We start from the raw sequence: 57288 nt of genomic DNA, 5'->3' as shown, positions 1-57288 counted from the left end.
GCGTCATGAAGTCGCCCGTCGTCAAACGCTCGATCGTCGTCGCCGGCCACAAGACCAGCGTCAGCCTCGAGGAAGCTTTCTGGAACGGCATGAAGGAAATCTCGGGCCTGCGGAACATGACGCTGTCCGAGCTGGTCGGCGAGATCGACAGCAATCGCCAGCAGGGCAACCTGTCCTCGGCGATCCGCCTGTTCGTGCTCGACTACTTCCGCACCCGCGCCATGCCGGCGGCTGTGGCGTCCGAGGCCCCGCGGCCACAGGCTTGAGGGCTGCAGGCTTGAAGTTCAATCGAGGCGAGCGCGCTGGCGCGCCCGCCCTTTTTCGACGCAAAGGCTAAAGCGCGATGAGATTTGGGTGAATCGTCATCGCGCTTTAGATCTTTGTTTGAGCATGATCTCCGCGCAAACGCGTTCCGCGTTTGTCGCGAGGGAAAACCGCTTCACACTTTTCCGGATCATGCTCTAGTAAACCAGTCCTGTGCCGGGCGGCTTTTCCAGTGCCGCGGCGAGCGAGCGATACTCTTCGCAGGAAGTGCCGCAAATCGCCGCGATCCGGGCCAGATGATACGAAGCCTGGTCGCGATTGCCCTGTTCGATCTGCCACAGGCCGTAATACTGCCAGGTCAGCACATGGTTCGGGTCCGCTTTCAGCGCGCGCTCGTACCAGGTCTGCGACAGCCTGTAGTCGCCGAGCTTCCGATAGGAGTAACCGATCAGGTTGGCGACGCCGGCGTTGTCGTCGTGTCCCAGCGCCTTGAGCTGGTCGATGGCGGCCGCATAATCGCCGCGTTCATAGATCGTCGCATGCGCGGCGCGGTAACCCTGCCGGAACGCCGCATCGTCGAGGCTCGACTGCTTGGCGGATTTTTTCTTGGCTTTGGTTGTCGATTTGACCCCCGACGAGGTGGGCGGCGGCGGTGGGGCGGCCGACGGCGGGTCACCACCACCGCCCGCGGCAAAGGCCGGACCGGGTGGCGAAGCGACCAGGGCCATCGAAAACAGTGCCAGCGTCGCGAGCTTGAGTGCCGATTTCATCATGCGAACCTCCGGTTTTCCTGCGTAAGCTAAAGTCCACGGTCCAGCCGCAGATACAGACCCCGCTGTGCCCAGACTATTCCCGCCGCCCCAAGCGCCCACAGGATACGCTGGACGCCAATGACGCCAACGCCTATTTAAGTGGCGGCGCCTAACCGGCGGAACCCATCACACAGCATCCCTGGAGAGAGAAATGGACTTCGCAAAGCTGACCAAGCCCCGCGATTTCAGTTCATTTTTGGAAAACTCTCTCCATGCCTGGCCTTCTCGTCCTGGATTCCATCTCCCTCGCCACGCCTGACGGACGCAAGCTGTTCGATGGATTGACGCTCGCCGTCGGCGGCGAGCGCACCGGCTTGGTCGGCCGCAACGGCAGCGGCAAATCCACATTGCTGCGCCTGATCGCGGGCGAAATCGAACCCGCCAGCGGATCGGTGCAGCGCATCGGCAGGGTCGGCATGCTGACGCAGCTCGCCGACGAGCGGCTGACGGCCGGCGAGGCGCTCGGCGTTGCCACCGGCCTCGCCCGGCTGCACCGGCTCGAACGCGGCGAAGGCTCGCTGGATGATGCCGCCGAGGCGGACTGGACGCTGGCAACGCGGATACAGGCGGCGCTGGCCGAAGCCGGGCTGCCGTCGTTGCCGCTCGATCGCCCGACTGCTTCGCTCAGCGGCGGCGAGCGAACCCGCGTCGCACTGGCGCGTCTGTTGATCGATGCGCCCGATTTGGTGCTGCTGGATGAGCCGACCAACAATCTCGATACCGACGGGCGGCGGGCCGTGGCCGAACTGCTGGCGCGCTGGCGCGGCGGCGTTCTCCTCGCCAGCCACGACCGGGCGCTATTGAAACACGTCGATCGCATCGTCGAGTTGACGCCGGTCGGCATCACTATCTTCGGCGGCGCGTGGCCGGCGTTCGCCGAAGCGCGCGAGGCCGCCCGCGCCCGCGCCGCCGGCGAGCTCGACCGCGCCTCGGATGCCCTGCGGAGCACCGAACGCGCGCTGCAGAAGGGGCGCGAGAAGAAAGCGCGCCGCGACAAGGCCGGCCGCGCCTGGCGCGCCAAGGGCATCGAGGACAAGATGTTCATGGACCGCGAGAAGGAGCGCGCCGAGAACAGTGCCGCGCGCGACAGCCACCTCGCCGCCCGCCTGCTCGGCGACCGCATCGAGGCGCTGGAGACGGCGAGAGCGCAGGTCGAGGTCCTGACGCCGCTCTCGATCGAGCTGCCGCGCACCGATCTGCCCGGCGGCCGCGAACTGATCGCGTTCAGGGATGTCGTCATGAATTTCGGGGAGCGGCATCTGTTCGGCCCGCTCTCGTTCGAGGTCCGCGGACCCGAGCGGATCGCCATCCGCGGCGCCAACGGCTCCGGCAAAACGACATTATTCCGCCTGCTCACCGGCGAGCTGAAACCGGCACTCGGCGACATCGGCAGCTTCACCGACCGCATCGCCGTGCTCGACCAGCACGTCGGCCTGCTCCAGCCTGACGCGAGCATCCTCGACAATCTGCGATGCCTGAACCCGGAGCTCTCGGCCAACGAAGCCCACGCCGCACTGGCGCGGTTTGCGTTCCGCAACCGCGCAGCGCTGCAGATCGCCAAAACCCTGAGCGGCGGCGAGCGGCTGCGCGCCGGCCTCGCCTGCGTCTTCGCGCGGCAGCAAGCCCCGTTCCTGTTGCTGCTGGACGAGCCGACCAACCATCTCGATCTCGCTTCGATCGAGGAACTGGAAGGCGCGCTGAAAGGATTCGACGGCGCGCTGATCGTGATCAGCCACGACGAGACGTTTTTGCAGGCGATCGGAATCGAGAGGGAGATCGTGCTTGGCTAGCCCGGCACCCATAAGCCCCGCTGCGTGAAGAACCGCACCAGCCGCGGCGCCATTCAGAGCCCTTTGGCCAAGCTGTGAAATGTTCTCGGCTGCCGGAACGCCTCCCGTAGCGGCCGAGTTAATTCGACTAAATCCACTTGTGAAGGGAGTCGCAGCCATGGCCCGCGCAACAGCTCACCCAGATCATCAATGCATCTCAAGCGAAGACATTCATGGAACCGAAGTTTATGGCGCAGGCGGAAAGAATATCGGGGAGATTGATCACCTCATTATCGACAAGGTGTCGGGTCGCGTAGCTTATGCCGTCATGAGCTTTGGCGGTTTTGTCGGGTTGGGTCATAGCCATTACCCCATCCCGTGGAGCGCTCTGACCTATGACACGTCGCTTGGTGGTTTTCGAACTGCTATCACCGAGCAACAGCTGAGGGATGCGCCTGAGTTCAGCGATGACTCATGGCAGGATCGAGATTGGGAAACGCGCACTCACCGGCACTACGGGATACCGACGTACTGGGAAGGACGTGGTGGTCTCTAGCGCTCGGGCGGCCGCGTCTGATTGCACGCTCTAGTTCGAGCGCGGCGGCGGATTGCCGACCTGCGGGGTCAGCGCGAGCGGTGGGCGAGGTCTCGCGGCGCCGGGCGCGGGCCGGACGTTAATTGGCGGCGGCAGCGGCGCAACCTGCGGCGCGCCGGCGACGGGCGCGGCTGGCGCGTTGACGGTGGGCGGACGCGGCGAGGCCGCCTTCTTCGCTGGAGGCCGGCGATCACGGCCACCCTTCTGGGCCGCCGGTGCGGGCGCCGCCTCGGGTATCGGCAACAGGCCCTCCGCGGGCAGCACGATCGGCGGCGGCGCGGCCGGCGGCGGCTCGCCGCGCTCGATCGCATCGAGCCGCTTGGTTTCGTGATCGATCGCGCGCACCGCCAGCCACGAGGACAATGGCGCCACGTCGACGCTGCGGGTGAGCGCGTCCGGCGTGCCGACCGCGAGCAGCTGAATCTCCGGACGCCCGGTCGTCATCGTCAGTGAAAGAGCGGCGCGGATATCGGCCTGATCGGCGGCAATATCATAACCGCCGGAGACGGTGGCGCGCACGCCATTGCCGTCGAGTGCCGTCGCCCCGACGCGAAGCCGGCCGTCGCGGATGGTGAAGGGAATTTGCGCGGAAGGAATCGCAAGCGCGCCGGCCGGTAGCGTGGCTTCGACGATCTGCTTCAAGCGAACGTCGTCCTTGGCCTGCCCGGTGTCATTGGCGCGGACCGCCACTTCGAAGGCACGGGGATCGAGGCCCGCAATCCTGGCCGCTTCCAGCGTCAGCGTCCCGCTGCCCGACATCGCGCCGGCGAGCGCCGCGGCGCTGCGGCCCTGGCTGGTCAGCGTCATCTGCAGCGACGCCTGGCCGGCGGGCATTGCCAGGTTGCGATAGCGCAACGCCGCGCCGTCGACGCCCTTGAACTGCACGCTCGCATTCAAGCCGATGCCGTTCGCGCCTGGCCTTGCGTCGATGCTGGCGCTGACCTCGCCGCCGCCGATCTTGCCAGTGATGGCGTCGAAGGTTAGCGACTGGCCGTCACTCCTGAGCACCCCGCTCACCGGCTGCAATTCGCTGCCGCCGGGGAGCAGGCCGCGCAGCGCTTGAAACGCAACCCTGCCGCGCCAGCCCTTCACAAGCCCAGTGCCGAGCGGCTCGGCGGCATCATGCCCGGCGGCGCCGAGCGCCAGCGCAAAGGCCGGCGCCAGCGCGAGCTGCTCGGCGCCGATTTCGCCCTCGATCTCCTTTTCCTCGGCGAGCGTCACCGCCATGCGGCCGCGCAGCCGCGAGCCACCGAGGGTGCTGTCGAGATCGTCGAAGGTCAGCTTGTTGCCGGTGAGCTGCACCCGCGCCGAGAGGCCGATGTTCTGTGCCAGCGTGTCCTGCGGCTTGAGATCGAGCAGCGGGCCGAAATTGGCGCTACGAACCTTCAGGCCAAGATTGGCCTTCGCCTCCGCCGCCCATGGCTCGGCGGAGCCTTCCGCTTCGGCATCGAGCCCGGATGCCGAAACCTTGGCCTTGAGCCGCAGCGGCGCTCCCCACGCGCCCGTCGCGGTGCCGTCGAACCGCGCAGGACCATCGCCCGCTGCGACGACGCGATCGATGCCGAGCAAGGCAAGCAAGGCGCGCCCCTGCTCGGACGACAATTTCGAATCGATCCAGACTTCGCTGCGTCCGAGCGCCGCAACGTCGAGACCCCGGATCGCCGCGACGGCCGGCCTGCCGGTGATCGTGATGCCGCCCTTGAGCAGCGGCGCGTCGAGGTCAGCGATGGCGCGCGCCAGGACGCGATCGGCTGCATTTTTGGTGAGGTCGAGCGCCAGCTTCAGGCGCGCCGGGCCCGGACTGGTCCCCATGGCATTGAGCCGCGCGGCCAGCGCCGGCGAAAAGGGAACGATCAGGCTGGTCAGCCGACTGAGCGAGGCGGCGCTCGAATTGAGGGCGAGCCATCCGGTTGCGTCGAGGCGGTCGAAATTGCCGGCGGCATCCAGCGTCACGTTTTCGAGCTGGCCGATCTTCAATTGCTCGAGCGAGATCTTCGCCGGCGAATAGGCCACTTTCGCGAGTAATGGGCTGAGCTCCTGGCCGGCAGAGACAGCGCGGCCAACATCGAGCGAAAGCTTGCCCTCGTCCGGCCACTCGCCTTGCGGTCCGGCCAGCGTGCGGACGAACGCCGTGGCGGCATCGAGATCGAGACGTTCCGACTTCAGCTCGGCATCGACGCGCAGGCCACGATCGGCCTGCCGGCGCGTCACCGCCACCTGCCCCTCGACCGTGCCGCCATCGATGTCGGCTTTCATGGTCTCGATGGCAAAGCCTTCCGGCGCCACGGTGATGTCGCCGCGCAGGCGAAGCGGCCTCTGGCTGCGGTAGGCAGTCTCGCCGCGGCCCTGCAGCCAGGTCAGGAGCGCGTCGGGATCGGAGGAATCGACGCTCAGCGCCGCCTTGAAGCTATCGGGTGCATCGCTTTTCGCGGCCGCCTCGCTGAGCGAAACCCGGGTCGCACCGGGTGCGCGGAATTCCAGCCGATGGACGCGCCAGGATCCGGCGTCGCCCTGCAGCTCGATGGCAATGTCCTGCAGCGGGCGCCCGCCCAGCATGATCTGCTCCGATGCGAGCTCAACCTGTGCTGAAATCGGCAGATGCGGAATCGCGGCGTTCAGCGCCTGGAACGCCGGCAGCGCGCGAACCGGCTCGGCGGCGTTGTCCTGGCTATTCTCCCTGGCGACGAACCTGTCGGCATCAAGCTGGCGCGCCGAAAGCGCCGCGCGCAATAGCGGGGATGCGCCGAAGCGGACGTCGCCGCTACCGGAAAGTTTCAGTGCCCGTTCCTCGGCGCCGTAGCTCACCTCGAGCTGGTCGAGCCGCGCGGCCGAATAGTCAGCCTTGACCTTGGCGGCGACCCGCCACGGCTGCTCATCGGCCTTGCCCTTCTGGGGCGCGGGCGTGGCCAGCGTCATCGCGCCTTCAAAGCGCGGCGAGCGGGCATCGAAACTCAGCAGGCCGTCGAGATCGATCGCGATGGCGCGCTGGCCCGGATCGATGTTGAGGTGGACACGCGTGCCGTTGCCGTCGGGGCCCTGGCCCGAGGAGACGCGAAACGGATAGCGTATCCTTCCGAACATGAAATTGCCGTCGCCGCGGATCGAGCCGGCGAGCGAACGGACGTCGCCGGAAAACGCGATGTCGTTCAGCTCGAGCGTGGAGCGGCTCGCCGCATCATGCAGCGCGATGCGGCCGGTGAGATTGAGCCGGTCGATCGCCAGCGAACCCAGGTTGAACGTCCCGGCCGATGCCGGCCAGTCGATCCGGCCCCTGGCGTCGAGGCCGAGATCGAGCGACATGCGGTTGATCGTCAGTTCGGTGGCGCGGACCTCGCCGCGCATCAGCGAGCCGAGGCTGAACTCGACGTCGAGCTTGTCGGCCCGAACCTTGCCGAGGTCATTGGCGCCACCGACCACGACCGAATGCAGGTGCAGCGACGGCGCCGGCAGCAGGCGCGCGTCGAGCTTGCCGCCGACGCGCACCGGCACCCCGAGAATCCGCGAGGCCTCGGCTTCGAATTGCGGCCGGAACTGGTTCCAGTCGATGAAGTATGGCCCGACGAGCGCGGCAATCAGCGCAATGATGAAGGCGATTGCCAGGCCGAGCAGCGTCGTCTGCACGGTGTCTCCTCTTGAACCGCCCCGGCGCCGGCCGCGCCACGCCGAACCCGGCCCCGGAGCAGCCCGGAATATCCCCGGAGCAGCCCGGAATATAGAGAGAAGTTGGGCGAAGTCACAGCGGCATCCTGACAGGAGCCCTGCCCTGCTGCCGACACCGCCGGCAGCGGATCAAAACGCCGCACATCGCAAGTCGGGCCGTTACCAGCTTGCCGGCAGGCGCTTGAGGCCGCGTAGCACGAAAGTCGGACGCCATTCCGCGTTGACAGCGTCATCCAGCCGCAGGTCGGGGATCCGCCGCAGCAGGGTCGAGATCGCGACCTCGGCCTCGATCCGCGCCAGCTGAGCCCCGAGGCAGAAATGGATGCCGCCGCCGAACGACAGCGGCTTCACATTGGGCCGGGTGATGTCCAGCCGCTCAGGATGGTCAGGATAGACCGCCGGGTCGTGGTTGGCCGAGCCGAGCAGGCACAAGACGCTCTCGCCCTTCGGGATCCGCCTGCCGCCGAGATCGTCGATATCCTCCAGTGCCACCCGGCCGGTGAGCTGCACCGAGGAATCGTAGCGCAAAAATTCCTCGATGGCGTTGGTGATCAGTTCCGGCTTCGCCTTGAGCAGCGCGAGCTGGTCGGGATTGCGATAGAGCGCCAACAGGCCGTTGCCGATCAGATTGACCGTCGTCTCGTGGCCCGCGCCGAACAGAAGGATGATATTGGCGGTCAGTTCCTCGTTGGTGAGCTTGGAGCCGTCCTCTTCGGCCTGCACCAGCTGCGTGGTCAGGTCATCGCCGGGGTTCTTGCGACGGAGCTCGAACAGCTGCTGGAAATACATCGCCGCCATCGCATTACCGGCGTTGCCCTGCTTGATCTCCTCCGCCGACAGCGGCACCGGATCGAGCAGCCGACCGCCATCGCGCGAACCGGCATAAAACGCCTCCCGATGCTCCTCGGGAATGCCGAGCATATCGCAGATGATGGTGACCGGCAGGCGGAACGCGAAATCCTCGATCAGGTCCATCCTGCCCTGCGGGATGATGCGGTCGAGCGTCTCATCGACGATCTGCTGGATACGCGGGCGCATGTCCTCGACCCGGCGCGCGGTGAAGGCCTTCACCACCAGCCCGCGCAGGCGGGTATGGTCCGGCGGGTCCTGCTGCAGCATCCAGTGGCTCATGCTGCGGAACACCGGCTCGTCCATGATCTTCGGGCCGTAGCGGCGGATGGTGCGCTCGACATAGTCCTTGCCGAACCGCTTGTCGCGCAGCACCAAGCTCGCCTCAGCGTGGCGGCTGCAGACATACATGCCGAGCGGCGTCAGGTGCACCGGATCGACGGCGCGCATCCGCTCGTAATGCGGATAGGGATTGCGGATGAAATCCGGGTCCAGTGGGTTGAAGAGCGGCGCGCTGCCGGCTGGCTGAACATGTTCGTTCATGGTGACCTCATTGGTTGCAGTGCGCCGTGCAGCGCGTTTTCCCCCGGGGCCGGTCGATCGAAATTCGATACATTGTTGTATTGAGTTGCATTCTCGCCTAAACTGCCCGAATGTCAAGACTGCGCACGAGACCGACCAGGGACGACACCCGCGAAAAGCTGTTCGAGGCGGCGGCGCGCGTGTTCGAGGAACAGGGGATCGGCAGCGCCAGCATCGAGGCGATTGCGGCGGCGGCCGGCTTCACCCGCGGGGCGTTCTATTCGAACTTCAGGAGCAAGGACGAGCTGATCATCGCCATGCTCGAGGATCACGTCGAGCAATCGATCGGGCGCATCCGCGAGCTGCTCGACAGGCACAAGAACCTTCCCGACTTCCTCGACGCATTGAAGAGCATGCACCGCAGCGCGCAGGATCCGCTCGGCCGCTCTCCCCTGCTGCACATGGAAATGATCCTGTTCGTCGCGCGCGCCGAGAAGCGCCGGCCTGAACTTGCCAAGCGGCTGCGCGCCCGGCGCAAGCTGGTCACCGACATCATCGAGACCACGGCCAAGAACAGCGGCCGCACCACCATTCTCAATCCGACATGGGCCGGCGCGCTGGTGCTGGCGCTGGAGGACGGCTTTCGCCTGCACCGCCTGATCGATCCCGAAACCACCTCGCCCGACAGCTTTTTCCGCGCCATCGGCGATCTGCAGCGGGCGATGGGGATTTCAGCGGCGTAAGCGCGAACGCGGGCACCGGATATTCGACACATTCTGCGTGCCAAGCTCAAGTACCGCCCTGCTGCCTCCGGATGATTACGCCTGAAATACCTGTTTCCGATATTGCTGCTGCTATCCGCAACGATCGGCGCCGGGGCCGACGAAACGATTTCGCTCGCGCTGCCGATAAAATGCCAGGTGGGCGTGGCCTGCTTTATCCAGAACTATGTCGATCACGATGTGTCGGGCAAGGTCCGTGATTACAGCTGCGGCCGGCGCAGCTATGACGGCCATGACGGCACCGACATCCGGATCCGGAATCAGGAAATACAGAGGCAGGGCGTAGAGGTGCTCGCCGCGGCGCCCGGCCGCGTGATCGGGATGCGCAACGACATGGAAGACGTCTCGATCAGAACGGCAGGCAAGGCCGCCATCGCCGGCAAGGAGTGCGGCAACGGCGCGCTCATCAAGCATGACAACGATTGGGCCACGCAATATTGCCACCTGGCCAAGGGCAGCGTCCGCCTCAAGGTCGGCGATACCGTGACGACGGGGCAGCCGATTGGCCTTGTCGGCCTGTCCGGCGACACCGAATTCCTTCATCTGCATTTCACTGTGCGCTATCACGGCAAGGCCGTGGACCCATTTGCATTTGGTGCGACAGAAAAATCCTGCGGCGGCGGCCGATCGCTCTGGGCCGCCTCGCTCGCCGAGCAGATGCAGTACAGGCCGCGCGAGATCATCGACTTCGGCTTTGCGGCGCTCGCGCCTACGATGGAGCAGATCGAATCCGGCGAGGTCGACAGGCATCCCGTGACAGCGGGCGCGGATGCCCTCGTCGCCTATGTCAGGACCATCGGCCTGCAGGCCGGAGATCGGCAATCGCTCGCCGTGCAGGGCCCTGCTGGCTTTCCCGTCGCCACCAATGACCTGCCCGCGCTCGATCGCGACAAGGCGCAGTTTCTCGTCATCGCCGGCAAGAAGCGCACCGAGGCGGCGTGGCCGGCGGGCCGCTACACCGCGACCTATCGCGTGACAAGAGACGGCGCGGAAGTGCTACGAAAGACGTTCGATGTCGAAGCGCGCCCGCGCTGAGCCGTTAGCCCCCGCCGCCGCGCGCCGGTTGCGCATTGTGCAACTGCCCCGCCACGACCCTCACCTTGCCGGGCGCTGCCCGCCAGATCGCGATCGCCGACAGGATGCTGACGGCGATGCCTATTGCAAAGGCCGCCGTATAGCTGCCCGAGAGATCGTAGAGCCAGCCGGTCGCCCACGGCCCGGCCGCGCCGCCGGCCAGCGCGGCCAGCATGATGGTGCCGAAAATGCTGCCGTAGTGCTTGCCCTGAAAAATCTCCAGCACCACTGCGCCCATGATCGAGGTCAGGCCGTAGCCGAGCGCGCCCTGCGTGAAGATCATGAGATAGACCAGCGGCAGCACTGGCGCGAATTTCAGGGCGATCAGCGCCGCAAAGCAGATCGCGAAGCCGGCGCAGCTGATCGCCCAGATCCATTCCCGCCCGATCCGGTCGGAGAGATGGCCGAGCCAGATCTGGCCGGGAATGCCGAGCAGGCTGACGACGCCGAGCGCCCAGACCGCGACATTGGCGCTAAAGCCGACGTCGAGCAGGAATTTGGTCTGGTGCACCTGCACCGCGTACCAGACATAGAGGCCGCAGAAATAGCCGAGCGAGATCCACCAGAAGCGCGCGGTGCGCAACGCGAGGGCCAGCGTCCAGTCGGTATTGGCCCAGACGGGATCGACGACGTTCGAGCGGGGCGCAGCCGACGTTGCCGACGGCGCCGCGTCGCCATCCGGCAATAGTCCAATGTCCTCGGGCCGCTTGCGCAGCAGGAGGTTGATCGGCGCCAGCACGGCGAACACGACAATGCCCATCGCGGTGCAGGCGGTGCGCCAGCCGGTCTGCTCGATCATGTGCTGCACCCATGGCAGCAGCGTCACCGAGCCAATGCCGACGCCGGCGAACGCCAATCCCATCGCCAGCCCGCGGCGACGAATGAACCAGTTCGGCAGGAAGAAGGATTGGCCGGAATAGCCAAGACACACGCTGCCCGCGCCGACCAGGACGCCGATGGTGAGATAGAGATGCCAGGGCTGCGTCGTCAGCGGCGCCAGCAACAGCCCGCCGCCCATCAGCGCCACGCCAAGCTCCATCACCGCGCGGGGGCCCAGGCGATCCATCATGCGCCCGATCAGCGGACTGGCAACGCCCGAGGCTACAAAGCCGAACGAAAACGCGCCCGCGGTGACGCCGCGGTCCCAACCGAACTCGCCGATAACAGGAGGATAGAACAGCGAGAACGCCGTGCGCGCATTGACGCCGATCGCCATGGTGACGAACGTCACCGCGACGATCAGCCAGCCGTAGAAGAAGGGAAGACGCATCGCAGCGTTACCGTATCGAGCCGCGTTATTGCGGGTCGTCCTGACTACATGACGCTGGCATCCGCGGTTTCGGAGGTCAAGGACGACGCTTCCAATGACCGGCATTGACTGCGCCGATTGGAATTTCACCCGCAACGATCTCCTCCACCTGCCGGACCGTCTCCAGCGCCTGGCTCTCGATCGCCGGCGGTGTCAGGCCTCCGATGTGGGGCGTGGCGATGACGTTCGGCAGTTGTGCCAGCTCGGGCGTCGGCATCTGGTCGAGCGCGCGGCCGACATCCATCGCGGCGCCCGCAATGCGGTTTTCGCGCAAGGCCGCCGATAGCGCCGTCTCGTCGACGAGGTTGCCACGCGACAGGTTGATGAAGAAGGCGTGTCGCTGCATGCGCGCCAGGGCCGCCTGCCCGATCAGGTTCTCGGTTTCCTCGTTGGCAACCGCAAGGCAGACGACGTAGTCGGCGCGCGCCAGCAGATCGTCGAGCGGGACATGCGCAATCTCTGTGTCGCTCACGGTTGCATAGGGATCGGCGACCAAGATCTCCATGCCCAGCGCCTTGGCGATCCGGGCGAGGTAGCGGCCGATGCTGCCATAGCCGATGATGCCGAGTCGGCTGCCGGCGAGTTGCCGGCCCATGATGATTTCCGGCTTGCGCCCGGCGTGATAGTCGGCGGCGGCGCGCGAGACGCCGCGCGACAGGTCGATCATGAAGCCGAGCGCGAGTTCGGCGACCGACTGCACGAAGCCGGGCCCTGCCCGCGTGACCAGGACGCCGGCGGCGGATGCAGCATCGACATCGATGTTGCGGATATCGACCGCGCAACGAACGAAGGCACGCAAGTTCGGCAGCGCCGGAAATATTTCGGCTGGACCCGCCGTGAGGCGGTCGGCGACGATGATGTCGACGTCGCGCGCGGCCGCGGTCAGGCTGGCGGCGTCGAGTGCCTCGCCTGCTTCATGCAGCTTCACCTCGGCGAGGGCCTGCAGGCCGCTCAGGGCGCGTGCGCCATAATATTGCGCGCGGGACTGCGGCGTGTGGGTCAGCAAGATTCTCAAGGCTCATGCCTCCCGTCCAGAGGCCAGCACGTTCGGCGTGGCGGCGGGCACATCTATGGCCAAGCCGCCGCCGCATGCAAGGCGCTCACCAGCTTACTTGCTCCGCGCGATCGTCGTGCCATCCCAATCCGCGCCGGCGGGATTTGCGAGCTGCTCGCGGCAGCGTTCGATCATCGCCGACGACGCTGCGTCGTCCTTGCGGATTTCGCGTGCCCGCTCGAAGGCGCCGATCGCCGCCGTGAAATCGCCCGCGCGCCACGCGGCAAGCCCGGCCTCATACGATGTCACCCACTCGGGCGTGGCCGCGGCCTCATCGGCCATGCCGAGCAATTCATAGATCTGCAACCCGCCCGCACGGCCATAGACCGCGAGGCGGTCGAGTTCGCGAACCACGATGCGCTCGCCGGCCAGCCGTCGGGTTTCGGGACCGATGATGATGGTGGAACCATAGGCCTTGTTGGTGCTCTCGAGCCGGCTCGCGATGTTCACGGCATCCCCGATCACGGTGTAGTTCAGCCGCACTTTCGATCCGATATTGCCGACCAGCATGTCGCCGGAATTGATGCCGATGCGGATCTTGATCGGCTGGCCGTGATCGTCGACCAGACCTGCGTCTTCCATCGCGCGCCGGCACGCCAATGCGGCGCGGCAGCAATCCACCGCATGATCGGGATTGGCCGAGGGCGCGCCCCAGAACGCCATCACGGCATCGCCGATAAACTTGTCGATGGTGCCGTTGTTGCCCTGGATCTGCGCCGAGACGCAGTCGAAATAGCGCGACAGCAGCGGAATGATCCGGTCGCCGAGCCGCTCCGACATGCCGGTGAAGCCGGCGAGATCGATGAACATCACGCTCATCGGCCGCACCGCGCCGCCGAGCCGCGCGCCGTTACCGTCGCTGATCAGCCGTTTCACCAGATCGGCGGGAATGTATTTGCGGAACGCGGCGAGCCCCTGCGCCATGTCGCCGATCGCGCCGGAGAGATTGCCGATCTCGGTCAGCCGCGACGGGTGCCTCTGCACCTTGTCGAGGTCGAAACGCTCGACATGCCTGATCTCGTTCACCACCTTGATCAGGGGCGCTGCGATCAGGCGCTGGGCGAGCCAGGCCGACAGCAGCCCGGCAAAGACGATCAGGACCGCAAGGCCGATCAGGAGATTGCGGATCGTCATCCGCACCGGCCCGAGAAATTCCGATTCCGGCACCACCGTCACCAGCGACCAGCCCGGAAAGGAGATCGGCGTGATGACCGCCTGGTAGGCCTTGCCGTCCCGCGTCACCGTGGTGTTGAACGGCTGCCCTTCGCCGGGTTCATAGGCGGTGCCGGCTTGCCTGATCGCATCGACCGCGACCGGAAACAGCGGATGATCGGTCTTCAGCTCCATTTGCTCGCTGGCTTCGGGATCGGGCGAGGCCACCACCTTGCCGTCCCGTTCCAGAATGAAGGCGCCGGCAGACTTTCCAACGGTGAGCTGCGACAGGAAATTGGAGACACGGGTCAGCTCGATGATGATCGCGACCACGCCGGCCGGCTTGCCGTCGATCGCGACCGGGGCTGAGAACGCCGCCGCCAGCCGTTCGCCGCGCGGATGGGTCGTCAGCGTCGACCAGTATTCATCGTTGGTCTGGTGGGCGACGCGAAACCATTCCTGCTCCGTCACGGCGTAGTCGGTCTCCTCGAACCAGCTCGCCTTGAGCTTGAGATCGTTGCCGACGAATTCGTAGCGATTGATGCGCAGATTGCGGTCGGGCGTAATCTCGAGCATCTCGATGACGTTGTTGCCAAGCTTGTGTCCGGCAAAGAACGCGCCATCCGGCCATCCGAACGCCACCCAGGAGATGGTCGGCTGCGACAGCAATTGCGAGCGGAACACGACCTCGCGTTTCCGGGCATCGCGCGGGTCGAACACTTTTTCGCCAAGCAGCGTTTGCACAGCCAGCATTGACGAGCGCGCCTCTGACGTGACCGACTGCAATTCGTCGCCAACGGCCGAGACGATCTGGTCATTGATGGTGTTGGCGAGTGTCTGGCTGACCTGGTGGGCGGTGCGCCACCACAGCAAATGCACGCCGACGGCGCTGACGACGATGGACGTCAGCACAAGGGCGGAAATGGCGGTGCGGATGCCGAGGCGCATGCGGGGTCCAAATCGCGGGTTGGTGACCGTAATACGCGACCATAGCAGCGTCTGTTTCGCTGGTGAGGCCAAATTCCGCCGTCCGGACACGGCTCTGTGACCGAACTTGAGCCGCAATGCCGGCGAAACTTATCGATTGGCTGTTCCGTACAAGCCAAGAGGGCGCTATGCCCTTGGCGACGGTTCTTGAAGGTCATGCAATGCACGATGTTTCCATCCCGGCGGCCCTGATTGCCGGTCTTGTCAGCTTCCTGTCTCCCTGCGTCCTGCCCCTGGTGCCGCCGTATCTGATCTATCTGACCGGCGCGACCATCGAGCATGTCGCAAATGACGAGATGACGGAAAGCTCCAAGCGCGCGGTGATGGCGTCGGCACTGATGTTCGTGCTCGGCTTTTCCACGGTATTCGTGGCGCTTGGCGCCAGCGCCTCCCTGATCGGCGGCCTGATCCGGGCCTGGTCGGCGCAGCTCTCGATCCTGGCCGGCATCGTCATCATCATCATGGGCCTGCACTTCCTCGGCCTGACCCGGATCAGCCTGTTGATGCGCGAGGGCCGCATGCCGATGCCCAAGCCGGTCGGGCTATGGGGCGCATATGCCATGGGGCTGGCCTTCGCCTTCGGCTGGACGCCCTGCATCGGTCCGATTCTGGCCGCGATCCTGTCGATTGCGGCCGCCGAAGCCACCGTCACCAAGGGCGCCGGCCTGCTCGCGATCTATTCCGCCGGCCTCGGAATCCCCTTCCTGCTGGCGGCCTTCATGATCGAGCAGTTCTCCTCGCTGTTTGCGCGGATGAAGCGGCACCTCGGCAAGGTCGAGCATGCGATGGGCGTCCTGATGGTGATCACCGGTATCGGTTTCCTCACCGGTGCCGTCTCCAATGTCAGTATCTGGCTGCTCGAGACGTTCCCGGCCCTGCAAAATTTCGGCTGAGGTCCCCGTAACAAGCGGACCTGGGCTTACGAAATTGCGTCAGAGCCGGATTGCGCCACCCCTGCCGCGACATCTTCCGCGCGCACCGGGACGCGGCATGGCGGCCTCAAACACTTAGAGGGGAGTTCGCATGCATTTCATCATCAATCTTTTGATTTTGCTGCCTGCGCAGATCGCCTCGCATTTTTCCTGGGCCGGCCCTTTGATTATGCGGCTCATCGTCGGCTACACCTTCATGCTGGCCGGCTGGGGCAAGCTCAACAATCTGGCGCAAGTCACGGAAAACTTTATCGGTTGGGGTATTCCTCTTCCCAAGATCCTCACGCCCTTCGTTTCCAGCGTCGAATTTCTCGGCGGCATCATGCTGATCCTCGGCCTGTTTACGCGAATTCCGGCGGCGATGCTGGCCGTGGTCATGGTCGTCGCCATCAGGTCGGCGAAATGGGACGATGTCGATTCGCTGCAAACATTGCTCGGTTTTGAAGAGGCGACCTACTTCGCCGCCTTCATGTGGCTCGCCATCGCAGGCCCCGGCGCCGCCTCGCTGGATCGGCTGCTGTTGAATATCAGCGGCCAGCCCAAGCTTCGAGCTGATGCTCACAATCCCGTGACATCGGCGGAAGCCTGAGCCCGGATCGTAGGGCCAGCGTAGCTCGGAAATCGCCACCTTCCGGGAAGCCGCCATGAAACTCGTCCGCATCTCCGCGCTTACCCTCGCCGCGCTTGCAGCTTCGCCATCATTTGCTGCGGACGGACCCAAATGGAGCGGCTGGGACGACGATCTGTTTGCCCGCGCGCAGGCCGAGAAGCGCTTCGTCATCCTCGATCTCGAAGCGGTGTGGTGCCATTGGTGCCACGTCATGGAGAAGACGACCTACGCCGATCCGAAGGTGAAGGAATTACTGGCGGAAAAATATCTGCCGGTTCGCGTCGACCAGGACGCCAATCCCGACCTGTCGAGCCGCTATGGCGACTGGGGCTGGCCGGCGACCATCGTGTTCGGCCCCGACGGCAGCGAGATCGCCAAGATCCGGGGATATATCGCACCGGAACGGATGCAGGCGCTGCTCAAAGCGGTCATCGACGATCCCTCGCCGGGACCGTCGGTCGGCGAAGCGTTTGAGGTGAAGCCGTCGACCTCGGCGTTCCTCGACAAGCAGCAGCGTGCGGCGCTGATGAAGACTTTTGACGAGTCCTACGACAAGAAGCTCGGCGGCTGGGGCGAGAACCAGAAATATATCGATGCCGACAGCATGGACCTTGCGATCTCCCGCGCCGAGGCCGGCGACGCCACCGCCGTCAAGCGCGCCCGGCAGACCCTCGATGCCGCCATCGCGCTGATCGATCCGGTCTGGGGTGGCGTCTACCAATATTCCGAAGGCGGCTCCTGGACGCGGAGGCATTTCGAAAAGATCATGTCGTTCCAGGCGCAGTACCTCCGGCAATACAGCCAGGCCTACGCGCTTTGGAAGGACCCGAAATATCTCGCCGCCGCGCGCAGCATCGAACGCTATCTCGGAGAATTTCTGACTGATACCAACGGCGCGTTCTATGTCAGCCAGGATGCCGATCTCGACCACGACACCGACGGCCACAAATATTATGCGCTGTCCGATGGCGAGCGACGCAAGCTCGGCATGCCCCGCATCGACAAGAACCTCTACGCGCGGGAGAACGGCTGGGCGATATCGGGGCTTGCCGCCTATTATAACGCGACCGCCGATGCCAAGACGCTGTCGATCGCGGAGCGGGCCGCGAAATGGGTAATCGACAACCGGGCGCTACCGGATGGCGGCTTCCGCCATGGCGAGAAGGATCGCGGCGGCCCGTTCCTCGGCGACACGCTCGCCATGGGCCAGGCCTTCCTCGATCTCTATGCCGCCACCGGCAACCGCGACTGGCTCACAAGGGCCGCGAAGGCCGGCGATTTCGTCGCGACGTTCCGTGATGACGCCGGCGGCTTCATCACCTCGAAGACCGCGGAAGGCAAGACTGGCGTGCTCGCAAAACCCGCCAAGCTGCTCGACGACCAGGTGCAGGTGAGCCGTTACATGAACCTGCTCAACCGCTACTTCGGCAGTGAGACCTATCGCGAGCTGGCCGCGCATGCGATGCGCTATCTCGCCAGCGCATCCGCCGGGATGATGCGTCCCCTGCCCGGCGTGCTGCTCGCCGACGAAGAGCTCGCGGCCGAGCCGACCCACATCACCATCGTCGGACCCAAGGACGACGCCCGCGCCCAAAGCCTGCATGCGCTCAGCCGCGCGCTGCCGGCCCGCTACAAGCGCCTGGAATGGCTCGATCTGCGCGAGGGCAAGCTGCCCAACCCCGACGTCGAATATCCCGATCTCGGCGAGCCGGCCGCCTTCGCCTGCAGCAACCGCATCTGCTCATTGCCATCCTTCAATGCGGAGGAGCTTCGGGCCACGGTCGCGCAGATGGCAAAGCTGAAGCCTGTGCGCGGCTAGCGCAATCGAATCTGCTGTGCAATGCAACTAGCAATAAGTGTCTGAGCTAATCCGTTGAAGCGCCGCGATTTCTTTGCACGCGGCGCGCGCGGAAGGCCACCGCATCGCGCAACGAAATACTCTCAAGGCCCCGGGGTTAGACATGAAGGCGATGTCCGAACGCAAAGAAAGAAAATTTTCTTTTGAAACTTTGTAACCAAATCGCTCGATGCCCCGTAGCTGGCTTTTGGATGCGCACTTAGGCCATGGAGACTTGCCGTTTTCGGCAGGCCCCACGGCTCGATCGCCATCCGTCACATCGCTCGCGTTGTGGGGGTTCGTGATCAACGATCAGCGGATGCTCGCGACGTCTTGTCTTCAAAACAATGATCGAAGAGATCGTCATGAAGCTGAATTCCAAATCCGGTGCGACTCTCGCCGCTGCCGCCGCCACCCTGTTCCTCGCCGGCACGGTGGTATCGACGGTGTCGACACCGGCGAACGCCGCCCAGGGCAAGTGCATGGCCGGCAACGCCTGCAAGGGCCAGAGTGCCTGCAAGGGCGCCGCGAACGCCTGCAAAGGCCAGAATGCCTGCAAGGGTCAGGGCTTCTCGGCGACCTCGGAAAAGGCGTGCGCCGCCATGGGCGCCAAGTTCGTCAAGGGTTGATCAGTGGATCAAGGCGTAAGGGTCCGGCTCCGCCGGGGCCCTTATTGTTTGGAACGGGCGGCTAAAATAAACTTGGCCGCGCCTGTAACTTAATCCGAACCCGACGCGTAGCTTTCTCCGGGTGCCGTTTGTCGGCTGCTTGCGGGCGGTGCACCCTCTCAACTTCTCTTGGAGGATACAAATGAAGATGACATCCAAGTCCGGCGCCGCGCTGGCCGCCGCCGCTGCCACCCTGTTCCTGGCCGGCACCACCGTGTCGACCGTCACCTACGCTGCAGGTGAAGGCAAATGCATCGGCGCCAATGCCTGCAAAGGCCAGAGCGCTTGCAAGGGCGGCGCGAATGCCTGCAAAGGCCAGAACGCCTGTAAGGGTCAGGGCTTCTCGGCCATGACCAAGGAAAAGTGCGACGCCGCCAAGGGCAAGTTCCAGCCGTCCTAGGCCGCGGCTCGATCGGGGCCCGGTGTAGGCCGGGCCTCGCTTCCATGCTAGGTTGCCGGGGATAATTTGGTAGACGCCGCCCGGTTTGGGGGCGCCGTTCGACGGGGATGAGATGAACGTCGCAAGCAGATTGCCTGATAGCTCGGCGGCCCCGCTTGCAGATCGCCCGGTGATATCGGAGAAGCCGGCCTTCCTCGGCTTCGGTCTCGGCCTGCGTCACCAGCATTACGACGAAATCCTCAGCGGTCATCCGGCGATCGACTGGTTCGAGGTCATCAGCGAGAATTACATGCTGCCCGGCGGCCAGCCGTTGCGCACGCTCGATCGCATCCGCGAGCGCTATCCTGTCGTGATGCATGGCGTGTCGATGTCGATCGCCTCCACCGCGCCGCCGAACTTCGAATATCTTCAGGCCCTGAAGGATCTCGCCCGGCGTGTCGAACCGAAATGGATATCCGATCACCTGTGCTGGACCGGCGTCCACGGCAAGAACCTGCACGACCTCCTGCCGATTCCCTACACCCGCGAAGCGCTCGACCACGTCGTCAGCCGCGTGCAGTTGGTTCAGGACTTTCTCGGCCGCGCCATCGTGCTTGAAAACGTCTCGACCTACGTCCAGTTCAACAATTCCGAAATGACGGAATGGGAATTTTTGTCCGAGCTGTCGCGCCGCTCCGGATGCTGGCTGCTGTTCGACGTCAACAACGTCTATGTCAGCGCGTTCAACCACGGCTACGATCCCTTGACGTTCCTCAATGGCATTCCGGCGGATCGCGTGGTGCAGTTTCACATGGCCGGCCACAGTCACATGGGCACCCATATCATCGACACGCATGATCATCCGGTGTGCGAAGATGTGTGGGAACTCTATGCCGCGGCACTCCGACGCTTCGGCCGGGTCTCGACCATGATCGAGCGCGACGACAACATTCCGCCGCTCGCTGAACTCCTGCTCGAAGTGGCCAGGACGCGCGAGATGGCCGAGAAAATCTTACCAGCAGGCGCACAGCCGGGATGAGCGACTTCGCGCGACAGCAGTCGGAATTCCAGCGCGGCATCCTTGACGGCGACGACACGGTGCTGGCCGAGATTCTCGACAGCCCCCGGGAGAAACGCGACGTCCTGTTCGGCGTCTATCGCTATGCCTATGGCTCGCGCCTGGTCGAGGCCATGCGCAACGACCACGAGCTGCTGCATCTCTATCTCGGCGACGAGATGTTCGACGAGATGGGGCATGCGTACGTCAAGGCGCGTCCGTCCGCACATCCGAACCTGCGCTGGTTCTCGCAAGGTCTGCCGGATTTTCTGAAATCGACCGGGCCTTACGCCGAACATCCTGAATTGTCCGATCTCGCGGCGCTGGAGAAGGCGCTCAATGATGCCTTCGACGCTGCGGAGGGCAAGGTGGTCGAACTGGCCGACATGGCGGGTTTTGCGCCGGAGGTCTGGTCCTCTCTCCGATTTAAGCCGCATCCCAGCGCCGCCCGGCTCGACGTCGCGACCAACGCGGCGGCGATCTGGCTCGCGCTCAAGAACGAAGAAACGCCGCCCGGTGCCGCCGGGCTGGAGCAGCCTGCGCATCTTCTGATCTGGCGGCAGGACTCGACGCCGATGTTCCGCGAGCTTTCCGCAGAAGAGGCGATGATGTGGGACGAGGCCGCAAACGGCATTCGGTTCGGCGTGCTCTGCGAAATGTTAGCTACCTATGACGATCCTGACGGCGCGGCCGGTCGCGGCGCCGGCTATTTGCGCGGCTGGATCAAGGCGGGACTTTTGACGGATGTTTCCGTCGGCCCATAAAGGGAGCGCTCGGCGAATGGAAACCGACACCAATCGCCACTTCATCGAGCGCATGCCTTGGGATGAGGTCGGCCGCCGCATCAGCGATGGCGCAGTCGGGATATTGCCGATCGGCGCCGCCGCCAAGCAGCACGGTTTTCATCTGCCGCTCAATACCGACCGCATCCAGGCCGAATGGCTCGCGGCAAGGATCGCAGAAAAGATCGCGGAAAAGATCGACGCGCTGGTCTGGCCGACGCTGACCTACGGCCATTACCCCGCCTTCATCGAATATGCCGGCAGCAGCAGCCTGTCGATCGCGACTTTCGAGGCGCTGGTTCGCGAGGTTGCCGGACAGATCCTCAGCGGCGGATGCCAAAAGCTGCTGGTGCTCAACACGGGGATCAGCACGCTGGCCCCGGTCGATCGCGCGCTGGCGCGGCTCGACAGCTCGCGGATCAGGCATTTGTGGATCCACGAAGGCCCGCGCTATCCGCGCGTCGCCCGGCATCTCGCCGAGCAGAGCCATGGCAGCCATGCGGACGAGATGGAAACCTCGTTGATGCTGGCGATGGCGCCGCATCTGGTGGACATGACGCGCGCAGAAGCCAGCCCCACACTGGACAAGGAGACACCGGGCGAGTTGACGCCGTCCGATCCGGATTCGCCGAACTACAGCCGCTCCGGCAGCTACGGCGATCCGACGCGGGCGACGGCCGCCAAGGGCGAGGCGCTGCTTGCCGCCATGCTCGACGATCTCCATGAACAGGCCGCGGCGTTCATTGCGGAGGGTCCTGACGCCCACCGGGCGGCCGCGATGCACAGCGTGCCCCGATGAAAACCGCCGGCGCCGTTCGCTGGATGACAACCGCCGCGGTCATGGCCGCGATGCTGGCAGGCGCGATGTCGTATCGCGCCGATGCGCAGTCGGAATACATGCGCGGCGACCGCATGCCCTACGATGCGTTCGACCGGCTGCCCAAAACCGATCTCGAAATCGGCGGCGGTACCATCCATGTCGCGTTTGCGCCGGGCGAGATGGCGCTGCCGCGGGAAAAACTGCTTGATTGGATCAGGATGTCGGCCCGCGCCGTCACGGCCTATTACGGGCGCTTTCCTGTCAGCTCGCTACGACTGCTGCTGGTACCCGTCGATGGCGCACGCATCCGCGGCGGCACGACGTGGGGCTATCGCGGCGCCGCCATCCGCATTCCGATCGGCCGCGATTCCACGGAAGACGTTTTGCGCCGCGACTGGGTGATGGTGCACGAGATGGTGCATACCGCCCTGCCCGACATGCCCGATCGCTACGCCTGGCTGTCGGAGGGGCTGGCGGTCTATGTCGAGCCGGTCGCGCGGGTGCAGGCCGGCGACCTGCCGGCACGGGAAATCTGGCAGGCCGTGATGCGCGACATGCAGAAGGGGCTGCCGCAGGCCGGCGACCAGGGCCTCGACAACACCCCCACCTGGGGACGGAAATATTGGGGCGGCGCCATGTTCTGCCTGCTCGCCGATATCGAAATCCGCAAAGCTACCGATAATCGCCTCGGCCTGCAGGATGCGATGCGCGGCGTGCTCGCCGCCGGCGGCAATCACGAGCAGGATTGGTCGATCGGGCGCATTCTCTCAACCGCCGACAAGGCCGTCGGCCTCGCCGTGATGACCCGGCTTCACGACGAGATGGGATCGCGACCGACGACGCCGGATCTTGCCGCGCTGTGGCGCGACCTCGGGTTGAAGCGGATCGGCGAAGACATCGAGTTCGACGACACCGCGCCGCTTGCCGCGATCCGCAGGGCGATTACTGCACCACGCGGACAATAACATGCTCAGAAAGGCTGACGCGACGATCCGGCCGCCTGCCGCTGCCGGACCCTTTGCGCCAGATATCAGAACCTGTAGCTATCAGAACTTGTAACTGGCGCCGACGCGCACGAGGTGCATCTCATTGCGGAATTCCGTTCGCGAGCGGTCCCTGCCTGACAGCGTGACGCTGCCGTAATCGGCATAGAGATATTCGCCGCGGCCGACGAAATGCTTGGTGAAGGCGTATTCGAAGCCGCCGCCCACAACCAGCCCGGCCTTGACCTGCTCGTCCCAGATCATCTCCTGCACGGTGTTGCAGCCCTGCTGCACCGTATGGCGATAGCCGTTACCGATCGAGGCCACGCCGACACCCAGCGCGCCGTAGGCCAGCAGGCGGTCGAACGCGTAGCCGGCGCGCAGGCGGGCTGCACCGAACGCACCGAAGCTCGACAGCAAGGCACTGTCGCCAAAGATCAGTTCATCCCGCGACGAGGAGGATTTGCCCCACTCAAGCTCGCCGCCGATCACAAAGCGGTTGGCGAACTGGTGATTGTAACCGCCATAGATGCCAGCCGCGAAGCCGCTCGCCTGCCCTTCCGCGTGACGGCACCCGCCGTTTCGGCAATAGTCGGCAGCCCAGGCTACATATCCGCCGCCGCCGTAGATACCCGCATAGAAGCCGGTCCAGTTATAGGAGGGCGATGGCAGGTCCGGAACACGAAGGTCGGCCGCCTTGGCCGCCGGACCTGCCAACAAGAAGCCGCAAGCGGCAACAATCCTCCAGGAAAGAAAACGCATTTTAACGCACCTCATCACGCACACACGCAACACATGTTGCGGAACCCAACTGATGAGGCCGTTCGGGGCGCGATGATGTTTAAGTCGGGCGGCGTCGTGTTGAAACGAGGCTATGTTTGAAACGGAATTGGGATCGCCGCCACAATGTGCAACCTGTGAGCGAATAACGTTTTCGCAGGCGCTTGCCTGCCACTTCCGGTTTCACCACGAAGGTGGCAGGTCACGAGCGCCTTTGGGACGTGGACTCATTCCACGCAGCCATAGCCAAATGAAGCGGTAGCAATCAAACGACCAGCGCTGCGTCGTGCTGATAGAGCCAGCCGATATTGGAGAGCGACCGGTCGCCGCTGTGGGCCATCAATTCGTCGCGCTTTTGCTGTTCCGGCCCGTCGGGCAGATGGAAGCGAATGCGATTGGCGGCGCTCTGCTCCTGCAGGCGAGTGGCGCGCGGCTTGCGTACCGTCTCGTAACGTCGAAGCGCGCCCGGCACGTCATCAGGCATCGCATTCAGAAGCGACGCCAACGCCGCGCCGTCCTCGATCGATTGCGCGGCGCCCTGCGCCATCATCGGCAGCATGGGGTGGCAGGCGTCGCCCAGCAGGGTGACGCGACCTTCCGTCCACCGCGGCAGCTCGGCGCGATCGTGCAGCGCCCAAATGAAGGTTTCGGGGAATGCTTCAATAAGGCCGCGTACGACGGGATGCCAGCCCCCGTAGCGCTGAAGCAATTCGGCAACGTCCCCGCGGTCGGTCCACGACTCGGCGGTCCAGTTGCCATGTTCGACAACGCAGACCACGTTCATCAACCGGCCGGCGGAAACCCAGTAATGGACGCAGTGACCGCCGGGCCCCAACCAGTTGTGCGAGGCCACCTCGATGTCGAGATGAGCGATGCGTCCGGCCGGCACCAGCCCGCGCCACGCCACGCAGCCGGTGAAGCGCGGCTTTTCGGGCCCAAAGATGATGTTGCGTACGCGGCTGTGAATACCGTCGGCGCCGATCAATAGATCAGCTTCGGCAGACGTACCGTTGTCAAAGCGCGCCGTCACCCTGTCGCCGCGCTGCTCCAAGCTGAGCAGTTTGTGGCCGACATGCAGTCGTCTCGGCGGCAGGGCGTCGGCCAGCAGATTAGCCAGGTCAGCGCGGTGAAAGTGATAGTAGGACGCGCCGAATTGTGCCTCGACCTCGGGACCGAGCGGCGCCCGCTGCAGGGTTCGGCCATCATCCCAGCGCCGCTGATGCACCGCGAGGGGGCGCACGCCGACGGCGTCCATCGCCGGATTTAGCCCGAGGCGAGCCAACAACCTGGAAGCGTTGGGGCTGATCTGGATGCCGGCGCCGATCTCGGCCACGCGCGGCGCCTGCTCATAGACATGGACATCGAGCCCGACCTTGAGAAGCTGCAGCGCGGCGGAGAGTCCGCCGATGCCGCCACCGATCACCGCGACCTCAAGGCTCATGCAACTCTTCCGGCCATCCTGCTAGACGGTTGAGGTTTTATCGAACGTATTTCAAAAGCACTGAGGCGTCTACTTCGGCTCTTGGCCCATAGCGTCGTTTCGTTGTGGCGCGTCAGTTGGGCCGCTGTCGAAACGAGTGGTGATTGAGCAGGCCGCGTTCGCCGAACCGGATTTGTTCATGCACATCCTACCCCACCGGCACGATCTTGCCGGGATTGAAAATGTTCTGCGGATCGAGCGCCTGCTTGAGCGCGCGCATGGCATCGATCGCCTCGACGCCGAGCTCGGCCTCGAGGTATTTCTGCTTGCCCTGACCAATGCCGTGCTCGCCGGTGCAGGTGCCGCCCATCGCCTGCGCGCGTTCGACGAGGCGATGCATGAACTCCTCGCCGCGCGCCATTTCGTCCTTGTTGTCGACGTCGCAGACCAGCGAGCAGTGGAAATTGCCGTCGCCGACATGGCCGACGATCGGCGACAGCAGATTGAGCCGCTTCAAGTCTTCCTCGGTCTCGGTGACGCAATCGGCGAGCCGCGAGATCGGCACGCAGACGTCGGTCGCCACCACGCCGGCGCCGGGACGCAGCGCCTTGACGGACCAATAGGCGTCGTGCCGGGCCTGCCACAGCTTGGTGCGGTCCTCCGGCCGGGTGGTCCAGGTGAAATCGCCGCCGCCGCATTCCCTGGCGATCTCGCCGAAATTCTTCGATTGCTCGGCGACCTCGACCTCGCTGCCGTGGAATTCCAGCAGCAGCAGCGGCGTCTCCGGCAATGTCAGCTTGGAATAGGCGTTGCAGGCGCGCACCTGCTCGGCATTGAGCAGCTCGATCCGCGCCAGCGGAATGCCGGTCTGGATGGCGAGGATGGTGGCCTGGCAGGCGCCGCGCACGGTCTCGAACGAGCACGCCGCGGCCGCGATCGTCTCGGGAATGCCGCGCAATTTGATGGTGAGCTCGGAAATGATGCCGAGCGTACCCTCGGCGCCGACGAAGAGATGCGTCAGGTCGTAGCCGGCCGAGGATTTCTTCGCCCGCGTCCCCGTCGTGATGATCTCGCCGTCGCCGCGCACCACTTTCAACGCCAGCACGTTCTCGCGCATGGTGCCGTAACGCACCGCATTGGTGCCGGAGGCTCGCGTCGAGGTCATGCCGCCGAGCGAGGCGTCGGCGCCGGGGTCGATCGGGAAGAACAGGCCCTGGTCGCGCAGATGCTCGTTCAGCGCCTTGCGGGTCACGCCGGGCTGGATCACGCAGTCGAGATCCTCGGCATGGACTTCCAGAATCCGGTTCATGTCGCGGAGATCGATACAGACACCGCCGGCCGGCGCATTGACCTGGCCCTCCAGCGAGGTGCCGGTGCCGAACGCAATTACGGGAACGCCATGTTTGGCGCAGATCCGCACCACGTCCTGGATATCCTGGGTTTCCTGCGCCATCACCACCGCATCCGGCGGTTGGGTCGGTAGCCACGTGGTGGTATGGGCATGCTGCTCGCGCACCGATTGCGACGTAATCAGCCGGTTGCGGAACTTCGCCGCCAGGGCCTCGACCGCGCTTGCCACCGCCTGCGGTTCCGGCCGCTTCACACTACCCGATATCGTCGTCGCCACGTTCAAATTCCTCCCGAATTTGAGCGGACCGTGGCAAAGGATATAAGGGGGGTCAAGAGCGCGAAACCAACAAGGGATGGACGATGACGACCGGCGCCACGGCCAGAGAAAACCAAGAAAACAGCCTGAAGGATATGCCGCTGCCGCCGGCTCCGTTTGTGTCCTCGATCATGCAGATCGAGCCGCAATGGATCGACTATAACGGCCACCTCAACATGGCTTATTACAACGTGATGATGGACCGGGCGATCGATGAAATGTGGCTGCAGCTCGGCATCGGGCCAGCCTACATGAAGGAACGTCAGTGCTCGACCTTCACCGCCGAGGCCCATGTGCGTTACGTGCGCGAAATCCATCTCGGCGATCCCGTGCAGGTGACGGTCTATCTGCTCGAAAACGACGAGAAGCGGTTGCATACGTTCGAGGAGCTGCGCCACGCCGGCGAAGGCTGGCTGTCCGCCACCTCGGAGAACATGACGCTGCATATGGACATGAAGGCGCGCAAGGTGGCGCCGTTCCCGCCTGACATCCGCGCGCGCATCGCGCAGGTGGTGGCCTCCCACGCCGCGGTGCCGCGGCCGGAGGGCATCGGCCGCACGGTCGCCATGCCCCGGAAGTAGCGGTTCAGGCCGGCAGCCCGGCCTCCTGCAGTGCGCCGACTACCAGATCGCACTGGCTTGGCGGCAGCGGCGGCATGCCGCGCTGCACTTCCGATACCGTCAGATCGGGATAATGTTGCCGTAGCCGGTCCAGGCTGCGGCGGGCCTCTCGCGCCTGTCCGGCGAGCACGTGCGACGGGCACAGCGTCCGGTGCACCCAGCTTGCCGACGGATGCTCGGCAAGCGCACGCTCCTGCCAGCGCGCACCCTCGGCATATTGACCGGCGGTGAAGAACGCGCAGCCGATCCCGACCATGCTGTTGAACGCCAGTGGATCATGGGGCGCGAGGTCCAGCGCAATTTTGAAGCGCTCGATGGCGGACTGCGGAACGCCCTTGTAGACGTCGATCCATCCGCTGCGGCTCCACGCCCAGGCCGACCCGCCGTCGATCGCAAGCGCCTTGCGCGTGACCAGATCGGCGGCATCGAACTCCCTCAGCAGCGACAGCGCGTTGCCGAGGATGGCGAGCACGGTGGCATCGCCGCCGAGCGCCCTCGCCCGGTACGCCAGCTCAAGACTGCGGGCGCGCTCCTGCTGCGGCGCGTGGGTGAAGTGATAGACTGCGCGCTGGACATGGGCCCAGGCCGCCAGTGCAGTGGCAAGCGGCTGGTTCGGATCTTCTTCCATGGCGTGATCGAGCATTTCGAGTGCGCGGGCATTGCCGCATGCATCGAGCGAAAGCACGCCGGGCATCGCGCGCAGCGCCAGATCCTGCGCGCCGAGACTGGCCGCCGGCTTGCGCAGCGCACGGTCGATCTCCGCCAGACGCAAGCAGGACTGCAGCGCCGCGGCGATCCTGGCCGCGAGATGCTCGGTCGTTGCGATGTCGCCGTGCAGGACGCCCTCGGCGCGATGTGCCCAGAGCTGGCCGCCGGTTTCGGTGTCGATCAGGCGGATGGTCAGGCGCGCTTGCGTCCCCGCCCCGCGGATCGCCCCGCCCAGATGATAGCGCGCCGCCGCCGACCGCGTGGCAACTGCCAGTCCCACTCGGACGAGCGCGGCCGTGAGATCGTCGGCGATATCGGCCGCCAGTGCGAGGTGTTCGGCCGCGGCCTCGATCGGCCCGAACGCGATCATCACCCGGTCTCGCGCCGGCACGAGCAGCGAGGGCATGGCGTCGAGCGCATCCGCAAGCACGGCCTGCCGCTTCAGCGTCCGCGACGGGGTTTCGCCGTAGCGACGGCGATAGGCGATCGAGAACCGTCCGAAATGCGTGAAGCCGCAGCGCAGCGCTACGTCCATGATCTTGACGCCGGGACTGCCCTGCAACAGCTCGCGGCGGGCGCAATCGAGCCCGATCTCGCGCAACACGGCGCGCGGGCTCTTGCCGAGAAAGGTGAGAAACTGGCGTTGCAGGGTTCGGGCGGAAACGCGGGCGATGCCGGCAAGCTCGGCCAGACGCCAATTGTAGCCGACATTGGCCCGCATCGCATCCAGCGCACGCTTGACACCGCGCGGCAACGGCGAGGCCGCCGAGATCCCCTGACTGATAATCATCGGTAACTCCGAAGCCGCCCTCGTGGTGAGTCCTCGGACCGGCCGAAAGGTTCACGAAACGGATAGCCCTGTCGCAAAACGGATAGTCCCAGGCGTCCCCCTTGGCCTAAGCCGGCGTCACGCTGAAATCGGCAAATTCACCTGCCTCAAAGGAGAAGTGACATGGCTACCACCGCCACTGCCCAGGCCCAGCAACCCGGCCAGATCGACCTTTCCGCCCTGAAAACCCGCCAGCACGGCGCCTGGTCATCCGGCGACTACGCCGTCGTCGGCACCACGCTGCAGATCGTCGGCGAGGAACTGTGTGAGGCGCTCGACTTACGCGCCGGCCAGAAGGTGCTCGACGTCGCCGCCGGCAACGGCAACGCCACGCTGGCCGCGGCGCGCCGCTGGTGCGACGTCGTCTCGACCGACTATGTGCCGAGCCTGCTCGAGCGCGGGCGGGCCCGCGCCGCGGCGGAGGGCTTGCCCGTCCAGTTCAAGGAAGCGGATGCCGAGGCGCTCGATTTCGGCGATGCGACGTTCGATGCCGTGCTCTCGACCTTCGGCGTGATGTTCACGCCGGACCAGGACCGCGCCGCCTCGGAGCTCTTGCGGGTGTGCAAGAGCGGCGGCAAGATCGGCCTCGCCAACTGGACGCCTGACGGCTTCATCGGGCAATTGTTCAAGACGCTCGGCAAGTACCTGCCGCCGCCGGCCGGCGCGAAATCGCCCGCGCTATGGGGAACGCAGGCGCGCATCATCGAGATGTTCGGAACGTCGGCGGCCTCGGTCAAGGCGGAGAAGCGTCACTTCACGTTCCGCTACAAGTCCCCGCTGCATTTCCTCGACGTGTTCAGGAATTACTACGGCCCGACGCTGAAAGCCTTTGCCGCGCTTGACGAAACCAACCAACGCCGCCTTGCTGACGACATCCTGAAGCTGATCGCGTCGATGAACCGCGCCGAGGACGGCACCATGGTGCTGGAAAGCGAATATCTGGAAATCGTCATCGTCAAACGCTGACGCAAATCCGGAAGGATCTGGCGGCGGCGGCCATTGGCCGTCGCCGCCGATTTTGCAATGGGCGTCAGACGCCCGCTAGACGTTGCTGCGTCCGCGGACCAACCCGACGACCGCCGAGATCAGGAACAGGATGACGGCGATAAAGAAGATCGCCTTGGCGATTTCGACGGAGGCGCCGGCGATGCCGCCGAAGCCCAGAACACCCGCGATCAACGCGACGATCAGAAATGTAACGACCCAGCTCAGCATGATATGACCTCGATTGCTGTTGCTCCGTTCGATGGCGGCTGCGGCGTTGCGCACCGACTGCAGGATCAATACGGGCCGGTAATGTTGGTTCCGGGCGCCGGAATCGCGAAATTTGACGATTCTAGCGGAACAAAATCGCCGTTCGCGGGCGAAATCAGGCCGGCAAATGCGCCGGGATAAACCTGTCAAAACGGCCTGATAGGCCCTATATGGCCCATAATCCCTGCTATGAAGGCTCCCCTTTACCGCCTCACGGTGCCATCGTGGGGCCGAGACGATTCGAGAATGACCGAGCCGAGCAAACTGCCTCATCGTGGCGTCCCCGAGCACCAGCCCGCCGCTGGCGGCATTGCCGCGCGGGCGCGCGCCGCGGCGGGCCCGCAATACCTGAACGGACTCAACCCCGAGCAGCGCGAGGCGGTGGAGACGCTGGATGGGCCGGTTCTGGTGCTCGCCGGCGCCGGCACCGGCAAGACGCGCGTGCTGACCACGCGCATCGCCCACATCCTGAGCCAGGGCCGGGCACGCCCGCAGGAAATCCTATCCGTGACCTTCACCAACAAGGCCGCGCGCGAGATGAAGCTGCGGCTCGGCCAGATGCTCGGCCAGGCCGTGGAAGGCATGCCCTGGCTCGGCACCTTCCACTCGATCGGCGGTCGCATCCTGCGCTTCCACGCCGAGCTGGTGCAGCTCAAGTCCAATTTCACGGTGCTCGACGTCGACGATCAGGTCCGCCTGCTCAAGCAGCTTCTGCAGGCCGAGAACATCGATGACAAGCGCTGGCCGGCGCGCATGCTGGCCGGGCTGATCGACGGCTGGAAGAACCGTGGCCTCGCGCCGGGCCAGGTTCCGGCCGGTGAAGCTGCGATGTTCGCCAACGGTAAAGGCGGAAAACTTTACGCCAGCTATCAGGAGCGGCTGAAGATTCTCAACGCGGCCGATTTCGGCGATCTGCTGCTGGAAAACATCCGCCTGTTCCGCGAAAACCCTGACGTGCTCCGGCAGTACCAGGGCCGGTTCAAGTTCATTCTGGTCGACGAATATCAGGACACCAACGTCGCGCAGTATTTGTGGCTGCGATTATTGTCACAGGCGCCGTCGCGGCCGGGCGTGCCGCTGTCGGCGATCATTCCGGGAGATCTAACCTCGCCCCGCTTGCGGGGAGAGGTCGGATTGCAAAGCAATCCGGGTGAGGGGGACTCTCCGCGTGCTGAACTCGTGGAGACAGCCCCTCACCCCGCCCCTGTGAAGGACGGGGAGAAGGAGAAGACGCCACCCAAGAACATCTGCTGCGTCGGCGACGACGACCAGTCGATCTACGGCTGGCGCGGCGCGGAGGTCGACAACATCCTGCGCTTCGAACACGATTTTCCCGGCGCGAAAGTCATCCGCCTCGAGCGCAATTACCGCTCCACCGGCCATATCCTCGCCGCCGCCTCGCATCTGATCGCGCACAATGAGGGCCGGCTCGGTAAGACTTTGCGCACCGAGGATGTCGATGGCGAGAAGGTCACGGTGACAGGCGCCTGGGATTCGGAAGAAGAAGCCCGCGCCATCGGCGAGGAAATCGAGGAACTGCAGCGCGCCGGCGAAAACCTCAACGAGGTCGCGATCCTGGTGCGGGCCTCGTTCCAGATGCGCGAATTCGAAGATCGTTTCGTCACGCTCGGCCTGCCCTATCGCGTGATCGGCGGCCCCAGGTTCTACGAGCGCGCCGAAATCCGCGACGCGCTGGCCTATTTGCGCGTGATCAATTCGCCCGCCGATGACCTCGCCTTCGAGCGCATCGTCAACGTGCCGAAGCGCGGGCTTGGCGATGCCACCGTGCAACTGCTGCACGACCACGCCCGCAAGCGGCGCATGCCGCTGTTCGAGGCAGCACGCGCCGTGGTCGAGACCGACGAGTTGAAGCCGAAGGCGCGCGGCAGCTTGCGCGATCTCATCATGCAATTCGACCGCTGGCGCGCCCAGCGCGATGTGACGGCTCACACCGAGCTCGCCGAAATCGTGCTCGATGAGAGCGGCTATACCGAGATGTGGCAGAAGGATCGCTCGGCCGATGCCGCGGGCCGGCTCGATAACCTGAAGGAACTCGTGCGCTCGATGGAGGAGTTCGAGAACCTGCAAGGTTTTCTCGAACACATCTCGCTGGTGATGGACCGTGACGGTGGCGCCGAGGAAGAGGCGGTGTCGCTGATGACGCTGCATTCGGCCAAGGGCCTCGAGTTCGACAACGTGTTCCTGCCCGGCTGGGAGGAAGGCCTGTTTCCGAGCCAGCGCACGCTCGACGAACAGGGCCGCGCCGGCCTCGAGGAAGAGCGCCGCCTCGCCCATGTCGGGCTGACGCGCGCCCGCCGCCGCGCAAAACTGTTCTTCGCCACCAACCGCCGCATTCACGGAACCTGGTCGACCACGATCCCCTCACGCTTCCTCGACGAACTGCCCTCGGCCAATGTCGAGATCACGGAATCCAAGGGTGGCTCTGGCTGGGGCGGCGCCGGCGGCTACGGCGCGTCGCGCTTCGACAACATCGAATCCTTCGGCTCCAGCTATTCCACGCCCGGCTGGCAGCGCGCGCAGGCCAACCGCAATCGCGGCCAAGGCGGTCGCGGCGGGGGCCAGGCACGCGGCGGCTTCGAGGAAAGCCAGTCGTCTTTCTCGCGCGGCGATGACTTCTCTGGCGGCTTCTCACGCGCCAAGCGCGGCCCGATGGTGATTGAGGGCGAGCTGGTCGCAAAATCCACCGGCACGGTTTCCGAGTTCGCGCTCGACGACCGCGTGTTTCACCAGAAATTCGGCTATGGCCATGTGGTTAAGATCGACGGCAACAAGCTGACCATCGCGTTCGAAAAGGCCGGCGAGAAGAAGGTGCTCGATAATTTCGTGGAGCGGGCCTGAAACGATAATTTTCTCCTCCGCGATTGCATAAGCGGCAAAACGTTCCTATCTCCCGGTTCCCACCCCTCCCCGCCTCGATCCGGCCGCCGCGCCGCCTTCGACGCAGGCCAATTCCGTTTGACTGCTCATGCTCGCGTCACCTCCCATCATATCCGTCTCGCACCTGTCAAAAACCTATGGCTCCGGTTTCAAGGCGCTGAAGGACATCAATCTCGACATCAGGCGCGGCGAGATTTTTGCGCTGCTCGGGCCGAACGGCGCCGGCAAGACCACGCTGATCAGCATCATCTGCGGCATCGCCAACTTAAGCGAAGGCAGCGTCACGGTGGGCGGACACGACATCAACCGCGACTATCGCGCCGCGCGCTCGCTGATTGGCCTCGTGCCGCAGGAGCTGCACACCGACTCTTTTGAAACTGTATGGGCAACGGTCAGCTTCAGCCGCGGCCTGTTCGGCAAGCCGAAGAACCCGGCGCATATCGAGAAGGTGCTGAAAGATCTCTCGCTATGGGACAAGAAGGATTCCAAGATCATCACGCTCTCCGGCGGCATGAAGCGCCGCGTGATGATCGCAAAGGCGCTGTCGCACGAGCCGCAGATTCTGTTCCTGGACGAGCCGACCGCAGGCGTCGACGTCGAGCTGCGCAAGGGCATGTGGGACGTGGTGCGCGGCTTGCAGGCCTCCGGCGTCACCATCATCCTGACGACGCATTACATCCAGGAAGCCGAGGAGATGGCCGACCGCATCGGCGTCATCAACAAGGGCGAGATCATCCTGGTCGAGGACAAGGCCGGGCTGATGCAGAAGCTCGGTAAAAAACATTTGAAGCTCTATCTGCAGGGCAAAGTCGACACGCTTCCCGCCTCGTTGGCTGCCTATAACCTCGAACTGTCCGATGACGGCCGCGCCGTGATCTATGATTACGACACCAAAGGCGAGCGTACCGGCATCACCAGTCTCTTGAGCGACCTCCGCAACGCCGGCATCCACATTTCGGATCTCGACACCAACCAGTCTTCGCTCGAAGACATCTTCGTCAGCCTGGTGCGGCAAGTTTGAAGTTCCTATCAGTCCCTTGCCGTACCCTCTTCATAGGAACTTCAAACTTCATGCCGCACCAGAATCATAATATGGCCAGCGCTCTGATTTCGAAGCTCGCATCAGGGGTTCAGCGACCGTTTGCAAGCTTCGAAATCAGAACGCTGGTGAAAGCACCATGAATTACCGTGCGATCCGCGCCATCTATCTGTTCGAAATGGCGCGCACCTGGCGCACGCTGCTGCAGAGCATCGTCTCGCCGGTGGTTTCCACCTCGCTCTATTTCGTGGTGTTCGGCGCCGCGATCGGCTCGCGCATCACCGAGGTCGAGGGTATCAGCTATGGCACCTTCATCGTGCCGGGGCTCGTGATGCTGTCGGTGCTAACGCAGAGCATCGCCAACGCCTCGTTCGGCATCTATTTTCCGAAATTTGTCGGCACGATCTATGAGATATTGTCGGCGCCGGTTTCCTATATCGAGATCGTGATCGGCTATGTCGGCGCCGCCGCGACCAAATCCATCATCCTCGGCGTGATCATCATGGCGACCGCGGCGCTGTTCGTGCCGCTGCACATCCATCATCCCATCTGGATGCTGACCTTCCTGGTACTGACCGCCGTGACCTTCAGCCTGTTCGGCTTCATCATCGGCATCTGGGCCGACGGTTTCGAGAAGCTGCAGATGATCCCGATGCTGGTGGTGACGCCGCTGACCTTCCTCGGCGGCAGCTTTTACTCCGTGAACATGCTGCCGTCGGGATGGCGCACCATCACGCTGCTCAATCCGGTGGTCTATCTGATCTCCGGCTTCCGCTGGAGCTTCTACGAGATCGCCGACGTCAGCGTCGGCCTCAGTCTCGGCATGACGCTCTGCTTCCTCGCCATCTGCATGGTGCTGGTGTGGTGGATTTTTAGGACCGGCTACCGGCTGAAGAATTGACGAACAGCGTCATTCCGGGGCGTGCGAAACACGAACCCGGAACTCGAGATTCCGGGTTCGACTCTGCGAGCCCCCCCGGAATGACGACTTGAGTGCTGAGCCTCCCGCTCGCGAAAATGTCAGCACTTTGCCGCCGATTGCGCCGTCCTGACGCCTTGTTTGCGCCGCCGGACGCGTTAACGATTGCAGATGCAGGCCACTGGAACCAGTGCCGCTTTCCGGGCATATTCATTCCCGGGGACGGAGAGCCGAAATTTTGTGCAGGGGCCTGGAGGCCAAAGGTAAAATGCGTTCCTTCCTCGTTGCCGTCACCGCCCTGACGCTGTTTGCCTCGGGTGCAGCTCAAGCCAAAGTCGCCATCACAGTCGATAAAGATAACCAGCAGATGACCGTCGCCGTCGACGGCGTCGAGCGTTACCGCTGGCCGGTGTCGTCGGGTATTCCTTCCTACGAGACGCCGAACGGCAGCTTCCGTGCCTTCCGCATGGAAGAGGATCATTACTCCAAGGAATTCGACGAAGCGCCGATGCCGCATTCGATCTTCTTCACGAAGATCGGCCACGCCATTCACGGCACGGATTCCGTCAACCGCCTCGGCTCGCCCGCCTCGCATGGCTGCGTGCGGCTGTCGCGCGCCAACGCCGCGACGCTATATGCACTGGTCAAGGAGCAAGGCGTGCTCAACACCACGGTGACCTTGACCGGCTCGTCGCAAGTGGCGCTGGCGCGCAATCCGCGGCAGCGCGGTAATACAGCCGTCGCCCGCCGCGCGCCGCTGCCGCAATATGAACAGCAACAGCAATACGATTCCGCCGCCGGCGATCCCGTCGTGATCACGCCGCAGCAGCAGCGCATCGCGCCGCAAGCGCGGGTCGATGACGGCTACATCTATCCGGCCGATGGTTCTTCCACCGAGGCGCGCTATCCGGCGCCGCCGAGCCGCCGCGGCTACGACACCCAGGCCTATCAGCAGCAACAGCCGCAATATTACGACAACCGCGGCTATGTGCCGGCGCCGCAGGGCTATTACTACCAGCCGCGCCAGCAATATTATCCGCAGCGCGGCCTGTATTAGGCCACAATTTCAGCCATCCGTCGCGCTCGCCAGGAGGCGCTGACGCTGCGCGCTCATCCTCGCCTGCTGCCAGATACCGTGGGCGATCATTCCGGCGGCCATTGCAACGACGAAGGCGATCAGGCCGGGCGAGAGCGTCGCCAGGCTCTCCAACGCCGGCCCCGGACATAATCCAACAAGGCCCCAACCGACGCCGAACAGCGCCGCGCCCGCCATTAGCGGCAGGTCGATGCCTGACTTGCTGGGCAGGAAATATTGCCCGGCCAGCCATGGCCGCGAGTTGTGCCCCGCCAGCCTGAAGCCCGGCACCGATACCGCCAGCGCCGCCGCCATTACTACGCCGAGACTCGGGTCCCACGCGCCGAAGATATCGAGAAAGCGCAAAACCTTGGTCGGCTGCACCATTCCTGAAATCAACAGGCCCGCGCCGAAGATCAGGCCGCACAGCAAAGGAGCGATAATCGCCATGGTCAGCCTCCCAGCACGTGATGCGTGATCGCGACGGTGATGACCGCCGTCGCCATGAACACAACCGTGGCGGCGATGGAGCGCGGCGACAGCCGCGCGATGCCGCAGATGCCGTGACCGGAGGTACAGCCGCCGCCGAGCCGCGTGCCGAACCCGACCAGCAGACCCGCCACGATGATGACGCCCCAGTTCGACGGCAGCTTCGGCGGCGACATGCCGTAACCGATCAGGCCGGCGATCACGGGCGCGAGAATGAGCCCGGCGATGAACGCGATGCGCCAGCCCTTATCCTCGCCGCGCAGATTGAGCAGGCCGCTAAAGATGCCGCTGATGCCGGCGATCCGGCCGGTCGACAGCATCAGGAGAACGGCGGAAAGCCCGATCAGAACGCCGCCAATCGCGGCCGATACGGGGGTGAAATTGGCCATGGGATTTCCGTAGGTTCGATGGGCACGCGCCAATCATAGGCGCGCTTGGCATGATGGCAACATCCGCAGAGCCGCCCTTGATCCATCGAATGCCGGCCAGACCCGCTGGTGGATATATCGTGCGCAGCAACCACAAGGCAAAATCAATGACCAATTGGCCGCAACAAACCACCGATTTGAGTGCTCTCCTGCGTAGTCTTCGCGGATCGGCCCCCGACGTCATGAAGGCGTTCGCGGGCATCGCAAAGGCGGCGACGGTTTCGAAGGCACTGGATGCCAAGCCAAGGAACTGATCGCGCTCGGCATCGCGGTCGCGGTGCGATGCGACGATTGCATCGCCTTTCACGTCAAGGCTTGCGTGGAGCAAGGCGCCACAAAGGAGGAAGTCAGCGAGACGCTGGGAATGGCGATCTACATGGGCGCGGGCCCGTCGGTCATGTACGCAAGCCACGCGCTGGAAGCGTTCACGCAATTCGAGGCCGCGGCGAAACCATCGGTCAAGCCGGCAGTAGTCCGCGAAGAGGAGGAAATCCGCCTCGAATGACAAAATTGCGCCTGACGGGCGCTCTCCTATTCCTCGCCGCGCCTGAGCCGCCGCCACACGGCGCCGAGCACGTTGGAATAATCGTCGGTCCAGACCCGCTGGTTGTCTTCGGCTTCGGTCAGCGCCCACTGGTCCGATGACGCCAATTTTCCGACGTCGGCCTCTTCCCGCGCCGAGACCACGACCGAGGTCGAGAAGATGTATTCGCTGTCGCGGCCAGTGTCCTCGCTGTAGACCCAGCTCTTCAGATCGTTGGCGTCGGCGATGCCGACGACGACGCTCGACAGTTCAAGATGGCGGTTGGAGACGTGCATCACGACAGCGCCCTGCGGCGCCAGCTTGGACTTGTAGATCTCCATCGCCTCTTCGGTCGCCAGATGAATCGGGATCGCATCCGACGAATAGGCGTCGACGATGATCAGGTCGTAGACCCCATCGGGCTCGCGCGCGAAGGTCAGCCGCGCATCGCCGATCACAGGCTCGATGTTCGGCTCGCAGACCGAAATGTAGGTGAAGAATTTCGGGTCGCGCGCGGTGTCGACCATGGTCTGGTCGATCTCGAAGAACTTCCACTCCTCGCCCGGCTCGGCGGCGCAGGTCAGCGTGCCAGAGCCGAGGCCAATCACGGCGACCCGCACCGGCGCGCCCTTGCGCTCGCGAACGGCCGTGATCGCCTGACCGATGCCGCCGTCCTTGTGGTAGTAGGTGATCGGCTCCGGCGGGCCCTTGACCGGCGTGCCGTCGTCATTCTTGAATTTCTCGGCGCCATGGATCGTGGTGCCATGCATCAGCACGTGATACTGGCCGTTCGGCGTCACGACAATCTTGTGGACGCCGAAGAAGCTGCGCACCGTCTCGACCCGCCCTTCATCGGCAGGGTAAGCGCGCAGGAGCACCAGCGCGACGACGACGGTGGCAAAGATCTTCCAGCGGCTGGCGTTGAGCGCGAGCGCCAGCAGCGCCGAGAGCACGCCGACCGCGCCGATCACCCAGACCCGGTTGGTGTCGAGCCAGATGAACACCTTGCCGGCGGACGACCAGGTCGGCGCAATCAACGCCACCGCCAGCGCGGCCAGGAACGGCCAGTACCATCGGCTCCAACGCGGCAGCCGCTCGTTGCTGGCGGGGCGGCAGAGTGCCGCGAGCGTCAGCAGGATCGGATATTCGGCGACCCAGGAGAAGGTGAACGGCGCGATCAGGCCGGCGAAGAGGCCGCCGACCATGCCGCCGAACGACAGCGCGACATAGAAGCCGGTGAGATATTTCGCCGCCGGACGGGTCCGTGCCAGTTCGCCATGACAGGCCATCGCGATGACGAAGAAGCACAGCTGATGGCCCCCGAGCGTCAGCAGCAAATTCTGCTCGCCGCCGACCGCGAGCAGCACCACGACGCCGGCGATCGCCAGCGGCTGCGCCAGCAGTATCCACTTGTGCGGCAAGAGCGGCCGCGACTGGAACACCAGCACCCAGGTCAAGAGATACAGCGACAGCGGCAGCACCCACAGCAAGGGCGCCGCGGCGACGTCGGTGGAGATGTGCGCGGTGACCGCGATCAACAGTCCCGACGGCACGGCAGCGAGGAAGATCCAGCGCGCCCGCAGAACCCATGACGGCGCTGGCGCGTCACCATCGTCAGCCGGCATGTTCAGCTCCGCCGCCTTTGCCGGCGCGCGCAGCAGCAGCACGCCGCAGCAAGCGATCAGGACGATCAGCAGGCCATAGCCGCCGGTCCAGATCAGGTTCTGCGTGCGCAATGTGAACATCGGCTCCAGCAGCACCGGATATGACAACAGCGCCAGGAAGCTGCCGATATTCGAGGAAGCGTAGAGGAAGTAAGGATCGGGGCCATTGGGATGGCCGGTGCGGACGAACCAGGCCTGCAGCAGCGGATTGTTGGCCGCGAGCGCGAAGAACGGCAGCCCGATCGACACCGCGAACAGGCCGAGCAGCCAGAACGCATAACCTGATGTCGGCGGATCGCCCCACCCGCTCGAGATCGAGAGCGGCAGCGTCAGAATCGCGCAGGTGAGCAACACCAGATGGACCGCTACGGGAATCGTGCGGTTACGGGCCTGCATCAGAAAATGCGCATAGGCATAGCCGCCGAGCAGCAGCGACTGGAAGAACACCATCGCCACCGACCACACCGCCGGGGAGCCGCCGAGCCGCGGCAGCACCATCTTGGTGAACAGGGGTTGCACCGAGAACAACAGCAGCGCGCTGACGAAAATCGCGGCGGTGTAGACGACCAGCACGACCCGGTTTCGCGAGGCAGACAGTTCAGTCATAAAAGCTCCGGCTTGGGCCCGGCGGGCGCCGGCTGCGGAAGTTCCGGCAGAGATACGCCAGAGACGCTGAATTGAGCATATGGCAACATGAGGGGCAATGCGGGATAAGGAGGGTCATTCCGGGGCGATGCGAAGCACCGCCCCCGCGAATCTCGCCCCTCTCATCAAACCTTCTTGAAGCGGACATGAACGAAACCGAAATCGTCATCATCGGTGCGGGGCATAACGGCCTCACCTGCGCGGCCTATCTGGCGATGGCCGGCCTGCGCGTGAAAGTTGTCGAGCGCCGCAAGGTGGTCGGCGGCGCTGCGGTGACGGAAGAATTCCATCCCGGTTTCCGCAATTCGGTGGCTGCCTATACGGTCAGCCTGCTCAACCCGCAGATCATTGCCGATCTCAAGCTCGCCGAGCACGGCCTGCGCATCGTCGAGCGCCGCGCGCAGAATTTTCTGCCCGCGCCGGATGGCAGCTATCTCCTCACCGGCGAGGGCCGCACCAAGGCATCGGTCGAGAAGCTCAGCCCGCGCGATGCCGCCACCATCGACACCTTCTCGCGCGAGCTGGAGGGGATTGCCGACGTGCTGCGGCAGTTCGTGTTGCGCGCGCCGCCGAATATCATCGAGGGGTTCGGTGTTGGCGCGATCCGCGAAGCCTTCAATGCGCTTGGCAGTGCGAGCATCCTGCGAAAACTTTCGCTGGAGCAGCAGCGCAGCCTGCTCGACCTGTTCACACGCTCGGCCGGCGAGATGCTCGATGAGCGTTTCGAGAACGACCTGGTCAAGGCACTGTTCGGCTTCGACGCCATCGTCGGCAATTACGCCAGCCCTTACGCCGCCGGCTCGGCCTACGTGATGCTGCACCATGCCTTCGGCGAGGTGAACGGCAAGAAGGGTGTCTGGGGCCACGCCATCGGCGGCATGGGCGCGATCACGCAGGCAATGGCACGCGCGGCGCGAGCGGCTGGCGCCGAGATCGAAACGGAAGCCGGCGTGCGCGAGGTGATCGTCGAGGGCGGGCGCGCCGCAGGCGTCATCCTCGACAACGGCAACTCCATTCGCGCGAAATACGTCGTCTCCGGCGTCAATCCGAAACTGCTCTATACACGGCTGGTGCCGTCGGGGGCGCTGGCGCCGCAATTTCTCGAACGCATCACGCGCTGGCGCAACGGCTCTGGCACCTTCCGGATGAATGTCGCACTCGACACCCTGCCGTCCTTCACCGCATTGCCTGGCGACGGCGACCATCTCACAGCAGGCATCATCCTTGCGCCCAGCCTCGGCTACATGGACCGCGCCTGGCAGGATGCGCGTGATCACGGCTGGAGCCGCGAGCCTGTAGTGGAAGTGCTGATCCCTTCGACGCTGGACAATTCCCTCGCGCCCGAAGGCCGTCATGTCGCCAGCCTGTTCTGCCAGCACGTCGCGCCGGAATTACCGGACGGAAAGTCGTGGGACGATCACCGCGAGGAAGTGGCCGATCTCATGATCGCGACCGTCGACAAATTCGCGCCGGGCTTTGGGAGAAGCGTGATCGGCCGCCAGGTGCTTTCGCCGCTCGACCTCGAACGGCAGTTCGGCCTGCTCGGCGGCGACATTTTTCACGGAGCGCTGACGCTCAACCAATTGTTCTCGGCGCGGCCGATGCTGGGCCATGCCGACTATCGCGGGCCGCTGAAGGGCCTCTACCATTGCGGCTCGGGCGCCCATCCCGGCGGCGGCGTTACCGGCGCCCCCGGCCACAACGCTGCCCGGACGATCCTTGGCGATCACCGCGCGCTGTTCGGATAACCTGCAGAAACGCTCAAGGCGCGACACCGGAAACCGGCGCCGCGCCTTGCCACGCGATCAAAATCAAATCAAACGGCGTCGTAGGCTTCGATCGGAAGCGAGCGCGATTCCCGCATCGATGTCGCCAGCGGCGACAGACCAGCCGACGTCGACGTGGTGGCCGACGGATAGCTGGCGTATGCGCTGAGCGCGCACATGATGGCAATGACTGCAGTAATTTTCTTCACGACGAATTCCCCCTGTGTTTTCGCTGCTGCTTGCAGCGTGCCACTTTGTGAGCTTTGGCCGCTTAAGGCCGGGTTCCATCAGGTCGCGCGGGCGGAATCATCGGTGGGCGCGGTAAATCGCGGGTGTAGGCGGTAGCGACGTAAACCCGATATTACCCATGATCCCATTTCGCATGGGTTCACGGATGTGGGCTCGGCGCGATAATGGGTGTAGACCCGGTGGGCGACAGGCGAGAACCCTGTGGATGAGCCTGTCGATAACCGCCGCCACCTCCGTGCAGAAGCCCGGCATGGCGCTGTGGATAACCTCTGTTAGCTACCTTCCCACGGGCTGTGGGTAAGCGGTCGGAAACGCGCGCGACCCTTCGATCCCGGAAAAAAAAGGGGCCGGACGTCGTGGCGCCCGGCCCCTGGAATGCCCTAAAAATCGCAATTACTTCAGCGAGCTGCTGATGTCGTTGAAGTTCGAGCTGAGCTTGGTGCCAACGCCCTGCACGGCGGTGATGATCGCGATCGCGATACCCGCTGCGATCAGGCCGTACTCGATGGCCGTGGCTCCCGATTCGTCCTTGAAGAATGACTTAATGATCGACATTGGCTGGTTCCGACCTAGGTTTATGTTTCCCGGAACCGAGGCTGCCCCTGCAGTTCCTGCTGGGGAACCTACGGAGAGGAATCTAAGGCTGCTTTAACAGAGGAACTGCAACTTTTCCGAGTAACACCGCATGAAATTTCCTCAAATTTGAACGAAACGACCGTCCTCGCCCGCAGATCTTTCTGTTTTCCTCTGGGTCTTCAATGGCTTCTCCCGCCTCTACACATCGCGTCCATTTTGCTGTCGGCGACGAGCATACAGCCAAGGGTACTGTCGATGCTCTCACCGAAGTTTTTTTTGAGGGGCAAGCCGCGATTGCCGCCTTCGAACGGCCCGATGGCCGATGGGACGTGACGGTGCATTTCGCCGATCCGCCCGATCAGCCGCTGGTCCGCGAAATCGTGGCCAACGCCGCCGGTCAGGAAGCCGCTGCAGGCATCACCTTCGACACTGTCGAAGCCAAGGATTGGGTCAAGGCCAGCCTGGAAGATCTCGTCCCCGTGCCGGCCGGCCGCTTCGTGATCCACGGTCAGCACGACCGCCCGCGAATCCCGCCTAACAAGCTCGGCATCGAAATCGAGGCGGCGCTGGCGTTCGGAACCGGTCACCACGGCACCACCCGCGGCTGCCTGCTGCTGCTTGATCATGTCCTGAAGGCCTGGCGCCCGCGCCGCGTGCTCGATCTCGGCACCGGCACCGGCGTCCTGGCGATCGCCGCCGCCCGGGCACTGCACGAAAAGGTGCTGGCCAGCGATATCGATCCGCCCTCGGTACAGGTCGCCCGCGAGAATGCCCGGCTGAACGTTGCGGGGCATCTGGTGCAGGCGATCCGGGCCACCGGCTTTGCCGCGCCGCAGATTGCGGCCGCCGCCCCGTTCGATCTGGTGCTGGCGAATATTCTCGCCAATCCGCTACGCCAATTGGCGGCGCCGATGGCCCAACATCTGGCGCCGTCGGCGATGGTCATTCTCTCCGGCCTTCTGACCCAACAGGCGCCCGCGGTGATCGCCGCCTATCGCGCCCGCGGCCTGGTGCCGCTCCGCCACCTCCGCATCGAAGGCTGGAGCAGCCTTTTGCTGCGCAAGGTGAATTGAGGTCCGGCTAGTCAGCGCGCGAATTCGGGGGCGACGGGCGCTGTTCTTCCGTCGACTGCTTGACGCGCGCTTCGGCGAACCGGTCTAGGATCTGGATGATGACGCCGCGCTGCTTTTTGTTGGCGACGGGGGTGACCGGGTGGTGCTCGCCCGGTGGTGAAATCTTTTCAAACGTGAAAGCAGGCATGGTGTATCCCCTCTTCGTTGAGTTGAAACACTCCTCAGGCCTCCGAATACTCTTGAACCGAACGGCCTCGCGGGTGCGCAAAATCGTTCGTCCGACTGACGCGGACGGATATATTCAAGCACGGTTTATGCCAAATTGTGGCGATCCCGGCCTGCATTGCGGATCGCTCCACCGAACTTTAGAATGAACACGCGATGTTCGAAGCTCACTTCCAGACATTCGAAGAACCCGAAGGCGGCGTCGCGCTCGCCGCGCGGCTGGCCACCTTCCGCGAGGAACTGGCACGGCGGAAGCTGACGGGATTCGTGATTCCGCGGGCCGATCAGCAGCAAAACGAGTATGTCGCGGCCTCCGAAGAGCGGCTGGCCTGGCTCACCGGATTCACCGGTTCGGCCGGCCTGGCGATCGTCCTGACCCGCGAGGCCGCCGTTTTCGTCGACGGCCGCTACACGCTGCAGGCCGCCAAGCAGGTCGACCGCAAGGCCTGGCATATTGAGCCGCTGGCCGAACCGCCGCCGGAGCACTGGCTCGCCAAGCATCTCGTCGCCGGCGACCGCCTCGGTTTTGACCCCTGGCTGCACACATCAGCGGCAGCCGAACGGCTGGCCGCGGCCTGCACCAAGGCCGGCGCGGAGCTGATCGCGGTGGAGAGTAACCCGCTGGATTCGGTGTGGCATGAGCGTCCGGCCCCGCCGCTCGGCCCGGTCTCGCTTCATGGCGCGCAGTTTTCCGGCGAGATCGAAGCCGAGAAACTCAAGCGCATCCGGCTGGAGATCCACAAGCTCGGCGTCGACGCGCTGGTGCTCTCGGACAGCCACGCGGTGGCCTGGGCCTTCAACATCCGCGGCGCCGACGTCTCGCACACGCCGCTGCCTTTGTCCTACGCGCTGGTGCCGAAGGACGGCCGGCCGACCATTTTCATCGACCATCGCAAGCTGTCGAACCTGACGCGCGACCATCTCGAACAATCCGCCGATGTGCGCGAGCCCGACGCGCTGGTGCCCGATCTGACGGAGCTGGCGCGCAGCGGCGCCGCGATTGCGCTCGACAACGCCACCGCAGCCGACGCGCTGAGCCGCCTGATCGCCGGCGCCGGCGGAAAACCGGTGCGCGGCAACGATCCGGTGAGCCTCTTGAAGGCGGTGAAGAACAGCACCGAGATCGAGGGCACGCGAACCGCGCACCAGCGCGACGCCGTGGCGCTCACGCGCTTCCTCGCCTGGATCGACCGCGAGGCGCCCTCCGGCGCGCTGACCGAGATCGACACCGTCGAGGCGCTGGAAACCTTCCGCCGCCAGACCTGCGCGCTGAAGGATGTTTCCTTTCCCACCATCGCCGGCACCGGCCCGAACGGCGCCATCGTGCATTACCGCGTCACCCGCAAGAGCAACCGGCGCATCGCACCAGGCGATCTCCTGCTGATAGATTCCGGCGCGCAGTATGAAGACGGCACCACCGACGTTACCCGCACGATCGCGATCGGCAATCCCACCGAGGAGATGCGCGACCGCTTCACCCGCGTGCTGCGCGGCCACATCGCGATCGCGCGCGCAGTGTTTCCCGACGGCACCACCGGCGCGCAGCTCGACTCTTTCGCCCGCCAGTTCCTGTGGCAGGCCGGCCTCGATTTCGAGCACGGTACCGGCCACGGCGTCGGCAGCTATCTCTCGGTGCATGAAGGCCCGGCGCGGATTTCGAAACTCGGGGTCACGCCGCTGAAACGCGGCATGATCCTCTCCAACGAGCCCGGCTACTACAAGACCGACGCCTACGGCATCCGGATCGAGAATCTCGAACTCGTCATTGGCGCCGATGTGCCGGGGGCCGAGAAACCGGTGAACGCGTTCGAGACGCTGACGCTGGCGCCGATCGACCGCCGCCTGATCGACGTCAACATGCTGAGCCCTACCGAGCTGAAGTGGCTCAACGACTACCATGAGCGCGTCAACCGAGCGGTGCGTCCGCACCTTAACGACAACGCCACCAAGCTCTGGCTGGACGAAGCGACGGCAGCGCTGCTGCCGCTTTAGTCACGTTGCCTCCGAGATTGTCGTCCTCCGCGCAGGCGAGGGATCCAGTACGCCGCGGCCTATCGATTCAATCACCGATGTCTCTGGTATACTGGATCATCCGCCTTCGCGGATGATGACAGCAGCATTTGTTGCGGGGGCACCACAAAAACGCGAAAACAACCCCATGCACCGTAGAGTCCTGCGGCCCAACCTCCTACCCGCCTCCCCAATTCAGCATGGCCGCATGCCAAAACATCCCTGTTCGGGCTGAGCCAACTGGTTAAAAGTCCGGATACAAGCAAAACAGGGTCGGAACTGAATGCACGGCGTCGTGGGCAAGCCGCCCGGCGCGACGGACGATCATGCCGTCGCGACATCGAAAATCATGCTGCTGATGCTGGTCGCGATGACCGGCGTCGCGCCGATCTCGCTTTACATGCTGGTGCCGGCGCTGCCCGTGCTGGCGACGACGTTCGGCGGCGACATCTCGGTCGCGCAGATGACGGTGTCGCTCTACATGGTCGGCATCGCCTGCTCGCAGCTCATCATGGGACCGCTGTCGGACAAGTTCGGCCGCCGACCGGTGCTGCTCGGAGGCCTTGTGCTGATGGTGGCGGCCAGCATTGGCTGTTCGCTGGCGCAGACGCTGCCGCAGCTGATCGCCGCCCGCTTCCTGCAGGCGCTCGGCGGCGCCACCGGCATGGTGGTGAGCCGCGCCATCATCCGCGATCTCTACAGCCGCGAACGCATCAGCTCGATGATCAGCCTCGTCATCGCGGTCATGATGATCGCGCAGATGCTGAGCGCGCTGGTCGGCGGCCTCTTGGAGACCGCGTTCGGCTGGCGTGCGATCTTCTATTTCATCACGGCCGGTTCGCTCAGCGTCGCCGTGCTGATCGCGCTTGCGCTGCCAGAGACGCGCCGCGAACGCAACCAGAGCAGCAGCTTCCGCGGCGACGTCGGCATCCTGATCCGCGATCGCGCCTTCATCGGTTACATGCTGTGCCAGGTGCTGGCGTCGCAGATCATTTTCCTGTTCGCCGGCGGCGGTCCCTACATCGTGGTGACCCAGATGGGGCGGACCACAGCCGAATACGGCGCATGGTTTGCGACGACCGGATTCGCGTACCTGATCGGCAACGTGTTTTGCGTCCGCTTCGCGCCGCGCCAGTCGCTGGAGCGGCTGATCTGGTTCGGGTTGGCGCTGCAATTCGCCGGTGCCCTCCTCAACCTCGTCTTCAGCTTCACGGGCACCAACCAGGCACCATCATGGCTGTTCGGCACCCAGATGACCGTGATGGTCGCCAACGCCTTCGTGATGAACAACGCCGCGGCCGGCGCCATCAGCGTCCGCCCCGAGGCCGCCGGCACCGCCTCGGGCGCGATGGGCTTTCTGCAGCAGGGCATCGGCGCGCTGGTCTCGCAATTCGGCGCCTACCTCGGCGGCCACTCCACCACTACGCTGCCGCTGACGGCGGCGATCTTCGCGCTCTCGATCGCCTGCGTCTCGGTGATGTTCTTCATCGTTCCGCGGCGAAGCGTCGTGGTCAGCGAGGAGTTGGTGAAGAAGGCGGAGAAGGAAGACTCGGGGATGTTGTGAGGGATGCGAAGTTGTCGGTCCCGTCATTACGCGCCAACGGGTCGCGCGAATGCGCGCCCGATGACAGCTCCGAAGCACCACCTCGCGCGCAACGCAAATCAATCCACTTAACTTTCTTACGCCGCAATGGATTGCTTCGCTGCGCTCGCAATGACGGCTGCAACGAAGGCGCGCATCATGACGGAGCCTATCCATTCAAGGAAGGCGTCGCCGTTGTCTGCACGGCTTGCAGCTATGTCTCCGACAGCACGGCCACTGAGGGCGAGCGTGGCTGGTACGAAGGCGGGGAATGGGGACGCATCGACCGCACGGGACGCGTCGTCTCACCCTTCCGGCCGCAGGGGAAAGGCAAACCCCTTGAATTCGACTGAGGCTGACTGTTTGCGAGGAATTGATCGAGGCGGAGGAAGAAGAACACGGGACGCTGAGACAGTAATCCGCGACGTCAGCGCCTCATTCTCCGCTGTCATCGCCGGCGCAGGCGGGCGATCCAGTACGCCGCGGCCTTTCGGCTCGATCACTTCCGTCTCTGAAATGCTGCGTCACCCGCCGCAGCGCGCAATTGCGCACGAGGCGGGTGACGACAAGGAAGTGCGTCTCACGACTCACTCCCCGATCAGCTTCAGCCACTCGTCTTCCGTCAGCACCGGCACGTTGTGCTTCTTGGCCTCGGCCAGCTTCGATCCCGCGCCCGGCCCGGCGACGACATAGTCGGTCTTCTTCGATACCGAACCGGCCGCCTTGGCCCCTAGCCGCTCGGCGGTGGCCTTGGCCTCGTCGCGCGTCATCTTCTCCAGCGATCCCGTGAACACCACGGTCTTGCCGGCGACGGCCGAATTGCTCTTGGGTTTTTCGGCATCGATGATCGTGACCTCCTTGGTCAATCGCTCGACGATGCCGCGGTTATGGCTTTCGCCGAAATAGGCGGCAACGCTCTTGATCACGGTGTCGCCGATCTGGTCGAGCGCATCCATCTCGGCGATCGCGTCCTCGTCATCCTTGGCGACCTTGAGGCAGGCATCGTGGAACGCGTCCCAAGAGCCGTAGCCGCGGGCGAGCGCCAGCGCCGTGGTCTCGCCGACATGGCGCATGCCAAGCGCGTAGATGAAACGCTCCAGCGCAATGTTGCGGCGGTTCTCGATCGAGGCGAAGAGATTGTTCACCGAGGTTTTGCCGTAACCTTCGATGTCTTCGAGCTTCAGTTTGTTGTTGCGCTTTTGCAGCGTGAAGATGTCGGCCGGCTCCTTCACCCAGCCCTCGTCGAAGAAATACTGCAACTGCTTCTCGCCGAGCCCGTCGATATCGAAGGCGCGGCGCGACACGAACAGCTTGAGATGCTCGATCTTCTGGAACGGACAGGCGAACTCGCCGGTGCAGCGGGCGCGCGAGCCCTCCTCGCCGGTCGCCGTCTCCTCGCGGACGACGTCGCTGTGCAGCGGGCACGGGCACTTCTTCGGGAAGTGAAACTCCTTGGCGCTTTTCGGCCGCTTGTCGATCACGACATCGACGACCTGCGGGATCACGTCGCCGGCGCGCTGGATCACCACGGTGTCGCCGATCCTGATGTCGCGCCCCTCGCGCAGCACTTCGCCCTTGTTGCCGATGCCCTTGATGTAGTCCTCGTTGTGCAGGGTGACGTTCTGCACGATGACGCCGCCGACGCCGACCGGCTCGAGCTTGCCGACCGGCGTGAACGATCCAGTGCGGCCGACCTGAATCTCGATGTCGCGCAGCACCGTCATGGCGCGCTCGGCCGGAAATTTGTGCGCGATCGCCCAGCGCGGCGTGCGCGAGACGAAGCCGAGCCGTTCCTGCCAGTCGATGCGATCGATCTTATAGACCACGCCGTCGATGTCGTAATCGAGCTCGGCACGCTGCTCCTCGATCTTGCGGTGGAACGCGATCAGATGCTCGACGGAGTGGCAGAGCTTGGTCAGCGGGTTGGTCTTGAAACCGCAGCGCTCGAACCAGTGGATCATGCCCGTCTGCGTGCCTTCCGGCATCGCACTCATCTGTCCCCACGAATAGGCGAAGAAGCCGAGCGGGCGTGAGGCCGTGATGGAGGGGTCCTTCTGGCGCAGCGAGCCGGCGGCGGAATTGCGTGGATTTGCGAAAATGGTGTCGCCCGCCGCCTTCTGCCGTTCGTTCAGCGCAAGAAACGCCTTCTTGGTCATGTAGACCTCGCCGCGCACCTCGCAGACATCAGGCACGTTGCGGCCTTTCAGCTTCTGCGGCACATCCTCCAGCGTGCGGATGTTCGCAGTGACGTCCTCGCCTTCCGCGCCGTCGCCGCGGGTCGCGGCGGTGACGAGCTCGCCGCCCTCGTAGCGCAGCGACATCGAGAGCCCGTCGATCTTCGGCTCGGCGGAAAAATCGATCTTGTCGTCGCTGAGCTTGAGAAAGCGTTCGATGCGGCCGACGAAGTCGAGCACGTCCTGCTCGGCGAACGCGTTGTCGAGCGACAGCATCGGCAGTGCATGGCGGACTTTTTTGAAGCGTCCCGACGGCGCCGCGCCGACCTTCTGCGACGGCGAATCCGAGGTGACGAATTCGGGAAACCGCGCCTCGATCGCGTTGAAGCGCTGCCGCAGAGCGTCGTATTCGGCATCGCTGACGCTGGGCGCGTCTTCCTGATAGTAGCGCCTGTCGTGCCCTTCGAGCTCCAGCGCCAGCCGCATATGCTCGACTTTGGCCTGCGCCTTGGTGAGCTTGGCGACGTCGGTGGGGGTTTTGGGTTTCGCTGTCTTGGTCATGGACGTTGAATACGACGAACGAGGCTCGGAGGCAAAACCGCACACGTTGGGCCGTGCCCCAGCGCCATAAGCGCGTTTACGCGCGTCTTCGACGCGCTATGGCGGTGCGCTGCTGATCCGGGGCCCACGCCGATATGGGTCCCGGCGCTGCGGAGCAGTGCGAGCGCTGCACCGCGTCCGGGACACGAGAGATTAGGCTGTCGCCGCCCTCAATAGCCTCTCCGCCGCCGCCCTCGCCTCGGCCGTAATCTCGGCGCCCGCCAGCATGCGGGCGATTTCTTCGCGGCGGTGGTCGGCGGCGAGCGCGTTGACGCGGGTGGCGACGCGCTTGCCCTTGTCGAGCGCATCCTTGGAAATGAGCAAATGCTGGTCGGCGCGGGCGGCGACCTGCGGGGCGTGCGTCACCGCCATCACCTGGACCTGGCCGGCGAGCCGTGAAAGCCGCGAGCCGATCGCGTCCGCCACGGCGCCGCCGACCCCGGTATCGATTTCGTCGAACACGAGCGTGGGCGCCGAGCCGCGGTCGGCCAGCACGACTTTCAGCGCCAGGAGGAAGCGCGACAGCTCGCCGCCGGAGGCGACCTTCATCAAGGGGCCCGGCTTGGTGCCGGGATTGGTCTGCACCCAGAATTCGATGCGGTCGATGCCGTGCGGGCCCGGTGTGTTGGCATCGCTCTCGATCTGCGTCATGAACTTGGCGCGCTCGAGCTTGAGCGGCGCGAGCTCGGCATTGACGGCCTTGTTGAGCTTTTCGGCGGATTTGCTGCGCGCCGCGGACAGTTTCGCCGCCGCCGCGCCGTAGCGCTGATCGGCCTCGGCGGCCGCCGCCTCCAGCTTCTTCAACTGGTCGGCGCCGGCATCGATCAACGCGACGTCGGAAACGAATTTGGCGGCAAGCGCCGCGAGCCCGTCGACCGGCGTCGAATATTTGCGTGAGGCGGCGCGCAGCGCGAACAACCGCTCCTCGATGCGTTCCAGCTCGGCCGGGTCGAAATCGGCCGCCACCAGCGCGGCGCTGAGATGCTGGTCGGCTTCTTCCAGCGCGTTGATCGCGATGTCGATCGCCTTCACCGCGGGTTCGACGAGGGCCGGCGAATTGGCGGCGCGGCGTTCCAGGCGGCGCACGGCGGCGGCCAGCGCCGGCACCGGCGAATGGGGACCGCCGACCGCCTCCTGCGCCTCGCGCAGGTCACTGGCGATCTTCTCGCCCTGCATCATCGTGGTGCGGCGCTCGGCCAGCGTCGTCTCCTCGCCGTCCTTCGGCTTCAGCGTCTTCAGCTCATCGGCGGCGTGGCGCAAATAATCCGCCTCGCGCGCGGCGCGCTCCATGCTGGCGCGGTGCGCGTCGAGCGCGGTGTTAGCGGTGCGCCGCGCGTCCCACAGCGTCTCCAGCGCCGCAACCTCTTTCTCTAGCCCGGCAAAGGCATCGAGCAGCTGCCGGTGCGTCGAGGCATCGACCAGCGCGCGCTCGTCATGCTGGCCGTGGATCTCGACCAGCGTCGCCCCCACCGCCTTCAAGGTCTGCACGCTGACCGACTGGTCGTTGATGAAGGCGCGGGTGCGGCCGTCGGCAAGCTGGACGCGGCGGAGAATCATCTCGCCGCTATCGTCGAGGCCGTTTTCGGAAAGGATTTTTGTCGCGGGATGGCCCTTGGGAACGTCGAAGGTGGCCGTCACCTGGCCCTGCTCGGCGCCATGGCGAACCAGGCCCGCATCGCCACGCCCGCCGAGCGCCAGCGCGAAGGCATCCAGCAGAATGGACTTGCCCGCGCCGGTCTCGCCGGTCAGCACCGCGAGGCCGCGGGAAAATTCGATATCGAGCCGCTCGATCAGGACGATGTCGCGGATCGACAGACGCGCCAGCATGCGACGTAAATTCCTAGTGGTCCGGTTCTAACAGCGTCTCCCCACCCGGGAGTCGCTTTGCGTGTTAGAATCGGGGGATCACTAGCAAATATCAAGCTGTTCGTGGAGCTTTCGGACGTGACATTCACTTGACGGGCGCTGCTGCAACACCAGCGCCTATCCGACTCGCCGGACTATCCGAGACCCATCTTCTTGAAGGCCCTGGAAATGTAGGAACCCTTGTTCTCGCTCGGCTCAAGGCCACCCGACTTCACGAGGTTATAGGCGTCCTTGTACCAGCGGCTGTCAGGGAAATTGTGCCCGAGCACGGCCGCCGCGGTCTGCGCCTCACCGACGATACCGATCGACATGTAGGACTCGGTGAGCCGCGCCAATGCCTCCTCGACATGCCGCGTGGTCTGGTAACGGGTGACCACGGTTTTGAACCGGTTGATGGCGGCGGTGTAGTCCTTCTTTTCCAAATAGTAGCGGCCCACGTCCATTTCCTTGCCGGCGAGCTGGTCGCGCGCGCCCTCGAGCTTGGCCTTGGCGGAGGTGGCGTATTCTGAGGTCGGATATTTGCGAATCACCTCTTCCAACGCCGCGATCGCCTTTTCGGTGCGGCCCTGGTCGCGGGAGATGTCCGGGATCTGGTCGTAATGCGAGGCGGCGATCAGGTACTGCGCGTAAGCGGCGTCCGGGCTGCCGGGATGCAGCGTGACGTAACGGGTCGCCGCGCCGATGCAGCTGTCGTAGTCGCCCTGGTTGTAGAAGGAATAAGCCGACATCAAGAGCGACTTGCGCGCCCAGTCCGAGTAAGGATGCTGGCGATCGACCTCCTCGAACTTCTTCGAGGCCGCCTTGTTATCCTTGCGCTGGTTCATCAGGTACAAGCCCTCATTGTAGAGCTTGTCCGCGGGTTCCTCGACGAAGGTGTCGTCCTTTTGCGTGAACTTGTCCCAGAGCGCGCCGGTGCCGCAGCCGCTCAAGGGAATCGCGAGCACGATCAGGCCGGCGGCCAGCCGCAGCGACCGGGCGGCGCGGGCGAAGCCGGACGCTCCGAATGAGTTGCGTGGTTCAAGCGTCATACGCTGTGCCGACATGGAATCTGTGACCTGACGCCCCGTGATGCGACTGATGATTGAGCCCGCCCGTCCGTGAACCGTCGTCATGGACGTCATATTTCCCGTGCCCAATGCGTTGGTGCCCAATTCTTCAAGGCCCGTGGTGCCCGATGGTGCAACCGCAGGCTTCTCTAGCCGAAAAATGGTCCTCGACCAACCGAATACGCAGCCAATTCGCCCGGATTAAGGCGACGGAACGGCGGCGTTAGCGATTGTGGTTATTACGGAAAATGCGTCCAAGCGGCCGAAAAACGGCTCAAAATCGATGGTTTTACAAGAGACGGAGGTCAGGAGACGTCCGGGCCAAAAGCGGGCGCGATAAGGCCGCCCACCATGCCGACACCCGCCTCGACATAGCCGCGCGGGCGACGCGTGGGCTCGGCCTCGACCACCCGCCAGGCACTGCGATCAGCCAGCAGCGCGGTCAGCACGGCGTGGTTCAGCTTGTGGCCGGGACGAATCGAGCGGTAGGCGCCAAGCAGCGGCAGGCCGGCCAGCGTAAGATCGCCGATGGCGTCGAGCACCTTGTGGCGGACGCATTCGTCGCTGTAGCGCAGGCCTTCCGGGTTGAGCAGACGGTCGTCGTCGAAGACCACCGAATTCTCGAACGACGCGCCGAGCGCGAAGCCGGCGCTCCACAGACGTGCCGTATCGCTCATGAAGCCGAAGGTGCGGGCGCGGGCGACTTCGCGGCGGAAGCTTTCGGGGTTGAGATCGAGCGAATAGATCTGGCGGCCGATCGCCGGGGTGGTGAAGTCGATCTCGACTTCGACGCGGAACCCGTTCGCATGTGGACGCAGTTCACCAAAGCTATCGCCGCGCGCGACTTGCACTGGCTTGAGGATCTGAATGAAACGGCGGGAAGCCGACTGGGTGACGATGCCGGCCTGATCGATGGCGGCGACGAAGGCCGCCGCGCTGCCGTCCATGATCGGAACTTCGGGGCCGTCGACTTCGATGATGGCATTGTCGACACCCATGCCGCGCAGCGCAGCGAGAATGTGTTCGGAGGTGGAAACCAGCGGGCCTTCGCGGTCGCCAAGAACGGTCTGGAAATCGGTGGCGGTGACGGAGGCGACAACGGCTGGAACTTCCCGGTCGGCTTCATCGAGACCGGTGCGGACAAAAATAAGACCTGCGTTCACAGGTGCAGGTCCGATGGTCAGGCTGACAGGTAAACCGGAATGAACGCCAACGCCCGTTACGGTGGCGTGCGACCGAAGCGTGGTTTGCCGGCTGAATTTCATCGATAACTGCCCACTACCCGACTTCACCCAGAGGCCGGAACCGCGCGGAAAGCGCCGATTCGCGTTCTAGGCATCCCCAAGTCACGGCAGACCATAGTCACAGCCCCAAAGCGCGCCAACTCACGCTTGTTTACGGATTGTTACCCGATCTCTGCCGCAATGATGACAGACGTTAACCAAATTCCGGCGCGGCCGGGTGCCCTTTCCGTCGCGTCATCCAACCACGAAATGAATAATTAATCATTTAGAATCAGTTGGTTGAGCGCTGATCCGAAGGAGGGCAACGCGCCAAAGAGAAGGGCCCCGGCGATCCCGCCGAGGCCCTTTGGCCTGCCTTGATTGTTACAGAACCTCAGTTGGCCTGGCGCCTGAGGAAGGCCGGGATATCAAGATGGTCGTCACCCTGTGGCGCCGGCGCAACAGGTGCCGGGCGGCCATGGACGTCCAAACCCTGCGGTGCCGGGCGTTTTGCGTATTCCGATACCGGCTCATGATTCGCCATCTGCTGAGCAACGGTCCGCTGCGGCTTGCGCTCAGGCAGCGGCGGCAGCGGAGCCATCGCCGGACCGGAGGCGCGGGCTGCGATCGGCGGCTCGCTCTCTTCGTCGCGGCGGCCGAGGCCGACATTGGCCAGCCGCTGCAACAGCGACAGCTTGGACTTCTGCGGGTGCTCTTCCTCAGGTTCGCCGCGGGCCTGCCGGATCTCGGCCTGGGCGGGCATCGGGAGTTCCTCGAACTTCGGCATCCGCGGTGCGCGGACCGGACGTTCGGCCGCCTGCGGGATGAAAGTCTCGGGGGTCGGCGGCTCCTGTTCAACGCGTGCCGGTTCCTTATCCGGGAATAGAGTCGGCTTCTGCGCGATCGGCCGCACCGTGACGTCGCCGTAGGACGCCGGCTGAATCGGTGCCGGCGCGGGCGGCTCGACGGCCGCGGCGATCGCGGCCAGCGCCGCGCGCTCGACATTGTTGGACGAACGCTGCGCCGGAGCGACGGCAGCAGCCGGCGCGGGGGCCGGAGCGATAGCCAGCGGCGCAGTCGCAGGATCGAGCTTCTGGACGCGCTCGGCCAGGCGCGCATTGTCGGCGCGCAGGCGGGCGGTCAGCTCGGCCAGACGCGAGTCCGGCGCGGAGGTGGGGGTCGCGACCGGGGCGGTCGGGGTGGTCACCGCCGGCGCAGTCTGGTTGCGCGCGATCTGCGACTGGTCAATGCCGGTGGCGACGACGGAGACGCGGATGATGCCGTCGAGCGATTCGTCGAAGGTGGCGCCGACGATGATGTTGGCGTCCTGGTCGACTTCCTCGCGAATCCGCGTGGCGGCTTCGTCGACCTCGAACAGCGTCAGGTCCTTGCCGCCCGTAATGGAGATCAGGAGGCCGCGCGCCCCTTTCATCGACGAATCGTCGATCAGCGGGTTGGCGATGGCAGCTTCCGCGGCGGTTAGCGCGCGCTTCTCGCCGGTCGCCTCGCCGGTGCCCATCATCGCCTTGCCCATTTCCCTCATCACCGCCCTTACGTCGGCGAAGTCGAGGTTGATCAGGCCTTCCTTCACCATCAGGTCGGTGATGCAGGCAACGCCCGAATAGAGCACCTGGTCGGCCATCGCGAAGGCGTCGGCAAAGGTAGTCTTCTCGTTGGCGACCCGGAACAGGTTCTGGTTCGGGATGATCAGGAGCGTGTCGACCACCTTGTGCAGCTCGGCAATGCCGGCCTCCGCCGTGCGCATGCGGCGCGCGCCTTCGAAGTGGAACGGCTTGGTCACGACGCCGACGGTGAGGATGCCCATGTCGCGCGCGGTCTTGGCGATCACGGGGGCGGCGCCGGTGCCGGTGCCGCCGCCCATGCCGGCAGTGACGAACACCATGTTGGCGCCGGTGAGATGGTCGCGAAGCTCGTCGAGGACTTCCTGGGCCGCCGCCGCGCCGACATCAGGCTGGGACCCCGCGCCGAGGCCCTGCGTCACCTGGGTGCCCATCTGCACGATGCGCTGCGCCTTCGACATCGTCAGCGCCTGCGCGTCGGTATTGGCGACGACGAAGTCGACCCCCTGCAACCCGGCGGTGATCATGTTGTTGACGGCGTTGCCGCCTGCGCCACCGACGCCGAAGACGGTAATCCGCGGTTTCAGCTCGCTGATGTCAGGGGGTGTCAGATTGAGTGCCATGGTTGCCTCTCGATTACGACGCGCGCGTTGGTTCGCCCGGGCCGGCGGCCGCGGGATTTGGTGAATGTCGTTTGGTGCTGAGATCGGTCATCAGAAGCCCTCGCGAAGCCATCGTCCGACCCTTCCAAAATAGCCGTCTGTCCCTGTCTTGAGTTGCCGCGTATGCCGCGGTTCGACGTGTTCAAGATGTGCGTATTGCGGATAGACCAGGAGGCCGGTCGGCACCGCGAACGAGGCGCTCTTGGCCTCACTCGGCAGCCGGCCGAAGCCGAGCGGGCGGCCGATCCTAACCGGCCGGTTGAGAATACGGGTGGCGAGCTCCACGGTGCCGGTGAGCTGCGACGCCCCGCCGCTCAACACAACCCGCGCCCTCGGCTCTGCCGCAAAGGGGGAATCCGCGAGCCGGTCCCGGACCATTTCAAAAATCTCCTCGGCGCGATGCCGGACGATATTGGCAATCGTGGCGCGCGAGACGATCTGCGGGGCGTCGTGTTCCTCGCCCGCAGCCGGTACAGACATCAGTTCGCGCGTGTCGGACCCGCCGGTCAGCACGGTGCCATATAACGTCTTGATTCGCTCAGCATCAGCAATGCACGCGCCGACGCCACGGGCAAGGTCCATCGTGACGTGCTGGCCGCCAAGCGCAAATCCGCTCGCATGCACGAAACGCCCACCCGAATAGGTCGCGATCGTGGTCGACCCCGCCCCCATTTCGACCACGGCAGCGCCAAGATCAGCCTCGTCATCCGTCAGCACGGACAGGCCTGCGACATAAGGACTCGCGGCCATGGCCTCGACGTTGAGATGACAGCGTTCGACCACCAGCATCAGGTTGCGGGCA

The 57288-nt window shown here is 64.6% G+C and carries 48 protein-coding genes and 1 pseudogene (2 of these 49 cut by a window edge); 26 read left to right on the top strand and 23 right to left on the bottom strand.

The window, feature by feature from the left end:
• Both RX331_RS08365 and RX331_RS08360 read left to right on the top strand, forming a co-directional pair.
• Positions 1 to 9: the final stretch of a DUF4169 family protein gene (locus RX331_RS08365; RefSeq protein WP_283034742.1), read on the top strand. Its footprint begins 180 nt before the window's first position; the window shows 9 of its 189 coding nt (coding positions 181–189); the start codon falls outside the window, past its left edge; the stop codon is at positions 7 to 9.
• On the top strand, positions 6 to 266 hold the full coding sequence (locus tag RX331_RS08360; RefSeq protein ID WP_317256125.1) for a ribbon-helix-helix domain-containing protein: 261 nt from the start codon (positions 6 to 8) through the stop codon (positions 264 to 266). The genes RX331_RS08365 and RX331_RS08360 overlap by 4 nt, the downstream gene beginning before the upstream one ends.
• 195 nt (positions 267 to 461) lie before the next feature.
• Here RX331_RS08360 and RX331_RS08355 read toward each other — a convergent pair whose 3' ends face one another.
• Complete coding sequence (locus tag RX331_RS08355) at positions 462 to 1037, bottom strand: tetratricopeptide repeat protein (RefSeq protein ID WP_317256124.1); 576 nt, start codon at positions 1035 to 1037, stop codon at positions 462 to 464.
• Between the two features lie 251 nt (positions 1038 to 1288).
• Here RX331_RS08355 and RX331_RS08350 point away from each other — a divergent pair, with 251 nt between their 5' ends.
• Positions 1289 to 2866 (top strand): ABC-F family ATP-binding cassette domain-containing protein, encoded by a 1578-nt coding sequence (locus RX331_RS08350; protein ID WP_317256123.1) that lies wholly within the window; start codon positions 1289 to 1291, stop codon positions 2864 to 2866.
• Between the two features lie 157 nt (positions 2867 to 3023).
• Positions 3024 to 3401, top strand: a complete 378-nt coding sequence (locus RX331_RS08345; RefSeq protein ID WP_317256122.1) for a PRC-barrel domain-containing protein — start codon at positions 3024 to 3026, stop codon at positions 3399 to 3401.
• Positions 3402 to 3431: 30 nt separating this feature from the next.
• On the opposite strand, the gene RX331_RS08340 is transcribed toward RX331_RS08345, so the two are convergent.
• Together RX331_RS08340 and RX331_RS08335 are read right to left on the bottom strand one after the other, a co-directional pair.
• Complete coding sequence (locus RX331_RS08340; RefSeq protein WP_317256121.1) at positions 3432 to 7061, bottom strand: AsmA-like C-terminal region-containing protein; 3630 nt, start codon at positions 7059 to 7061, stop codon at positions 3432 to 3434.
• A gap of 198 nt (positions 7062 to 7259) precedes the next feature.
• On the bottom strand, positions 7260 to 8492 hold the full coding sequence (locus tag RX331_RS08335) for a cytochrome P450 (RefSeq protein ID WP_317256120.1): 1233 nt from the start codon (positions 8490 to 8492) through the stop codon (positions 7260 to 7262).
• 110 nt (positions 8493 to 8602) lie between these two features.
• Between RX331_RS08335 and RX331_RS08330 the strand changes: the two genes are divergently transcribed.
• Both RX331_RS08330 and RX331_RS08325 read left to right on the top strand, forming a co-directional pair.
• Complete coding sequence (locus RX331_RS08330; RefSeq protein ID WP_317256119.1) at positions 8603 to 9214, top strand: TetR/AcrR family transcriptional regulator; 612 nt, start codon at positions 8603 to 8605, stop codon at positions 9212 to 9214.
• Between the two features lie 102 nt (positions 9215 to 9316).
• The gene (locus RX331_RS08325) at positions 9317 to 10288 is read left to right on the top strand and encodes a M23 family metallopeptidase (protein ID WP_317256118.1); all 972 of its coding nucleotides are present in this window, start codon (positions 9317 to 9319) and stop codon (positions 10286 to 10288) included.
• Between the two features lie 4 nt (positions 10289 to 10292).
• On the opposite strand, the gene RX331_RS08320 is transcribed toward RX331_RS08325, so the two are convergent.
• From RX331_RS08320 to RX331_RS08310, 3 genes are all read right to left on the bottom strand, one after another.
• Entirely contained in the window at positions 10293 to 11597 is a 1305-nt protein-coding gene (locus RX331_RS08320) for an MFS transporter (RefSeq protein ID WP_317256117.1), read from the bottom strand.
• A 76-nt stretch (positions 11598 to 11673) separates the two neighbouring features.
• Positions 11674 to 12651, bottom strand: coding sequence for a hydroxyacid dehydrogenase (locus tag RX331_RS08315; protein WP_317256116.1), 978 nt, complete (start codon positions 12649 to 12651; stop codon positions 11674 to 11676).
• Positions 12652 to 12744: 93 nt separating this feature from the next.
• Positions 12745 to 14790, bottom strand: a complete 2046-nt coding sequence (locus RX331_RS08310) for an adenylate/guanylate cyclase domain-containing protein (protein WP_317256115.1) — start codon at positions 14788 to 14790, stop codon at positions 12745 to 12747.
• A gap of 200 nt (positions 14791 to 14990) precedes the next feature.
• Here RX331_RS08310 and RX331_RS08305 point away from each other — a divergent pair, with 200 nt between their 5' ends.
• From RX331_RS08305 to RX331_RS08265, 9 genes are all read left to right on the top strand, one after another.
• Positions 14991 to 15722: a cytochrome c biogenesis CcdA family protein gene (locus RX331_RS08305; protein ID WP_317256114.1), complete on the top strand. Its 732-nt coding sequence runs from the start codon at positions 14991 to 14993 to the stop codon at positions 15720 to 15722.
• A 130-nt stretch (positions 15723 to 15852) separates the two neighbouring features.
• A complete protein-coding gene (locus RX331_RS08300; protein ID WP_317256113.1) occupies positions 15853 to 16350 on the top strand; it encodes a DoxX family protein in 498 nt (165 codons plus the stop codon).
• A gap of 55 nt (positions 16351 to 16405) precedes the next feature.
• On the top strand, positions 16406 to 18190 hold the full coding sequence (locus tag RX331_RS08295; RefSeq protein ID WP_317256112.1) for a thioredoxin domain-containing protein: 1785 nt from the start codon (positions 16406 to 16408) through the stop codon (positions 18188 to 18190).
• Positions 18191 to 18573: 383 nt separating this feature from the next.
• Positions 18574 to 18837: a hypothetical protein gene (locus RX331_RS08290; RefSeq protein ID WP_317256111.1), complete on the top strand. Its 264-nt coding sequence runs from the start codon at positions 18574 to 18576 to the stop codon at positions 18835 to 18837.
• Between the two features lie 181 nt (positions 18838 to 19018).
• On the top strand, positions 19019 to 19276 hold the full coding sequence (locus RX331_RS08285; protein WP_210264923.1) for a hypothetical protein: 258 nt from the start codon (positions 19019 to 19021) through the stop codon (positions 19274 to 19276).
• A gap of 112 nt (positions 19277 to 19388) precedes the next feature.
• Positions 19389 to 20294, top strand: coding sequence for a DUF692 domain-containing protein (locus RX331_RS08280; RefSeq protein WP_317256110.1), 906 nt, complete (start codon positions 19389 to 19391; stop codon positions 20292 to 20294).
• Positions 20291 to 21076, top strand: a complete 786-nt coding sequence (locus tag RX331_RS08275) for a DNA-binding domain-containing protein (RefSeq protein WP_317256109.1) — start codon at positions 20291 to 20293, stop codon at positions 21074 to 21076. Before RX331_RS08280 ends, RX331_RS08275 begins: the two co-directional genes overlap by 4 nt.
• Positions 21077 to 21092: 16 nt before the next feature.
• Positions 21093 to 21893: a creatininase family protein gene (locus RX331_RS08270; protein ID WP_317256108.1), complete on the top strand. Its 801-nt coding sequence runs from the start codon at positions 21093 to 21095 to the stop codon at positions 21891 to 21893.
• Positions 21890 to 22879, top strand: a complete 990-nt coding sequence (locus tag RX331_RS08265) for a hypothetical protein (protein ID WP_317256107.1) — start codon at positions 21890 to 21892, stop codon at positions 22877 to 22879. The genes RX331_RS08270 and RX331_RS08265 overlap by 4 nt, the downstream gene beginning before the upstream one ends.
• An 81-nt stretch (positions 22880 to 22960) precedes the next feature.
• On the opposite strand, the gene RX331_RS08260 is transcribed toward RX331_RS08265, so the two are convergent.
• From RX331_RS08260 to RX331_RS08250, 3 genes are all read right to left on the bottom strand, one after another.
• Complete coding sequence (locus RX331_RS08260) at positions 22961 to 23659, bottom strand: outer membrane protein (protein ID WP_317256106.1); 699 nt, start codon at positions 23657 to 23659, stop codon at positions 22961 to 22963.
• Positions 23660 to 23942: 283 nt separating this feature from the next.
• Positions 23943 to 25118, bottom strand: a complete 1176-nt coding sequence (locus RX331_RS08255; RefSeq protein WP_317256105.1) for an FAD-dependent monooxygenase — start codon at positions 25116 to 25118, stop codon at positions 23943 to 23945.
• A gap of 187 nt (positions 25119 to 25305) precedes the next feature.
• Positions 25306 to 26724 (bottom strand): FAD-binding oxidoreductase, encoded by a 1419-nt coding sequence (locus RX331_RS08250; RefSeq protein WP_317256104.1) that lies wholly within the window; start codon positions 26722 to 26724, stop codon positions 25306 to 25308.
• 134 nt (positions 26725 to 26858) lie between these two features.
• Between RX331_RS08250 and RX331_RS08245 the strand changes: the two genes are divergently transcribed.
• Positions 26859 to 27344, top strand: a complete 486-nt coding sequence (locus RX331_RS08245) for a thioesterase family protein (protein ID WP_317258060.1) — start codon at positions 26859 to 26861, stop codon at positions 27342 to 27344.
• A gap of 4 nt (positions 27345 to 27348) precedes the next feature.
• On the opposite strand, the gene RX331_RS08240 is transcribed toward RX331_RS08245, so the two are convergent.
• A complete protein-coding gene (locus tag RX331_RS08240) occupies positions 27349 to 28881 on the bottom strand; it encodes a helix-turn-helix domain-containing protein (protein WP_317256103.1) in 1533 nt (510 codons plus the stop codon).
• Between the two features lie 162 nt (positions 28882 to 29043).
• On the opposite strand from RX331_RS08240, the gene RX331_RS08235 reads away from it, so the two are divergent.
• On the top strand, positions 29044 to 29886 hold the full coding sequence (locus tag RX331_RS08235; RefSeq protein ID WP_317256102.1) for a class I SAM-dependent methyltransferase: 843 nt from the start codon (positions 29044 to 29046) through the stop codon (positions 29884 to 29886).
• 75 nt (positions 29887 to 29961) lie between these two features.
• On the opposite strand, the gene RX331_RS08230 is transcribed toward RX331_RS08235, so the two are convergent.
• Complete coding sequence (locus RX331_RS08230; RefSeq protein WP_317256101.1) at positions 29962 to 30135, bottom strand: DUF1328 domain-containing protein; 174 nt, start codon at positions 30133 to 30135, stop codon at positions 29962 to 29964.
• Between the two features lie 285 nt (positions 30136 to 30420).
• Here RX331_RS08230 and RX331_RS08225 point away from each other — a divergent pair, with 285 nt between their 5' ends.
• From RX331_RS08225 to RX331_RS08210, 4 genes are all read left to right on the top strand, one after another.
• The gene (locus RX331_RS08225) at positions 30421 to 33033 is read left to right on the top strand and encodes an ATP-dependent helicase (RefSeq protein WP_317256100.1); all 2613 of its coding nucleotides are present in this window, start codon (positions 30421 to 30423) and stop codon (positions 33031 to 33033) included.
• A gap of 127 nt (positions 33034 to 33160) precedes the next feature.
• A complete protein-coding gene (locus RX331_RS08220; protein WP_317256099.1) occupies positions 33161 to 34093 on the top strand; it encodes an ABC transporter ATP-binding protein in 933 nt (310 codons plus the stop codon).
• A 157-nt stretch (positions 34094 to 34250) separates the two neighbouring features.
• Entirely contained in the window at positions 34251 to 35012 is a 762-nt protein-coding gene (locus tag RX331_RS08215; RefSeq protein WP_317256098.1) for an ABC transporter permease, read from the top strand.
• A gap of 286 nt (positions 35013 to 35298) precedes the next feature.
• On the top strand, positions 35299 to 36087 hold the full coding sequence (locus RX331_RS08210; RefSeq protein WP_317256097.1) for a L,D-transpeptidase: 789 nt from the start codon (positions 35299 to 35301) through the stop codon (positions 36085 to 36087).
• 9 nt (positions 36088 to 36096) lie between these two features.
• Here RX331_RS08210 and RX331_RS08205 read toward each other — a convergent pair whose 3' ends face one another.
• Together RX331_RS08205 and RX331_RS08200 are read right to left on the bottom strand one after the other, a co-directional pair.
• Entirely contained in the window at positions 36097 to 36555 is a 459-nt protein-coding gene (locus RX331_RS08205) for a DUF6691 family protein (RefSeq protein ID WP_317256096.1), read from the bottom strand.
• A gap of 2 nt (positions 36556 to 36557) precedes the next feature.
• Positions 36558 to 36983: a YeeE/YedE family protein gene (locus tag RX331_RS08200; RefSeq protein WP_317256095.1), complete on the bottom strand. Its 426-nt coding sequence runs from the start codon at positions 36981 to 36983 to the stop codon at positions 36558 to 36560.
• Positions 36984 to 37129: 146 nt separating this feature from the next.
• Between RX331_RS08200 and RX331_RS08195 the strand changes: the two are divergent.
• Positions 37130 to 37527, top strand: a pseudogene (locus RX331_RS08195) (carboxymuconolactone decarboxylase family protein).
• A 26-nt stretch (positions 37528 to 37553) separates the two neighbouring features.
• On the opposite strand, the gene RX331_RS08190 reads toward RX331_RS08195, so the two are convergent.
• Entirely contained in the window at positions 37554 to 39815 is a 2262-nt protein-coding gene (locus RX331_RS08190; protein ID WP_317256094.1) for a fused MFS/spermidine synthase, read from the bottom strand.
• A 185-nt stretch (positions 39816 to 40000) separates the two neighbouring features.
• On the opposite strand from RX331_RS08190, the gene RX331_RS08185 reads away from it, so the two are divergent.
• Entirely contained in the window at positions 40001 to 41602 is a 1602-nt protein-coding gene (locus tag RX331_RS08185; RefSeq protein ID WP_317256093.1) for an NAD(P)/FAD-dependent oxidoreductase, read from the top strand.
• Between the two features lie 68 nt (positions 41603 to 41670).
• On the opposite strand, the gene RX331_RS08180 is transcribed toward RX331_RS08185, so the two are convergent.
• Entirely contained in the window at positions 41671 to 41829 is a 159-nt protein-coding gene (locus tag RX331_RS08180; RefSeq protein ID WP_317256092.1) for a hypothetical protein, read from the bottom strand.
• A gap of 433 nt (positions 41830 to 42262) precedes the next feature.
• On the bottom strand, positions 42263 to 42424 hold the full coding sequence (locus RX331_RS08175; RefSeq protein ID WP_317256091.1) for a Flp family type IVb pilin: 162 nt from the start codon (positions 42422 to 42424) through the stop codon (positions 42263 to 42265).
• A 203-nt stretch (positions 42425 to 42627) separates the two neighbouring features.
• Between RX331_RS08175 and RX331_RS08170 the strand changes: the two genes are divergently transcribed.
• Entirely contained in the window at positions 42628 to 43518 is an 891-nt protein-coding gene (locus RX331_RS08170) for a 50S ribosomal protein L11 methyltransferase (RefSeq protein ID WP_317256090.1), read from the top strand.
• Positions 43519 to 43525: 7 nt separating this feature from the next.
• Here RX331_RS08170 and RX331_RS08165 read toward each other — a convergent pair whose 3' ends face one another.
• The gene (locus tag RX331_RS08165; RefSeq protein WP_317256089.1) at positions 43526 to 43705 is read right to left on the bottom strand and encodes a hypothetical protein; all 180 of its coding nucleotides are present in this window, start codon (positions 43703 to 43705) and stop codon (positions 43526 to 43528) included.
• A gap of 194 nt (positions 43706 to 43899) precedes the next feature.
• On the opposite strand from RX331_RS08165, the gene RX331_RS08160 reads away from it, so the two are divergent.
• Complete coding sequence (locus RX331_RS08160) at positions 43900 to 45735, top strand: aminopeptidase P family protein (protein WP_317256088.1); 1836 nt, start codon at positions 43900 to 43902, stop codon at positions 45733 to 45735.
• 301 nt (positions 45736 to 46036) lie between these two features.
• On the top strand, positions 46037 to 47317 hold the full coding sequence (locus RX331_RS08155; protein WP_317256087.1) for a multidrug effflux MFS transporter: 1281 nt from the start codon (positions 46037 to 46039) through the stop codon (positions 47315 to 47317).
• 605 nt (positions 47318 to 47922) lie between these two features.
• Here the strand turns inward: RX331_RS08155 and ligA are convergent.
• The 6 genes from ligA to ftsA all read right to left on the bottom strand — a co-directional run.
• The gene (gene ligA, locus RX331_RS08150) at positions 47923 to 50070 is read right to left on the bottom strand and encodes an NAD-dependent DNA ligase LigA (RefSeq protein ID WP_317256086.1); all 2148 of its coding nucleotides are present in this window, start codon (positions 50068 to 50070) and stop codon (positions 47923 to 47925) included.
• A gap of 192 nt (positions 50071 to 50262) precedes the next feature.
• Positions 50263 to 51936 (bottom strand): DNA repair protein RecN, encoded by a 1674-nt coding sequence (recN, locus tag RX331_RS08145; RefSeq protein ID WP_317256085.1) that lies wholly within the window; start codon positions 51934 to 51936, stop codon positions 50263 to 50265.
• Between the two features lie 173 nt (positions 51937 to 52109).
• Entirely contained in the window at positions 52110 to 53018 is a 909-nt protein-coding gene (locus RX331_RS08140) for an outer membrane protein assembly factor BamD (RefSeq protein WP_317256084.1), read from the bottom strand.
• A gap of 308 nt (positions 53019 to 53326) precedes the next feature.
• Positions 53327 to 54286, bottom strand: a complete 960-nt coding sequence (gene lpxC, locus RX331_RS08135; RefSeq protein WP_317256083.1) for a UDP-3-O-acyl-N-acetylglucosamine deacetylase — start codon at positions 54284 to 54286, stop codon at positions 53327 to 53329.
• Between the two features lie 352 nt (positions 54287 to 54638).
• The gene (gene ftsZ / locus RX331_RS08130) at positions 54639 to 56447 is read right to left on the bottom strand and encodes a cell division protein FtsZ (RefSeq protein WP_317256082.1); all 1809 of its coding nucleotides are present in this window, start codon (positions 56445 to 56447) and stop codon (positions 54639 to 54641) included.
• Positions 56448 to 56537: 90 nt separating this feature from the next.
• Positions 56538 to 57288: the 3' portion of a cell division protein FtsA gene (gene ftsA / locus RX331_RS08125; protein WP_317256081.1), read on the bottom strand. Its footprint extends 569 nt past the window's final position; 751 of the gene's 1320 nt are visible here — the last part of the coding sequence; its start codon lies beyond the right edge, outside the window — the gene reads right to left on this strand; it ends in the stop codon at positions 56538 to 56540.

The sequence above is a fragment of the Bradyrhizobium sp. BWA-3-5 genome, assembly GCF_032917985.1.
In the GTDB taxonomy this organism is placed as follows: domain Bacteria; phylum Pseudomonadota; class Alphaproteobacteria; order Rhizobiales; family Xanthobacteraceae; genus Bradyrhizobium.
The sequence above is the reverse complement of the archived record's forward strand: the minus strand, read 5'-3'. Positions and strand labels throughout refer to the sequence as shown.

What these genes read in the sequence shown, in the direction of transcription:
- RX331_RS08200 (WP_317256095.1), bottom strand. Translation starts at nt 36,983, where the DNA reads ATGGCCAATTTCACCCCCGTATCGGCCGCGATTGGCGGCGTTCTGATC.
- RX331_RS08160 (WP_317256088.1), top strand. Translation starts at nt 43,900, where the DNA reads ATGTTCGAAGCTCACTTCCAGACATTCGAAGAACCCGAAGGCGGCGTC.
- RX331_RS08225 (WP_317256100.1), top strand. Translation starts at nt 30,421, where the DNA reads ATGACCGAGCCGAGCAAACTGCCTCATCGTGGCGTCCCCGAGCACCAG.
- RX331_RS08170 (WP_317256090.1), top strand. Translation starts at nt 42,628, where the DNA reads ATGGCTTCTCCCGCCTCTACACATCGCGTCCATTTTGCTGTCGGCGAC.
- RX331_RS08215 (WP_317256098.1), top strand. Translation starts at nt 34,251, where the DNA reads ATGAATTACCGTGCGATCCGCGCCATCTATCTGTTCGAAATGGCGCGC.
- recN (WP_317256085.1), bottom strand. Translation starts at nt 51,936, where the DNA reads ATGCTGGCGCGTCTGTCGATCCGCGACATCGTCCTGATCGAGCGGCTC.
- RX331_RS08240 (WP_317256103.1), bottom strand. Translation starts at nt 28,881, where the DNA reads ATGATTATCAGTCAGGGGATCTCGGCGGCCTCGCCGTTGCCGCGCGGT.
- RX331_RS08300 (WP_317256113.1), top strand. Translation starts at nt 15,853, where the DNA reads ATGCATTTCATCATCAATCTTTTGATTTTGCTGCCTGCGCAGATCGCC.
- RX331_RS08295 (WP_317256112.1), top strand. Translation starts at nt 16,406, where the DNA reads ATGAAACTCGTCCGCATCTCCGCGCTTACCCTCGCCGCGCTTGCAGCT.
- RX331_RS08330 (WP_317256119.1), top strand. Translation starts at nt 8,603, where the DNA reads ATGTCAAGACTGCGCACGAGACCGACCAGGGACGACACCCGCGAAAAG.
- RX331_RS08175 (WP_317256091.1), bottom strand. Translation starts at nt 42,424, where the DNA reads ATGTCGATCATTAAGTCATTCTTCAAGGACGAATCGGGAGCCACGGCC.
- RX331_RS08260 (WP_317256106.1), bottom strand. Translation starts at nt 23,659, where the DNA reads ATGCGTTTTCTTTCCTGGAGGATTGTTGCCGCTTGCGGCTTCTTGTTG.
- RX331_RS08190 (WP_317256094.1), bottom strand. Translation starts at nt 39,815, where the DNA reads ATGACTGAACTGTCTGCCTCGCGAAACCGGGTCGTGCTGGTCGTCTAC.
- RX331_RS08290 (WP_317256111.1), top strand. Translation starts at nt 18,574, where the DNA reads ATGAAGCTGAATTCCAAATCCGGTGCGACTCTCGCCGCTGCCGCCGCC.
- ftsZ (WP_317256082.1), bottom strand. Translation starts at nt 56,447, where the DNA reads ATGGCACTCAATCTGACACCCCCTGACATCAGCGAGCTGAAACCGCGG.
- RX331_RS08140 (WP_317256084.1), bottom strand. Translation starts at nt 53,018, where the DNA reads ATGTCGGCACAGCGTATGACGCTTGAACCACGCAACTCATTCGGAGCG.
- RX331_RS08345 (WP_317256122.1), top strand. Translation starts at nt 3,024, where the DNA reads ATGGCCCGCGCAACAGCTCACCCAGATCATCAATGCATCTCAAGCGAA.
- RX331_RS08245 (WP_317258060.1), top strand. Translation starts at nt 26,859, where the DNA reads ATGCCGCTGCCGCCGGCTCCGTTTGTGTCCTCGATCATGCAGATCGAG.
- RX331_RS08230 (WP_317256101.1), bottom strand. Translation starts at nt 30,135, where the DNA reads ATGCTGAGCTGGGTCGTTACATTTCTGATCGTCGCGTTGATCGCGGGT.
- RX331_RS08205 (WP_317256096.1), bottom strand. Translation starts at nt 36,555, where the DNA reads ATGGCGATTATCGCTCCTTTGCTGTGCGGCCTGATCTTCGGCGCGGGC.
- RX331_RS08155 (WP_317256087.1), top strand. Translation starts at nt 46,037, where the DNA reads ATGCACGGCGTCGTGGGCAAGCCGCCCGGCGCGACGGACGATCATGCC.
- RX331_RS08350 (WP_317256123.1), top strand. Translation starts at nt 1,289, where the DNA reads ATGCCTGGCCTTCTCGTCCTGGATTCCATCTCCCTCGCCACGCCTGAC.
- ligA (WP_317256086.1), bottom strand. Translation starts at nt 50,070, where the DNA reads ATGACCAAGACAGCGAAACCCAAAACCCCCACCGACGTCGCCAAGCTC.
- RX331_RS08320 (WP_317256117.1), bottom strand. Translation starts at nt 11,597, where the DNA reads ATGCGTCTTCCCTTCTTCTACGGCTGGCTGATCGTCGCGGTGACGTTC.
- RX331_RS08285 (WP_210264923.1), top strand. Translation starts at nt 19,019, where the DNA reads ATGAAGATGACATCCAAGTCCGGCGCCGCGCTGGCCGCCGCCGCTGCC.
- RX331_RS08210 (WP_317256097.1), top strand. Translation starts at nt 35,299, where the DNA reads ATGCGTTCCTTCCTCGTTGCCGTCACCGCCCTGACGCTGTTTGCCTCG.
- RX331_RS08165 (WP_317256089.1), bottom strand. Translation starts at nt 43,705, where the DNA reads ATGCCTGCTTTCACGTTTGAAAAGATTTCACCACCGGGCGAGCACCAC.
- RX331_RS08270 (WP_317256108.1), top strand. Translation starts at nt 21,093, where the DNA reads ATGGAAACCGACACCAATCGCCACTTCATCGAGCGCATGCCTTGGGAT.
- RX331_RS08265 (WP_317256107.1), top strand. Translation starts at nt 21,890, where the DNA reads ATGAAAACCGCCGGCGCCGTTCGCTGGATGACAACCGCCGCGGTCATG.
- lpxC (WP_317256083.1), bottom strand. Translation starts at nt 54,286, where the DNA reads ATGAAATTCAGCCGGCAAACCACGCTTCGGTCGCACGCCACCGTAACG.
- RX331_RS08360 (WP_317256125.1), top strand. Translation starts at nt 6, where the DNA reads ATGAAGTCGCCCGTCGTCAAACGCTCGATCGTCGTCGCCGGCCACAAG.
- RX331_RS08275 (WP_317256109.1), top strand. Translation starts at nt 20,291, where the DNA reads ATGAGCGACTTCGCGCGACAGCAGTCGGAATTCCAGCGCGGCATCCTT.
- RX331_RS08355 (WP_317256124.1), bottom strand. Translation starts at nt 1,037, where the DNA reads ATGATGAAATCGGCACTCAAGCTCGCGACGCTGGCACTGTTTTCGATG.
- RX331_RS08235 (WP_317256102.1), top strand. Translation starts at nt 29,044, where the DNA reads ATGGCTACCACCGCCACTGCCCAGGCCCAGCAACCCGGCCAGATCGAC.
- RX331_RS08220 (WP_317256099.1), top strand. Translation starts at nt 33,161, where the DNA reads ATGCTCGCGTCACCTCCCATCATATCCGTCTCGCACCTGTCAAAAACC.
- RX331_RS08185 (WP_317256093.1), top strand. Translation starts at nt 40,001, where the DNA reads ATGAACGAAACCGAAATCGTCATCATCGGTGCGGGGCATAACGGCCTC.
- RX331_RS08310 (WP_317256115.1), bottom strand. Translation starts at nt 14,790, where the DNA reads ATGCGCCTCGGCATCCGCACCGCCATTTCCGCCCTTGTGCTGACGTCC.
- RX331_RS08305 (WP_317256114.1), top strand. Translation starts at nt 14,991, where the DNA reads ATGCACGATGTTTCCATCCCGGCGGCCCTGATTGCCGGTCTTGTCAGC.
- RX331_RS08255 (WP_317256105.1), bottom strand. Translation starts at nt 25,118, where the DNA reads ATGAGCCTTGAGGTCGCGGTGATCGGTGGCGGCATCGGCGGACTCTCC.
- RX331_RS08280 (WP_317256110.1), top strand. Translation starts at nt 19,389, where the DNA reads ATGAACGTCGCAAGCAGATTGCCTGATAGCTCGGCGGCCCCGCTTGCA.
- RX331_RS08335 (WP_317256120.1), bottom strand. Translation starts at nt 8,492, where the DNA reads ATGAACGAACATGTTCAGCCAGCCGGCAGCGCGCCGCTCTTCAACCCA.